This is a genomic window from Bacillus changyiensis, assembly GCF_027706145.1.
GTDB lineage: Bacteria > Bacillota > Bacilli > Bacillales > Bacillaceae > Bacillus > Bacillus changyiensis.
This window is the reverse complement of the sequence record NZ_JAQFWW010000010.1, coordinates 1-47,371: the sequence shown is the minus strand read 5'-3', so window position 1 is coordinate 47,371 and position 47,371 is coordinate 1. Positions and strand designations below refer to the sequence as shown.

56 protein-coding genes and 3 pseudogenes are annotated in these 47,371 nt (G+C 37.5%); 51 read left to right on the top strand and 8 right to left on the bottom strand.

Annotated features, from left to right (window positions below):
• The 36 genes from PDT38_RS18525 to PDT38_RS18350 all read left to right on the top strand — a co-directional run.
• Positions 1-298: YopX family protein (locus PDT38_RS18525; protein WP_270803546.1), on the top strand; the 298-nt coding region annotated here is incomplete at its 5' end.
• A complete protein-coding gene (locus tag PDT38_RS18520) occupies positions 295-480 on the top strand; it encodes a hypothetical protein (RefSeq protein ID WP_270803545.1) in 186 nt (61 codons plus the stop codon). The genes PDT38_RS18525 and PDT38_RS18520, both read left to right, overlap by 4 nt.
• Positions 477-902: a RusA family crossover junction endodeoxyribonuclease gene (locus PDT38_RS18515; protein ID WP_270803544.1), complete on the top strand. Its 426-nt coding sequence runs from the start codon at positions 477-479 to the stop codon at positions 900-902. The genes PDT38_RS18520 and PDT38_RS18515 overlap by 4 nt, the downstream gene beginning before the upstream one ends.
• Before the next feature lie 49 nt (positions 903-951).
• The gene (locus tag PDT38_RS18510) at positions 952-1,092 is read left to right on the top strand and encodes a hypothetical protein (RefSeq protein ID WP_270803543.1); all 141 of its coding nucleotides are present in this window, start codon (positions 952-954) and stop codon (positions 1,090-1,092) included.
• Between the two features lie 106 nt (positions 1,093-1,198).
• Positions 1,199-1,636, top strand: coding sequence for a single-stranded DNA-binding protein (gene ssb, locus PDT38_RS18505; protein ID WP_270803542.1), 438 nt, complete (start codon positions 1,199-1,201; stop codon positions 1,634-1,636).
• Positions 1,637-1,647: 11 nt separating this feature from the next.
• Positions 1,648-1,824, top strand: coding sequence for a hypothetical protein (locus tag PDT38_RS18500; protein WP_270803541.1), 177 nt, complete (start codon positions 1,648-1,650; stop codon positions 1,822-1,824).
• Positions 1,811-1,981 (top strand): hypothetical protein, encoded by a 171-nt coding sequence (locus PDT38_RS18495; protein WP_270803540.1) that lies wholly within the window; start codon positions 1,811-1,813, stop codon positions 1,979-1,981. Before PDT38_RS18500 ends, PDT38_RS18495 begins: the two co-directional genes overlap by 14 nt.
• The gene (locus PDT38_RS18490) at positions 1,978-2,379 is read left to right on the top strand and encodes a hypothetical protein (protein ID WP_270803539.1); all 402 of its coding nucleotides are present in this window, start codon (positions 1,978-1,980) and stop codon (positions 2,377-2,379) included. Before PDT38_RS18495 ends, PDT38_RS18490 begins: the two co-directional genes overlap by 4 nt.
• 154 nt (positions 2,380-2,533) lie before the next feature.
• Entirely contained in the window at positions 2,534-2,911 is a 378-nt protein-coding gene (locus PDT38_RS18485) for an ArpU family phage packaging/lysis transcriptional regulator (protein WP_172299058.1), read from the top strand.
• Between the two features lie 426 nt (positions 2,912-3,337).
• A complete protein-coding gene (locus PDT38_RS18480) occupies positions 3,338-3,595 on the top strand; it encodes a hypothetical protein (RefSeq protein WP_270803538.1) in 258 nt (85 codons plus the stop codon).
• 190 nt (positions 3,596-3,785) lie between these two features.
• Positions 3,786-3,929, top strand: coding sequence for a hypothetical protein (locus tag PDT38_RS18475; RefSeq protein WP_270803537.1), 144 nt, complete (start codon positions 3,786-3,788; stop codon positions 3,927-3,929).
• A 237-nt stretch (positions 3,930-4,166) separates the two neighbouring features.
• A complete protein-coding gene (locus PDT38_RS18470) occupies positions 4,167-4,379 on the top strand; it encodes a helix-turn-helix domain-containing protein (RefSeq protein WP_270803536.1) in 213 nt (70 codons plus the stop codon).
• Between the two features lie 106 nt (positions 4,380-4,485).
• Positions 4,486-5,130, top strand: coding sequence for a BA5345 family protein (locus PDT38_RS18465; protein ID WP_270803535.1), 645 nt, complete (start codon positions 4,486-4,488; stop codon positions 5,128-5,130).
• Positions 5,131-5,341: 211 nt separating this feature from the next.
• Positions 5,342-5,734 carry a hypothetical protein gene (locus PDT38_RS18460; RefSeq protein WP_270803534.1) on the top strand — a complete coding sequence of 131 codons (393 nt, stop codon included), beginning with the start codon at positions 5,342-5,344 and terminating at the stop codon, positions 5,732-5,734.
• Positions 5,735-6,015: 281 nt separating this feature from the next.
• On the top strand, positions 6,016-6,390 hold the full coding sequence (locus PDT38_RS18455; RefSeq protein ID WP_270803533.1) for an HNH endonuclease: 375 nt from the start codon (positions 6,016-6,018) through the stop codon (positions 6,388-6,390).
• A 226-nt stretch (positions 6,391-6,616) separates the two neighbouring features.
• Positions 6,617-7,132: a phage terminase small subunit P27 family gene (locus PDT38_RS18450; protein ID WP_270803532.1), complete on the top strand. Its 516-nt coding sequence runs from the start codon at positions 6,617-6,619 to the stop codon at positions 7,130-7,132.
• Positions 7,129-8,838, top strand: coding sequence for a terminase large subunit (locus PDT38_RS18445; protein ID WP_270803531.1), 1,710 nt, complete (start codon positions 7,129-7,131; stop codon positions 8,836-8,838). Before PDT38_RS18450 ends, PDT38_RS18445 begins: the two co-directional genes overlap by 4 nt.
• Before the next feature lie 11 nt (positions 8,839-8,849).
• The gene (locus tag PDT38_RS18440) at positions 8,850-9,038 is read left to right on the top strand and encodes a DUF1056 family protein (protein WP_270803530.1); all 189 of its coding nucleotides are present in this window, start codon (positions 8,850-8,852) and stop codon (positions 9,036-9,038) included.
• Entirely contained in the window at positions 9,039-10,343 is a 1,305-nt protein-coding gene (locus tag PDT38_RS18435; protein WP_270803529.1) for a phage portal protein, read from the top strand.
• Complete coding sequence (locus PDT38_RS18430) at positions 10,294-11,019, top strand: head maturation protease, ClpP-related (RefSeq protein ID WP_270803528.1); 726 nt, start codon at positions 10,294-10,296, stop codon at positions 11,017-11,019. The genes PDT38_RS18435 and PDT38_RS18430 overlap by 50 nt, the downstream gene beginning before the upstream one ends.
• A gap of 108 nt (positions 11,020-11,127) precedes the next feature.
• On the top strand, positions 11,128-12,336 hold the full coding sequence (locus tag PDT38_RS18425) for a phage major capsid protein (protein WP_270803547.1): 1,209 nt from the start codon (positions 11,128-11,130) through the stop codon (positions 12,334-12,336).
• A gap of 28 nt (positions 12,337-12,364) precedes the next feature.
• On the top strand, positions 12,365-12,667 hold the full coding sequence (locus PDT38_RS18420; protein WP_172292200.1) for a head-tail connector protein: 303 nt from the start codon (positions 12,365-12,367) through the stop codon (positions 12,665-12,667).
• A complete protein-coding gene (locus tag PDT38_RS18415; RefSeq protein WP_270803527.1) occupies positions 12,657-12,965 on the top strand; it encodes a phage head closure protein in 309 nt (102 codons plus the stop codon). The genes PDT38_RS18420 and PDT38_RS18415 overlap by 11 nt, the downstream gene beginning before the upstream one ends.
• Positions 12,965-13,363 (top strand): HK97-gp10 family putative phage morphogenesis protein, encoded by a 399-nt coding sequence (locus tag PDT38_RS18410; protein WP_270803526.1) that lies wholly within the window; start codon positions 12,965-12,967, stop codon positions 13,361-13,363. The genes PDT38_RS18415 and PDT38_RS18410 overlap by 1 nt, the downstream gene beginning before the upstream one ends.
• Entirely contained in the window at positions 13,360-13,743 is a 384-nt protein-coding gene (gp17, locus tag PDT38_RS18405) for a tail completion protein gp17 (protein ID WP_270803525.1), read from the top strand. The genes PDT38_RS18410 and gp17 overlap by 4 nt, the downstream gene beginning before the upstream one ends.
• 14 nt (positions 13,744-13,757) lie before the next feature.
• Complete coding sequence (locus tag PDT38_RS18400; RefSeq protein WP_270803524.1) at positions 13,758-14,369, top strand: major tail protein; 612 nt, start codon at positions 13,758-13,760, stop codon at positions 14,367-14,369.
• A 64-nt stretch (positions 14,370-14,433) separates the two neighbouring features.
• A complete protein-coding gene (gpG, locus tag PDT38_RS18395) occupies positions 14,434-14,799 on the top strand; it encodes a phage tail assembly chaperone G (RefSeq protein ID WP_270803523.1) in 366 nt (121 codons plus the stop codon).
• Positions 14,800-14,993: 194 nt separating this feature from the next.
• Positions 14,994-19,436, top strand: coding sequence for a phage tail tape measure protein (locus PDT38_RS18390; protein WP_270803522.1), 4,443 nt, complete (start codon positions 14,994-14,996; stop codon positions 19,434-19,436).
• Positions 19,436-20,272, top strand: coding sequence for a phage tail family protein (locus tag PDT38_RS18385; protein WP_270803521.1), 837 nt, complete (start codon positions 19,436-19,438; stop codon positions 20,270-20,272). Before PDT38_RS18390 ends, PDT38_RS18385 begins: the two co-directional genes overlap by 1 nt.
• 12 nt (positions 20,273-20,284) lie before the next feature.
• Positions 20,285-21,997 (top strand): phage tail protein, encoded by a 1,713-nt coding sequence (locus tag PDT38_RS18380; protein WP_270803520.1) that lies wholly within the window; start codon positions 20,285-20,287, stop codon positions 21,995-21,997.
• Between the two features lie 33 nt (positions 21,998-22,030).
• A complete protein-coding gene (locus PDT38_RS18375; RefSeq protein ID WP_270803519.1) occupies positions 22,031-24,592 on the top strand; it encodes a peptidase G2 autoproteolytic cleavage domain-containing protein in 2,562 nt (853 codons plus the stop codon).
• Positions 24,593-24,605: 13 nt separating this feature from the next.
• Complete coding sequence (locus PDT38_RS18370) at positions 24,606-25,973, top strand: phage baseplate upper protein (protein ID WP_270803518.1); 1,368 nt, start codon at positions 24,606-24,608, stop codon at positions 25,971-25,973.
• 14 nt (positions 25,974-25,987) lie between these two features.
• Positions 25,988-26,434 carry an XkdX family protein gene (locus tag PDT38_RS19545; RefSeq protein ID WP_270803517.1) on the top strand — a complete coding sequence of 149 codons (447 nt, stop codon included), beginning with the start codon at positions 25,988-25,990 and terminating at the stop codon, positions 26,432-26,434.
• A gap of 61 nt (positions 26,435-26,495) precedes the next feature.
• The gene (locus tag PDT38_RS18360; RefSeq protein WP_172291990.1) at positions 26,496-26,708 is read left to right on the top strand and encodes a BhlA/UviB family holin-like peptide; all 213 of its coding nucleotides are present in this window, start codon (positions 26,496-26,498) and stop codon (positions 26,706-26,708) included.
• A 12-nt stretch (positions 26,709-26,720) separates the two neighbouring features.
• Positions 26,721-26,984, top strand: a complete 264-nt coding sequence (locus PDT38_RS18355; RefSeq protein ID WP_270803516.1) for a phage holin — start codon at positions 26,721-26,723, stop codon at positions 26,982-26,984.
• A gap of 55 nt (positions 26,985-27,039) precedes the next feature.
• Complete coding sequence (locus PDT38_RS18350; RefSeq protein WP_270803515.1) at positions 27,040-27,864, top strand: peptidoglycan recognition protein family protein; 825 nt, start codon at positions 27,040-27,042, stop codon at positions 27,862-27,864.
• Positions 27,865-27,932: 68 nt separating this feature from the next.
• Here the strand turns inward: PDT38_RS18350 and PDT38_RS18345 are convergent, their stop codons facing one another.
• Together PDT38_RS18345 and PDT38_RS18340 are read right to left on the bottom strand one after the other, a co-directional pair.
• Positions 27,933-28,376 carry a hypothetical protein gene (locus PDT38_RS18345; RefSeq protein WP_270803514.1) on the bottom strand — a complete coding sequence of 148 codons (444 nt, stop codon included), beginning with the start codon at positions 28,374-28,376 and terminating at the stop codon, positions 27,933-27,935.
• A gap of 19 nt (positions 28,377-28,395) precedes the next feature.
• On the bottom strand, positions 28,396-30,171 hold the full coding sequence (locus PDT38_RS18340; RefSeq protein WP_270803513.1) for a T7SS effector LXG polymorphic toxin: 1,776 nt from the start codon (positions 30,169-30,171) through the stop codon (positions 28,396-28,398).
• A gap of 539 nt (positions 30,172-30,710) precedes the next feature.
• Here PDT38_RS18340 and PDT38_RS18335 point away from each other — a divergent pair.
• Positions 30,711-30,953 (top strand): helix-turn-helix domain-containing protein, encoded by a 243-nt coding sequence (locus tag PDT38_RS18335; RefSeq protein WP_270803512.1) that lies wholly within the window; start codon positions 30,711-30,713, stop codon positions 30,951-30,953.
• 35 nt (positions 30,954-30,988) lie between these two features.
• Here the strand turns inward: PDT38_RS18335 and PDT38_RS18330 are convergent, their stop codons facing one another.
• Positions 30,989-31,141 (bottom strand): hypothetical protein, encoded by a 153-nt coding sequence (locus PDT38_RS18330; RefSeq protein WP_270803511.1) that lies wholly within the window; start codon positions 31,139-31,141, stop codon positions 30,989-30,991.
• A gap of 175 nt (positions 31,142-31,316) precedes the next feature.
• On the opposite strand from PDT38_RS18330, the pseudogene rpsI reads away from it, so the two are divergent.
• The 7 genes and pseudogenes from rpsI to licT form a co-directional block, all read left to right on the top strand.
• Positions 31,317-31,382 (top strand): annotated as a pseudogene (gene rpsI, locus PDT38_RS18325) (30S ribosomal protein S9); the annotation flags it as partial.
• A gap of 136 nt (positions 31,383-31,518) precedes the next feature.
• Positions 31,519-31,623 (top strand): annotated as a pseudogene (locus PDT38_RS18320) (hypothetical protein); the annotation flags it as partial.
• Between the two features lie 220 nt (positions 31,624-31,843).
• Complete coding sequence (locus tag PDT38_RS18315; protein ID WP_270803510.1) at positions 31,844-32,824, top strand: sodium-dependent bicarbonate transport family permease; 981 nt, start codon at positions 31,844-31,846, stop codon at positions 32,822-32,824.
• A 245-nt stretch (positions 32,825-33,069) separates the two neighbouring features.
• Positions 33,070-33,606, top strand: coding sequence for an SMI1/KNR4 family protein (locus tag PDT38_RS18310; protein ID WP_270803509.1), 537 nt, complete (start codon positions 33,070-33,072; stop codon positions 33,604-33,606).
• Positions 33,607-34,235: 629 nt separating this feature from the next.
• Positions 34,236-36,131 carry a beta-glucoside-specific PTS transporter subunit IIABC gene (locus PDT38_RS18305; RefSeq protein WP_270803508.1) on the top strand — a complete coding sequence of 632 codons (1,896 nt, stop codon included), beginning with the start codon at positions 34,236-34,238 and terminating at the stop codon, positions 36,129-36,131.
• A 30-nt stretch (positions 36,132-36,161) separates the two neighbouring features.
• A complete protein-coding gene (locus tag PDT38_RS18300) occupies positions 36,162-37,583 on the top strand; it encodes a 6-phospho-beta-glucosidase (protein ID WP_394356312.1) in 1,422 nt (473 codons plus the stop codon).
• Positions 37,584-37,645: 62 nt separating this feature from the next.
• Entirely contained in the window at positions 37,646-38,476 is an 831-nt protein-coding gene (licT, locus tag PDT38_RS18295; protein WP_270803506.1) for a BglG family transcription antiterminator LicT, read from the top strand.
• Between the two features lie 63 nt (positions 38,477-38,539).
• On the opposite strand, the pseudogene PDT38_RS18290 reads toward licT, so the two are convergent.
• The 3 genes and pseudogenes from PDT38_RS18290 to PDT38_RS18280 all read right to left on the bottom strand — a co-directional run.
• A pseudogene (locus tag PDT38_RS18290) lies at positions 38,540-38,611 on the bottom strand (hypothetical protein); the annotation flags it as partial.
• Between the two features lie 580 nt (positions 38,612-39,191).
• Positions 39,192-39,290: a competence inhibitor ComI gene (gene comI / locus PDT38_RS18285; RefSeq protein WP_253907596.1), complete on the bottom strand. Its 99-nt coding sequence runs from the start codon at positions 39,288-39,290 to the stop codon at positions 39,192-39,194.
• Positions 39,291-39,425: 135 nt separating this feature from the next.
• Positions 39,426-39,566 carry a hypothetical protein gene (locus PDT38_RS18280; RefSeq protein ID WP_270803505.1) on the bottom strand — a complete coding sequence of 47 codons (141 nt, stop codon included), beginning with the start codon at positions 39,564-39,566 and terminating at the stop codon, positions 39,426-39,428.
• Positions 39,567-40,412: 846 nt separating this feature from the next.
• Between PDT38_RS18280 and PDT38_RS18275 the strand changes: the two genes are divergently transcribed.
• The 6 genes from PDT38_RS18275 (at position 40,413) to PDT38_RS18250 (ending at position 44,924) form a co-directional block, all read left to right on the top strand.
• Positions 40,413-40,694 (top strand): hypothetical protein, encoded by a 282-nt coding sequence (locus PDT38_RS18275; protein WP_270803504.1) that lies wholly within the window; start codon positions 40,413-40,415, stop codon positions 40,692-40,694.
• A complete protein-coding gene (locus PDT38_RS18270; protein ID WP_270803503.1) occupies positions 40,649-40,918 on the top strand; it encodes a DUF6985 domain-containing protein in 270 nt (89 codons plus the stop codon). The genes PDT38_RS18275 and PDT38_RS18270 overlap by 46 nt, the downstream gene beginning before the upstream one ends.
• Before the next feature lie 20 nt (positions 40,919-40,938).
• Complete coding sequence (locus PDT38_RS18265; protein ID WP_270803502.1) at positions 40,939-42,495, top strand: SMI1/KNR4 family protein; 1,557 nt, start codon at positions 40,939-40,941, stop codon at positions 42,493-42,495.
• Between the two features lie 93 nt (positions 42,496-42,588).
• Positions 42,589-43,032 carry a DUF2521 family protein gene (locus tag PDT38_RS18260; RefSeq protein WP_270803501.1) on the top strand — a complete coding sequence of 148 codons (444 nt, stop codon included), beginning with the start codon at positions 42,589-42,591 and terminating at the stop codon, positions 43,030-43,032.
• Positions 43,033-43,095: 63 nt separating this feature from the next.
• Positions 43,096-43,809, top strand: a complete 714-nt coding sequence (gene cwlD, locus PDT38_RS18255) for an N-acetylmuramoyl-L-alanine amidase CwlD (RefSeq protein WP_270803500.1) — start codon at positions 43,096-43,098, stop codon at positions 43,807-43,809.
• Positions 43,810-43,877: 68 nt separating this feature from the next.
• Complete coding sequence (locus PDT38_RS18250; RefSeq protein ID WP_270803499.1) at positions 43,878-44,924, top strand: Mrp/NBP35 family ATP-binding protein; 1,047 nt, start codon at positions 43,878-43,880, stop codon at positions 44,922-44,924.
• 33 nt (positions 44,925-44,957) lie between these two features.
• On the opposite strand, the gene gerD is transcribed toward PDT38_RS18250, so the two are convergent.
• Positions 44,958-45,533 carry a spore germination lipoprotein GerD gene (gene gerD / locus PDT38_RS18245; RefSeq protein WP_270803498.1) on the bottom strand — a complete coding sequence of 192 codons (576 nt, stop codon included), beginning with the start codon at positions 45,531-45,533 and terminating at the stop codon, positions 44,958-44,960.
• A gap of 114 nt (positions 45,534-45,647) precedes the next feature.
• Between gerD and PDT38_RS18240 the strand changes: the two genes are divergently transcribed.
• The gene (locus PDT38_RS18240; protein WP_270803497.1) at positions 45,648-46,250 is read left to right on the top strand and encodes a KinB-signaling pathway activation protein; all 603 of its coding nucleotides are present in this window, start codon (positions 45,648-45,650) and stop codon (positions 46,248-46,250) included.
• Here the strand turns inward: PDT38_RS18240 and pdaB are convergent.
• On the bottom strand, positions 46,244-47,008 hold the full coding sequence (gene pdaB / locus PDT38_RS18235) for a polysaccharide deacetylase family sporulation protein PdaB (RefSeq protein ID WP_270803496.1): 765 nt from the start codon (positions 47,006-47,008) through the stop codon (positions 46,244-46,246). The genes PDT38_RS18240 and pdaB overlap by 7 nt on opposite strands.
• Positions 47,009-47,371 lie beyond the last annotated feature (363 nt).

The window sequence follows — 47,371 nt, the reverse complement described above, 5'->3', positions numbered from 1 at the left end:
TGCGGCGCTCATGTGGGGATCAGATCAAAGGGAACAATCGGTACTTGATATCCATACTGAATTTTATAAACTCGGAAAACGTATTTTTGCTGGTGACATCATACAACAAGAAGAGCAGATATCTGGACTGCACGACGAATTAGAACCGTTTATAGGCGAAGTTAAAATGATTGATGGTACATGGTGTATCAATAACGAGAAAAGAAAAGAAGCGCGCAACCTGTTTTCAGAAACAGCAACAAATACGATTTTAGGTGATATATATCGAAATCCTGATCTATTGGAGGCGGCGGAATGAATGACCTTCAAAGAAGAAAACAATTTTTAGAGAAATACTATCAGGAATTTAAAACATTGCAACAGATTAACGATACTGCGTCTTTGGACGAAACCTTGTCATTGTTCTGCGTTGCCTTTCCAGAAGCAGAGCCACACAGAAATTATTTCTATCAAAGGTATTTGAAGGAGGCGGCCGAATGATAACCCTGAACATACCAGTCGAACCAATGGGGGCCGTTCGGATGACTGGGCGTGGCAAGTTCGTAAATAAAAACGCTCAACGGTACTTAGCTTATAAAGACTTTATCAAGTGGGAAGTAAAGAAGCAGATGAAAAAAGAGCCTTTTGAGTCGGGAGCACTCCATGTAGATATAACTTTCGTTATGCCGATTCCTAAAAGTTGGTCAAAGAAAAAACAGCAGCAATCCATCAATACGCTGCATACCAAAAAGCCAGACATCGACAATCTAGTAAAAGGCGTGTTTGATGCTCTAAATAAAATTGCTTGGAATGATGATAACCAAGTTTCAGAAGTGACTGCTTGTAAAAAATACGGTGAAAAGCCAGGAATTGAAGTTCAAATTACAAGGGCGTCAGAAGAATGGGAACAGCTAAGCGTCTAATTATACGCTATAAAAACGATTGCGGGCGTACTGTGGGGCATAACACCCTATGGATGAAATTGATAGTCTAATAGAGTTAAAACGTCGCTACGGCTTTTTAAACGATGATTTAGAGTATATCGAAATTGATGGTATTGAATACGATCTCGACAAGGTAAAATCAGCACTCGAAAAGCATGGTTATTCATGAGATTGAAACAACTTTCCGTATAAATGGGATTTCACAACGGAGAGTTAGATAAATAACGGCTTTATTTGTCGAAATTTGTCGAAAAAATGAGAGGGAGAATTTAAACATGTTAAATAGATCAATTATTGTTGGACGCTTAACAAAAGATCCAGAGTTAAGATATACCGGCTCAGGCGTGGCAGTTGCAGGATTAACGCTTGCAGTTAACAGACCATTCAAAAATCAAAATGGAGATTCGGAGGCAGACTTTATTAACTGCGTAGCTTGGAGGAAGCAGGCTGAAAGTGTCGCGAACTTTCTCAAAAAAGGATCGCTAGCAGGTGTAGACGGACGGTTACAGACACGCAGCTATGAAAATCAGCATGGTGGTCGGGTGTTCATTACAGAATTAGTGGCTGAATCTGTTCAATTTCTGGATACAAAGGGCAGCAAACAGAATCAAGGACAGAATCAGAGACAGCAACAAGAAAATAGATTTCAAGATGACCCATTTGCCAATAATGGCAAACCAATTGATATAACAGATTCAGATTTGCCGTTTTAAGGGGGATAAACATGACAAGGCGTGTTGTTCAGTGGATGGCAACAAACTATGATTCTGAGAATCTACAGGTCATTACTGTTTTTGAAGAAGGCATAAATAAACAAGCTGTTAAAAGTCAAACGCCGTTTTGTAGGCAGCACAGGGTGCTTTACAAAAGCAAAGGGAGAAATAAATATGAGTTCAAATAAAAATTGGAGATTGCCGGGGGAAGTGAAAGTTTGGAAGATGACAGAGAAAGAACGTCAGGCTTATATCAAAAAGTACCCTATTATCTACCGAGAGTATTTAAAACCTTCACGTAATTTTATATTTGAAAAACAGAATCGTTGGGAGGCGGGGAAATGACAGACTTACTAATGGAATTACCAACTCTATACAAGGCAAAGTTGAATACCGGTAAAAAAACATCAGAACAGATTAAAAACGGATTTACTGGGATAGAACCAAGTGAACAAGAAATTCAAAATTGTCTTAAAGCGTATGGGTTAATTGACGGAATGGAGGTTATTGTCACAAAAAGTTGGAGTGGAGATGGGTATTATCTCATATCCTGGCAAGAAAATGATAGTGGAACAATAAAAGAGTTTTTCTACCAATTAGAACAAGATCCAATGTTCGGCAGCTATTTTGATGAACGTGAAGAGTTTGAGAATGATTGGGAATCGGGAGAGTATTGCCCAGCCGGTTCAATTGCATTCAGTAATGAAGATGTTGAAATAATGAAGAAAATTGGTCAGTCGTAGTTGAAAGAAAAAGTAACATAAGACGGGAAGGAGAATCATGATCTATCTAATTATAGGAATCATCATTATTGCAGCACCGTTGATATGGATAGAACTTACCGAAAGACGTATTGAAAAATGGGAAAAAGAAAAGTAGAAGAATAGGAGGGATAGGATGTCCAAACAATTATCTTTTCTCGCTGATGTGGATGAGAAAGCCGTCCGCAAAATCGTAATCAAAGAACTGAAAAATTACCGTGCGCTTAAAGTCCAATTAGAGAACAAAAAGGAATGTTCATCTGCTGGCATAAATACTTTCCCTTCCCTCCGAGATTCATTAAATCTCAATGAACTCAAGGTCAAGCAGATGGAACGCGCCTTACAAAACAGCCTAGATGAGGAAGAACGATTAATCATTGAAAAGAAATATTTAACTGCTGCAAGGGTAAAGGATATTCATATCTATATAGAGCTCGGAATGAAAAAGGATACGTATTATGAAATCAAACAACGCGCTATAAACCGTATAGCCACAGCACTCGGAATAATCTGAGTGCTTTTTTTATCGACAAAATCTCGACAAAAAACCGAGAAAATCCCGACATTTTCCCGATAAAATGGGGGACAAAAAGGGGGACTATTTATGTCTGTATTAGCGATAACATTTACTTATCAAGAATATACGGGAAACGCGCCTTTCCCTTATCAACGGCGTATCCGGATACGGAACAAAGGTGTTGAGGAATGAAGCCGAACGGGAGGAACATTCTGAGCCTGGATAGCGCTAGTCTTGCGGCAGCCGTATCGGGGGAATAGTATTTTCATTGTACCCATGATCTTACTATGCTTGGCTTCCTCCCGGGGTATGTGTAAGGTTAAATTTTAATAAGCGTTTAGCATAAGGAGGTATATAAAAAAGAGCAACTGGCTGGCACAATTATTCAACAGAAATAGAATTGGAAATGGGAGGTGTTTAGTTATGGCTTTTCATTTTATTGCAATCATAAGTGACTTCTCTGGTGGGAGAAGATACGGTTGGCATTATTCAAGTGAAGATAGGTTAGATAAAGATTATATTAAGTCTTTTATGACCAAAGTTAAACAAGAATGTGGGCATATTCAATTTGGAATTCATAAACTAACTACTGAGGATACATCTTGGGCTTCAGTAGTAAGAATGGATTCATTCTTTGATGATGTTATAATAACAAATCGAATTGACGATTGTTGCAAATGATCAACAGCTTTCCGCTTATGATGTTACTAAATTGCGAAATCACTGATGAGTTAATTCCTTCAGAAGTATGTGTAAGGTTAAATTTTAATGAGCGTTTAGCATAAGGAGTGATAAAAAAAGATAGAATTTATATTGACGGTGGTAAATATAAATGGTATAATTAATGTATAGAAAGGAGGGAGTTAAGAGCATGGAAATAGTTGAGTTTATCCTTCGGGACTTGGCTTGGCTGGTTGCGATTCTCGCAGGAATAACGACCATGATCAAGAATATCAAGGACTTGAAGGGTAACAAAAAACGACGTTCTCCCGGCAAGAAGAAACGTCGTACATAGGCTGTAGGGGGAGAAATCCCCTTCCCTTATTATAACACTTTATATCTATGCTCAAAACAATGAGAAAAAAATTATTTGACAGGTCAACGATACTATTTTCTATTCTATTCATTATCGTGTTTGTTGATAAGGATTATGGTAACCTGGATACCTTGGATATCATCACGATGGTATTGGCTTTAATTTGGCTGGTTATGACTATAATTAATATTGTCCTTAGATGGAGGAACACGCGTGATGAATAGGCTTGTTTTTGAAAGTATTGATGAATTGAGAGAATTCATGGACAAGGAAGTTATAACAACTTCTGAAGCAATTGAAATAATCGGCTGTAGCCGTCAAAACTTGAAACAGTTGGTTGACTATGGAACATTGAAACCGTTAAAGACCACTAATAGAGATCGCTTGTTTTTGAAAGCTGATATACTTTCATACAAAAGAAAGCGATAAAGGCACCCGAATATGGTGGGTGCTTTTTTTTATGAATCGTTCGACAAATTCCGCAGTTTATTCAATTGTTACTTGCTCTCAACGATAATAATATGGAGGTGAGTAAATGAATTTTGAAACTAAATACTTAATAAGATGGGGCATACCTGGATGGATGTTTATTTTTTGGATAGCAGTCTACTTTGTACTAACTAAATTTGATTTCATATCCACTCATATAAAGTTTTCAGAGATTGGTACACTGATAGGTCTTTTTATTTCATTAAGTGCATTTGGTGTTGTTTTAGGCTACATAATTCATCATTTATACTTTGTGATAAATTGGATAGTTAGTAAAAACAGGATTTTTGATAATGCAATCAAGAGAGTTACTAACTTCCCTTATCCAAATGATTGGAAAGAAAATAACAATAATGATTATTTTTATTTTGAGTGTTTATGGCACAAAAATTTATTAGACATTAATGAAGAAGAGAAAAGGACTTATATTGTAGAAAGATATAGATATCTTTTGTCTACTATTCATACTTTAGGAACTGTTTTAATAAGTCATCTTTTATCTGCAGTATTTACAATTTTCGCAACCATATGGATATACGGTTTTTCGTCATATCCACTTAGAATAGATGTTATGTTTGCAATACAAGTCATAATAATTTTGGTAGTTCTTTCAAGCTTTAAATACTATTCATCAAACCTAAATTACTTCCAAGGAAGTTTTTTAGACAAAATGTTAAAAAAAGAACTTTAGCATCCTTCAGGGGTGCTTTTTTTATATTCTCTGTAAACTGTGTCCAGTGAATCTTAGATAATACAATTCATGGCAAAGGGAGCCTCTGAGTGTGGGCATGGTTTAGAAAGAATATATAAAGATACTTATATTGAAAAATCATAAGAGCAATTTGTATTTATTAGTTGAATTGTAGAATTTTTCTACTATAATATAGTAGGGTGAAAAATTAATGAATGAGAATGAAAAAATAATTATGGCATTGGGATTTAGCATTATAATTTTAGGAATCTTATCTCTATTTGGAGTCAGGATTGGAGATAGCTATTCTTTTGGGATCACAGTTTTTGCTGGTTTTTTTACACTTGCAGAATTTGCCGATGATGTTGATGGTAACAAGAAACGATTAAAGACAACCTTATATCTTGTTGCGATGTTTGGACTAATTGTGGCACCACATTTGAGATTAGATCTAGTTTATAATAATCTAAGTGATTATACGAATTATCTTACTTTGATAGTATTAGGACTTGTAGTATTGGCTTTTCCACAGAAACGGAAAGAAATCAAACAAAAAGATAAAAAAATTAGAGAGTTAGAGGATATTATAGAAAAAATGAAGTGAAGTAAATACATAAAAACACATTGCGCTTTCCCAAACGGGAGGGCGTTTTTTATTTGAGGGAGGGGACAATATGAAGGCGTTGGGTGAATTAGTAATTAGTATTATCCTAGAACATGAAGACGGTGAGAAACGTACAACTTCAACTCGTATGAGTAGTCGGGATGTTGTGATAGTCAATTGTCAAGACTTAAAAGACGAATTGGCTCACTTATGAAAGTATTGATTGGCCAAACAAATATGGAAATAAATCAATGAATGTTTGTGTTTGAGGAGGATCAACAATGCCACCTAAGCCGTTAAGGGAGTGTAAGGCCTATGGATGTAAGGCTCTAACTAGAGAAGCCTATTGCCATGAGCATAAGCACATCAAGCAAGAGGAAATAAAACATTACAACAAACATTCAAGAGACAAAACATTAACAAGTTTTTATAAATCAACAGATTGGAAACGAACAAGACAACTTGTTTTGCTAAGAGACAATTATCTTTGTCAGAGATGTTTGAGGGAACATCGCTTCACACCTGCTGACATGGTTCATCACATTGTGGAAGTTAAAGAGGACTGGTCCAAGCGTTTAGACCTTTCAAACCTTGAAAGCCTCTGTAATGCTTGTCATAATAAGGTACATGGTGACCGAAGTAAGCAAGGGCAGTAGGACACCCCCCTACCAAAATCCTTGGAAAACAACCGTCTGGGGAACGGCGCGCCCTCTTCTGCAAACAAACACCGCTTTTCAAAGTTCCCGAAAAACAAAAAATACCCTCTCAGCAGAATGCTAAGAAGGCTTGAGTTAAATGATTTAGTTGCAATTTCATCATAGCACGTTTGCCGGAAAAAACAAGCGAAAAAAGAGATTTTTTTGAGGAAATGAGGTGAAAAACATGCCGAGACCCGCAAAATCCGCAGCTCTCCAGTTAATACAGGGTAATCCAAATAAAAAGAATACGGAAGAACTAGCTGCTAGGGCTAAATATGAGGAAAAAATGAAAATGCGTGCTGAAAATATCAAACCACCTTCATGGTTAGATAAGGTGGCTAAAAAAGAATTTAAACGGGTTGCTGCTTTATTATCTGAAGTGGATATTATCACAGAGGCGGATATCAGCATGTTGGCCGCCTATTGTAACGCCTATTCTCAGTACATCTCTATTACAAAAACGATAGAAGAAGACGGCATTATGATTAATACAGAAGGGCATGATGAAAACGGTCAGCCGATCAAGTTGGTTGGTGAAGAACACCCTTTACTAAAACGTCAGAAAAACTTTTATGATCAAATGAAATCAGCTGCCAATGATTTTGGTCTTACTCCGTCTGCACGCGCAAAACTTGCCATCACCAAAACTCAGGAAGAACGGGAAAAAACGGCAGCTGAAAAGGAGTTTGGTAATGTATGAATACAATTAAACAGTTTATGATTGACTACTCACACGGTATCATATCGGGTGAGATTGTGGCATGTCAAAAACATATTTGGGCTTGTCAGCGCTTTTTAAATGACATCAAGAGAGAAGGAACAAGGGAGTTTCCTTTTATATTTGATGACGAGAAAGCTAGGCGTTTTCTTTATTGGATGACTCAGTTTAAGCATACAAAAGGACCTCTCGCAGGAGAAAATATTGTCCCTGAGCCAATCCAAATTTTTATTTTTGGCAATGTGTATGGTTGGGTTCACAAAGAAACAGGGTATCGTAGATTCACAAAAGTATATTGGCAAGTTGGACGTAAGAATGCAAAAACACAAAGTTTAGCTTGTGTTGCTTCTTATGAGGCTATGGCAAACGATGAAAATATGTCAGAGGTCTACATTGGGGCAACGAAAACTGAGCAAGCAAAAATATGCTGGAATGAGATCAAAGCACAAATTCTTCAGTGTGAGCTATTAAATAAACCCGAGCAAAAATATAGAATTGCCTACGGGAAAATTGAACATCCAAAAACACAATCTAAAATTGAGGCACTTTCTAAAGATGCAGGGAAAACAGGAGATGGGTTCAATCCTCAGTGCGGAATTATTGACGAATATCACGCACATAAAACATCTGAAATATATGATGTACTTGTTTCAGGTATGGCTGCACGAAATCAGCCGTTAATGATCATTATTACGACTGCCGGTTTTGAATTAAATAACCCTGCCTACCGCGTTGAATATGATTACGTGTCACGCATTTTAGATCCAAATAAAGTAGAAACAAATGAGCAGTATTTTGTGATGGTTAATGAATTAGACAAAGGCGATGACATTAAGGATGAGCAGAACTGGGTCAAAGCCAATCCTATTGTTGCTAAAAATGAACATGGACTTAATTATCTGCGTGGAGAGTTGGAAGTTGCCTTGGCTGTTCCAGAGAAAATGAGGAACTTTCTGACTAAGAATATGAATATCTGGGTTAACATGCGTGAAAATGGCTACATGGACATGCAAGCTTGGAAAGATTGTGGATCTGATCATTTTCCTGATCTATCCGGCCGGGAGTGCTATGTTGGAATTGACTTATCAAAACGAATTGACCTGACAGCTGTATCATTTATTTTTCCGTTAGATGATGGGAGCTTTGCTGTAGAAAGTCATGGTTTTATGCCTGAAGATACATTCTATGAACGTATGAAGACAGATCATGTCCCTTATGACTTGTGGAGGGAAAAGAACTGGCTTACCGTTACTGATGGTGCTGTAGTCGATTATGACTATATCAGAGCTTATATCAAGAAAATGGAGCAAGAGAAAGGCTGGCGGATTAAAGAAATCGGTTACGATCCATATAATGCGACACAGTTTGCTCAACAGATGGAGGCTGACGGATATGTAATGATAGAAATTAGGCAGGGCGTTGCCACACTTTCAGAGCCTACGAAAGACTTTCGCGAAAAAGTCAAGGCGAAAAACATCATCCATAATAAAAATGATCTGCTAACATGGGCGATGGGTAATGCTGTTACAAAAGTAGATGCTCAAGAAAATATCATGCTGGACAAGTCAAAGTCAACACAACGGATCGACCCTGCTGCAGCTCTTATCAATGCACATGTCAGAGCTTCTCAAATTGATATGACAATTGACTTAAATGCGTATATCAAGTCAGGATCTTTCAGCCTGTAGGAGGTGGGAATATGAAATTTATAAAAAGTATGCAGCCGTTTATAGATGATATCTTACTTATTATAGGGATGATATTCATTTCTACTGCCATATATCGAATAAATATCAACGCGGGTTTGATTGCAACCGGTGTTTTTTTATTTTCTCTTGCTGGCTTGTTAGGTGTAGATCGGCAGACTAAGGAGAAAGGCGGGGATTAGATGCTATTAAGCCGTTTAAAGGGCGGGGTCAAAAATGAAATCGCAGAAGAGGATAGCGGCTCCCTTCTTCACCCAGCCAATTGGTTTAGAAATATTTTTGCTGGTACTGAAACCTCATCAGGTGAAAGAGTATCATCAAAAACGGCTGTTCTTCATCCAGATGTTTATGCATGTGTCATAGTTTTGGCGGATGATATCGCGAAACTACCAATCAAACTTTTTCAGAATAAAAACGGTAATATCAAACAAGTTCAAAATGGTATTAGTGATATGATTCTGAACAAAGTTAATGATTATATGACAAGTTTTATTTGGAAAAGGCTTTTGGTCACAAGGCTCTGTACTTGGGGGAACAGTTACAATCTTTTGCTTTTTGATAAAGACGGAAATGTGACTGGAATCAGACCTTTAAACCCTGAGGCAACAAATACAAATATTGACCCTAATAACGGTCGGGTTTGGTATTCAACCACGATTGACAGCAAATATCGTGAGTTTTTTTATGAAGAAGTTCTGCATTTTAAAAACCTTTCTCTTGATGGAATTGTGGGACAAACTCCAATTTCAGTTATTCGTGACAATATAGGATCAAATCGAGCTGCTACAAAATTCAATGCAAAATTTTATAAAAATGGTGGTGCTCCGTTTGGCGTTGTCAAAGCACCAACTCTATTGGACAGAGAAAGCAAAAAAATTGTGAGAGAAGACTGGGAGCGTGTGAATGCGGGTCAGTCTATTGCAGTCCTAGACGCGGGTCTCGACTATTCACAAGTAACCATGCCAATGAAGGATGCTCAATTTATTGAGTCCATGAAATGGAACCGTCAGCAGATCGCATCTATTTATAAGGTACCACCACATAAAATAGGTGAACTTGATCGAGCCACTTTCTCTAATATCGAACAACAATCTTTAGATTATGTCAAAACTACATTGCAACCTTTAGTGACAAACATAGAACAAGAATTGAACGATAAAATTTTGACAGAAAACCAGTTAAAAAGTGGTTATTACTTTAAATTTAACCTAGAATCAGAACTTCGTGGAGATAGTAAATCTCGTGCTGAATTTTATAAAACGATGCAAAGTGTTGGCGCTTTTAGCGTAAATAATATCCTTCAAAAAGAGGATATGACTGGAATTGGGGAAATTGGCGATGAGCATTATGGGAATTTAAATCTTGTTCCTCTTTCAATTATGAAAGAATATCAACTGAACAAGGTAAAAGGGGCATCTGATGAACAGAAGGGGGGTGATGGCAACGAAGAAGAAAAACAAGTATTGGAACATGAAGATTCTGAATGATTCTACTGCTGAAATTACACTTTATGGCTCAATAACGGGTGAAGGATGGTTTAGTGAAAGCTCTTCTAAAGCTTTTCAGTCAGAATTGAAAAGTTTAGGGGATGTAAGTTCTATTGATTTGTACATTAACTCACCTGGAGGAGATGTCTTTGAGGGACAAGCGATTCATTCAATGCTTAAGCGTCATAAGGCTAAAATAAATGTATATGTGGATGCTCTTGCAGGAAGTATTGCCTCAGTTATTGCAATGGCGGGGGATAACATTACGATGCCAAGTAACGCCATGATGATGATTCATAATCCTTATATGGGAATGGTCGGGAATGCAACAGAATTTCGAAAGGCTGCCGATGATCTTGACAAGATCACAGAAAGTATCGTTTCGACATACCTTGAGAAAGCGGGTGACAAGCTGGATGATGGCACCTTACATCAATTACTTGATGAAGAAACGTGGCTGACAGCTGATGAAGCATTAAATTATGGTTTGATTGATGAGGTCTCAGAATCAAAGGATGTAGCAGCCTGTATTGATCATCGAATCTTGGCACACTTTAAGCATGTGCCAGGAAAGATAGTTGCTAAAACAGTAGCTGAAAATTCGGCTGAAGAAGCAGGATTGGATGAATTACAAAAACAAAAAATTGACATGAAACTTGAACTCTTAAATCTTTAAGGGTTCTTTTTTAATGCCACTTTTAAGGAGGACAAGAATTTGAAACCGAAACTATTAAAACAAAACAATTTATTGAAACTAGATATTCAATTTTTTGCTGGAGGTGGAATGTCTAAAAAAGAACGGGAGTTACGCCAAACGCTAGCAGAGAAGCGTACAGAAATTGAAGCATTGACAGACGAAGGGAAAATTGATGAAGCTAAAAAACTACTTGCTGAAGCTCAACAAATAAAAGAGCAGATCCAGACATATGAAGAAGTCCGAAATATGCAAGTCCCATATGAACAGCAGCAGACATCACAAGATTCGGTAGTAACTGGTCAACAACCAACAGATGATATCGCCAAAACGGAAGTAAAGAATCATGTTCAGCTTTTTGCGTCAGCTCTTAAATCCGGAACAGTACCAAAACCTCTTGCTGCAATGAAAGAAGGTGTGGATGAAGATGGCGGTCTTGTTGTTCCACAAGATATTTCAACGAAGATCAACGAAAAACGTAGACAATTTGATACATTGGCGAATCTCGTTGATGTCATTCCGGTATCTACAAACAAAGGTTCACGAGTGCTTGAAAAACTAGCAGATATCACTCCATTAGCAGACCTTGAAGAATTAGCAGATATCACAGAATTAGAGAATCCTAAATTTGAAAACATTAAATATAACATTAAAGATTATGCAGGAATTTTGGTTCTTTCTAATGATTTGCTTTCAGATACACAAGAAGCGCTTCTTCAATATTTGACCAATTGGCTAGCTAAGAAATCAGCTGTTACGCGTAATACGTTGATTATTAAGCAATTAGGAACACTCACAAAAGCTGCAGTTTCAAAGCAAGACGATATTAAAGATATTTTGAACGTCAAACTTGATCCAGCTATCAACGCCACAACCTCTTTTATTACAAATCAATCAGGATTTAATGTTTTGGATAAATTGAAGGATGCTTTTGGCCGTTACTTACTACAGCCTAATCCAACAGATCCGACTAAAAAACTTTTATTTGGAAAGCCTGTGTCCGTTATATCTGATAAATATTTGCCAAACGGTGGTACAAAAGCAGCGCCAAAATATCCGTTGATTATTGGTGATCTTAAAGAAGCTGTCAAACTGTTTGATCGTCAACAATATTCTATTTTAACAACAAATGTTGGTGGTAAGGCATTCTATCGTAATTCTACAGATATGCGAATTATTGAACGCGAAGATGTTGTACTTTGGGATACTGATGCTGTTGTATTTGCAGAGTTTTCATCAATCAAAGATGCAACTCCAGACAATGGGGTTCCGAATCCCGGTCCTGGTGAGAACAAATAACAGGTGAATGAAAGCTAGGTGATGCCCAATGACAGAAATTGAGCAAAAGGAACTTAAAGAAGCGAAAAAATTCCTCAGGGTTGATGGCGATTTGGAAGATGATTTAATCCTTGGATTTATCGCTTCGGCGAAGGAATATATTACAGCTGCAACTGGTTTAAAATTCCCTAATCATTCAGCACGAGCTGATATGTGTGTCAAAGCATTTGTAACGCATTGGTATGAAAATAGGGAAGTAGCTGGCACAACTTCAAACCTTGATGGGGTGCTAACAATGATGATCAATCAATTAAAATATACGGTTTCGGAGACTGGTTCCAATGTTGAATGACATGCGTTATCGGATTCAATTTCAAAAGAAAAAAGAGGGTGGCCGTCTCCCTGTTGAAGGTAAGTATGAAACTGTCGTGGAATGCTGGGCAAAAGCTGAGGGTTTAAAAGGCCGAGAGTATTATGCAGCGGCTGCTGTTCAGAAAGAAAAAACTATAAAATTTACAATTCGTCACCGTGAAGATCTTAACGAACATATGCGAATTCTTTTTCAAGATCAACCATACGAGATTGAATCAATGTTACCGAACTATTCTCGGAAAAATTTCACCACAATAAGGGCAAAGGCGGTGGAATAATGGAATTTGAAATGGAGATGCAGGGCTTTAAAGAATTAGATTCATATTTAACTGACCTTGCAAGAAAAGATGAGTCAATAAATAAAGCAGCCGTAAAAGCCGGGGGTGCTATTCTTGCTAAAGAAATAGATAAAAACGCACCTCGGTCTGATATTGGGGGCAGTCATCCCCATATTGATGAGGATATTATTGTTGGAAATCGTACTCGAAAGGATTCGGATGGTGAAATCTATGCTGTTGTTGGACCTACCAAAGATACAAAATTCCGTGTTCACTTACCTGAATTCGGAACCATTCATCAGCCAGCAAATCCATTTATTCAGCGAAGTATGAGAAGTGCAAATGAAAGAATGTTACAAGCGATGGCAAGCGTAATTAAAAGAGGGTACAAGCTATGAATGTAGTAGAAAGGTCTTTACTATTGAAAAACAAAGTATTTGAAGCGTTGGAGAATGATCCAGCGCTTTTATCATTGGTTAAACCAGCAAATATTTTTGAACTGGCTGTACCAATTGGGGTCAAAAGTAAGCCAGCCTATATTGTTGTTCAGGAACTAGAGTATAGGACTATTCAGTGGGCTGATGGCAAACCAATAAAGGATAGTGCTGTCTATCAAATTGATGTATATAACAGTTCGTCCTGTGATGAGATTCTTGTTGCCATCGTTAATGTGATGAGTCAATTAGATTTTCAAACGACTGTTTTAATCAATGGTTTTTTAAAAAATGAAGGCCTCATGCGGAAAGGATATAGGTTTGAGGCCAATATTTTAATATAATTGGAGGTTTAAAAATGCCTGAATTTAGTTCAGTTACCGGGTTGGAAGGTGTGAAATTCGCACCACTAAAAAAGGAAAACGGGGTTTATGTAGCCTCAAAAATTATAGATTACCCTTACGCGATTAATGCAAAAGTTAATACTGATACATCAACAGAAAAGCAGTATGCAGATAATAAGTTAGTTGATATGGCTGTTACAACGGGTTCAACAAAGTTGGATCTGGAAATGCGTGATTTGCCAATGGAAATATTAGCTGAGTTGTTAGGAATTGAAGCGACAGATGGACTGTATATGTTTAAAAAGAATATTATCCCACCATGGGTTGCTATGTCATTTTTTGGGCCGAAAGCAAACGGTAATCACCGTCATGTGGGATTAGTGAAAGGTCGTTTCTCGTTACCAGATGATGAATGGAAAACAAAAGAAGAAAAAACGAATTTCCAAACAATTAAACTTTCAGCTGAGTTTATGGAGCGTGAGCAGGATAATGTTTTTAAAGTATTAGCTGATGAAGATGCGCCAAGCTTCAGTTTGGATAAGTTCTATACGAAGGTATTTGGTGATGCTTACAAGTCTCCTAATCCTGGTGGAGGAGATAACCCTAACGTCAATCTAGGAAAATAAACATAAAGGGAAGCCTTAGTGCTTCTCTTTTTTCGTACTCAATATATTTAAAGGAGGAGTCAGCATGGCTCAAAAGCAAATTGCAATTAAATTATGGTTTGAAAAGGATAAAAAATATAAAACGTTTATTGCCCCTCGTACTGATACAAAAACATTATATGAAGCCTTGGAATTAGATGAAGATGCAGCAAAAAAAACAAAAAACATTAAAGAAGTCCTTAAAAGTCTAGATGATCGCATGAAATTTATTGTCCGAGTGTTTCATAATCAGTTTAACTTGGAGGAATTTCAAGAAGGTTTACAGTCCTTTGAGGTATCAAATGAAGTCAGACGAATTATGGGTGAAATCATGGGATATGAAGAAGTTAAAGAGGGCGATGATTTTTTGCAGACGGCGGAAACAGAAACCTTACAGCAAAAAGTGGAATAGAACAACTCAATGATATTTACTCGGCCCTTTTAAAACAGGGATGGACGATGACAGAAATAGACAAGATGGATATTTATCACTATTTAGAAGTTTTGGCACATGAAAACAAACCTAAAATAGTCCCCATCGATCAAGTATTTTTCTAAGAATGATTTTTTAGTTGAGTTTAAGCCAGGAAAGCGGGGTGGTTACATATGGCGCAACCTATTGGAAACATGATTGTAAAAGTGGGTCTTGATGATACTGGCTTTAACCGTGGTATCGAAGGTTTGAAAAGACAAATGCGTTTGGCAAATTCAGAGATGAAGGCATCCGGAGCGATTTATAAAGCAGCGGGCAATCAGTCTAGGTTTCTTCAATCCCAAATAGAAGGTCTCAATAATAAATATAGGATTCAAGGTCGTTTAGTTGATGAACATCGTACCAAGTATAATAAACTAGTAAGGGAAAAGGGACTAGACAACCGTGAAACACAGGTACAAGCCCGACGGCTGAATGATGCAATTGCTGTCCACCAAGGTCTTGGGAATGAACTGAAACGAGTAACAAGAGAATTTGAGAATACGACAAACAGCACCCGACGAGCAGCGGGTGTTTTTTCTGTATTCAAACGTAATTCAGGTGAAGTATCTAAAGAATTAAATGCAGTTTACCACTCTGCTACTACAGCAGGGAAAGCACTTTCTGCTATTGGTGCAGCTGGAACGGTTGGAATTGGACTCACTGTAAAAGCAGCAGCAGACTTTGAGAAAGCAATGAGTCGTGTAGGTGCTTTGGCAAACGCAACGAATGAACAAATGGGAGAGTTAACAGAAACAGCCCGTCATTTAGGTGCAACAACTCAATTCACAGATGGGCAAGTTGCGGAAGGTATGCAATATCTAGCGATGGCCGGGTATAAAACAAATCAAATTGTTGGAGCTATGCCGGGACTTCTAGCGACTGCCGCAGCTGGTCAAACAGAACTCGGTGTTACAGCAGATATTGTTTCAGACATTTTGACTGAATTTCATATTAAAGCTGAGGATACAAACCGTGTTGCAGATGCGATGACCTATACGTTTACCAATTCAAATGCCACACTACAAGAAATCGGACAGACAATGAAATATGCGGCACCTGCCGCAAAAACAGCCGGACTTAGTATGGAAGAGTTAGCAGCAGCAACCGGAATCATGGCAAACAGTGGAATTAAGGCGGATATGGCAGGTACAGCCTTACGGTCAACACTTACTCGCTTGGCAGCACCTCCTAAACAAACAGGTAATGCGATAGATGAATTGGGATTAAAGGTCACGGATTCAACGGGAAAATTACGACCACTTGCAGATATCATTGGACAAATCAATGAAAAAACAAAAAACTATACAGAAACTGAGAAAATTCGTATTGCCAAACAAATAGCAGGGCAACATGCACTTTCGGGTTTTATTACCTTAATGCATGCTGGAAAAGACAAGCTTCAAGAATTCACAAAAGAAGTAGAAAACAGTGGTGGAACTGCCGAAAAAGTGGCTAAAAAGCAAATGGATAATTTGTCTGGATCACTTGAATATCTAAAGTCGGCTACAAATAACGCAGTTATCACTTTGGGAAATCAGTTCTTACCTGTTATTAGAGCTACAGCCGATGGATTGACTAAGATGGTATCCTGGTTTGACTCGTTACCTCCTTCTGTGTCTCGTACGATTGCCATTACAGGTGGAGCCGTTACTGTGTTTTCACTTTTAGGTGGGGCGTTTTTGCTGTTATTAGGGTCACTGCCAAAAGTAGCAACAGGATGGAATATGCTTCGTACTGCTGGTGGGTATTTAACTCGTAATGTAAACCGTGCTTCAACCACTCTTGGCGTTTACTCTACAGAAGCGATTGCCGCAGGTAGAGCATCCAGAACAGCAGCCACAGGGATGAGCACAACATCAACAGCGGCAACTTTAGCATCAACAAGAATGAATAGATTTCACCAAACAACCAACTTAGCAACAACAAGAGTTGGTAGACTTGAACAGTCAGCTAGTAGAAGTACTAAGGTCATGAGAGGATTGGGCGGTGCCTCTCGTATAGCTGGTTTAGGTCTAGGTATGTTTGGTGGTCCAGTTGGTGTAATTGGAGGACTTCTGCTTTCTTTTGCTCCAGAACTCTTAAAATTTGGTTCAGGTATTTTAAAAGTTGGGGTCAATGCAGTAAAAGGCGCTGGTGGTTTTATGAGACTAGCAAAAAGTGGCTTCGGACTGTTTAACATTATCAAAAAAGGTGTAGGGATAGTTGGTTTATTACGTGGTGGATTGAGCCTGTTGGGTGGTCCTGTTGGTCTTGCTATAACAGGAGTTACGCTTTTAGCGGAAGGCGGATTCAAGCTGTATAATCATTTAAAACAAGAGCAAATTCCGGCACTCGATAGCTTTGGGAACAAGGTTTCTGAATCTACAATGAAAGCTGTTTTAGGCTACAAAAAATTAAATGATCAAGCAACAGTTCAGCTTAATAAATTGCAATGGTCCGGTAAAACTATATCAAAAAAAGCGGCAGACAGTATTGTAAAAAACTTTAATCAGATGGGTAGCAAAATTAAAACAAGTATTGAAACAAAAGGAAACCAAAGTTACAAGGTGCTTACTAATTTTTTTGCATCTAGTAAAAAATTAAGTCAGAAAGAGCAAAATGATATTTTAAACAACGTGAAAAAGAAGCAAAAGGAACAAACAAAGGCTGTAGACGAAGCACAGAAGAAAATCAAAAAGATATTAACCAAAGCCAGCTCAGAAAAACGCAAACTTACTGAAAAAGAGAGAAGACAAATCAACAGCATCCAAAAGAAAATGATGAATACGGCTGTTAAAACTATGAGTAAAGGCGAAGTTGAGCAAAAAGCTATTATGAGTAAACTCAAGAATGAGTCCAAAAATATTACGGCTCGGCAGGCTGCCGATACAATTAAAAACAGCATTAAAGCACGTAATGGAGCTGTAAAAGAAGCAAATAAAAAATATGATCAAACAGTGGCTGCAATCGTTCGCGAACGGGATGAGACAGGATCTATCAGTAAGAAACAAGCTGATAAATTAATCAAAGAGGCAAAACGGCAGCGTGATGGCGCTGTTAAAAAAGCAGAGGAAATGCATGAAAATGTTGTAAAACAAGCAGAAAAACAAGCTGGTGGGCATATCAAACAAGTTGATAAAGAAACAGGTGATATTCTTACCAAATGGAATTCGTTTGTTATTGACTTAGCTGGCTTTGTCAATAGTGTCACTGGTGGAATTAATAAGGTTCTTGAGTTTTTGCATATCCCAACCATTCCGGAATGGACACCAAAAGGTTACAATAGCAAAAATGGTAAAAAGCTGAATGGTAAATATGCAAAAGGGACAAATTTTCACCCAGGAGGTCAAGCGCTTGTTGGTGAAGAGGGTTGGGAACTGGCTCATTCACCAGGTATCGGAACTTATGTGATAGGGGTAGGCGGCCCACAAATCTTGGATCTTCCACGAGGGACTTCTGTACTTCCACATGCTGAGTCTAAAGTGTTAACAGGATCAGGTTTACCTGGATATGCGGGTGGAGTCGGAAGTTTTTTCAAAGGAGTGATTTCAGCAGGGAAAAAAGTTGTAGATAAAACGATTGATGTTAGCTCAAAGGCAGTAGAGTTGATTAAGAAAGGACCAGGAGAATTCATTAAAAAGCTGTTTAAGGGATTAATACCATTCAAATCTGGAAAAGGCATTGATTCTATAGGAACTGGCATAATGAAGAACATAAAAAATGGAGCATTTCAGTTTTTAAAAGGGATTATACCAGAAAATACAGCCACGGATTCGAGTTCATTTAAAGGAACAGGTGGGACAAAAGCTGTTAACCAATGGGTTAGTGAAGCAGCCCACATAGCTGGTGTTCCTCCTACATGGATACCTGGTCTTGTTACAATTGCCATGAAAGAAAGCGGTGGAAATCCAAATGCCATCAACTTGTGGGATTCTAATGCAAAGGCTGGACATCCTTCACAAGGGCTAATGCAAACTATTCCATCTACATTCAACGCCAACAAGTTTCCTGGACATCATAACATTTTGGATCCTGTAGATAATACTTTAGCGGCTATTAACTATATTAAACGCAGATACGGTGATATACGCAACCATCCAGGTTTAAGATCGATGGCTCTCGGTGGTGGATATGTTGGGTATGCAAAGGGCGGGATCTCTCCCGGTCGTGGTGGTTCAAAATGGGCAATTTTAAACGAAAGAGGTTTTGATGAAACTACGATTACAGAAGATCCTTCATATCGTGAACGCAATATAGGATTATGGGCACGCATTGGAAGTAAACTTGGAGTACTCCCATCTTTACAAGAAGGGATGATTTCAAAAGCTCTTGTATTGCTGCAAAAAGTATCGATGAAACCCGAAAAAGAACACGGTCCTTCTAATTTCAAATCTGTGGACATTAGTAGCATCGTGCAGAACCAAGAAAAACAAATCAACATGATGGCAAAACAAATCGATTTTCTAAATAAAAACATGCAACTATTACAACAGATTTTATTAAAAGAGAGTGACACTTATCTTGACGGAAGAAAAATTGATCAATCTACTGGTGATCGGTTTACCCGAACTTCATTTATGAATGGGGTGAGATAATGAATTTGTTTATTGATTATGATAATGGATTAGGGGAGCAAAGTTTGAATAGCTTGCTCCCTTTTTTCGAGGTTCTAAGCTTTACACCTGAGGCTCCGGGGATAAGTCGTGAAACAATCAATATCCCGAGAATAAATGGAGTTATTTTGCCGCAGCACCCACGTGAAATCGCGTATACAGAAAGAAAAATAACAGTCGAAATCTATATGAATTCAGTCATTGCAGAAAATTTTTATCAGTATAGACGTGAACTGTATGCGTTACTGGTTAAGCCTTTCCCATATTATATTTCAACGGATTTATTGCCAAATCTCCGTTTTAAAGTAACTTGTGATGGGAATTTCAGCATTCCAAAACAGAAAGAAAAAAATCACGTAGTTTTCACTGTTGATTTTAACAACTTCACAGGGCTGGCTGAATCTCAGTTCACTTCTCTGACAAAACAAAATTTTAATGGTGAACACTGGAGCCCAGGGATGAATATTCAAATGCGTGATGATCTAAAATACACGTTCAAAAATCAAAAAAGATTTCAGGTTTATAACACTGGCGATGCCTATATTAATCCTATGCAGCATGATTATCATGTAACCTTACGAGCAAAGGGAAAAAACGTCACGATCATCAATCATACAAATGGTGAAAAATTAAAAATAGAACACGAATTAAAAAAGTCTGACCTTGTTACTTTTGTTAAACAATATACGGTGATCAATAAAAAGCCTGTCAAAACATCTGGGAGGCTTCCGGGGCTTGATATCGGAATGAATGATTTTGAAGTGCAGAATACCAATGATTTTGACATCACATTTGATACACGTTTCTACTATGCGTAAGGGGCAAGTGATATGGCAAATTTAGATTTTATTAAACAGATTGCACCAGGCGCACAGATGGTTTATAAAAAGCATGATATTCTTGCTTCTCTGATTATTGCTCAAGCCTGTTTAGAAAGTGGATGGGGTACAAGTGAGCTAGCCCAGCAGGGAAAGAATCTATTTGGAATGAAAGGCACTTATAAAGGTCAATATGTCCTCATGTGGACGACTGAATATGACAAGAACGGAAAACCAACTTCCGTGCAAGCCAGGTTTCGCAAGTACCCATCTTGGTCTGAATCGATTCAAGACTTAGCCAAGTTATATGTCAACGGGACAAGCTGGGATCCTCATCACTATCAAGCTGTAGTAGGTGAGAAAGATTACAAGAAAGCAACAGCTGCACTTGTTGAAGCTGGTTACGCTACTGATCCGAATTACGCTATTAAATTAAATAGTTTAATCTTTACTTACAAACTCACACAATATGACACTGTGGAAGGTGTCCCTGATGGACCAGATGTACCTGATACACCGACACCAGATCCCGAATTTCCTAGTAAAGAGTATGACGGGAAAGACATCACACTCAATCAGAATTTACCTTCTGACGTTACCTTTCCACAACTTCATGTCTCAACAAAGGACGGGAAAAGTGTTGTTGAAATAACGGGCGTTTCAGTCGATCTGACGGACGATAAGACAGGGAAGAAGAGTTTTACCTTTACGATCACAAAAACGCAGGAGAACGCCATAGAATTTGATTTATTGGTAAATGATAATATTCTGTATTTGGATGAGAAGAAATTCAATCATCAAAAGTATTACATTACAGATGTTGACATTCATCAAGAGAAAAATGTTCTAAGGAAAACTGTATCAGCGAGCCACATTTTCACTGTGCTTCTGATTAACAATCGCATTCATGAAACTGTCTCAAAAAAGCTAAAGTTAAGAGAGGCGCTTGATATCGCTTTGAAGGATACGAATTTCAAATATATTTTTAAAACACCTGAAAGCGAATTTGATGAAGCAGAACAAGAGAATTTTGGGGATAAGAATTCCACAGAGTTGATGGATGAAACTATCCAAGATTACAAGCTTGAGATCGATGTTGATAACTATAAAATTTATGTTTATAAAAAAATGGGAAAACGGATTAATTTCACCTTAGATTCACGCTATAACATGCCTGGTATCTCAATTAAAATTAACTCACAAAACAGCACAACTAGAGCTTGGGGCTATGGTGCTTTGAAAAAAGGTAGTAGTGCAGATAATAAGAAACCAAAATATGAATTTGAGCCGATTTTGTACATTCATCCAGATGAAAAAAAGTTCTTACTCGAAGGAAAGCCACGTTGGGCCGAACCGATCAGGGATGAAAGATATAAAAAACCAAGCCTTATGGTTTCAGCGCTTAAAAAACATGTCAATCCATATCCTGAAATGACCATTGAGGCAGACTTTCAAAATATCTATGAACCAAAACTATTAGAGATTGAACAGGACTTCTGGAAAGGTGATACGATTCATGTCTTAGCTGATACGGCAGATGGTATCACGTTTGAAGATGATGTAAGATTAATTTCAATTCAGTACAATCCTTTAGATCCTTACAGCAGTCCAAAATTGATATTCGCGAATTTCCGAAAGGATATTCAAGATATTGCGGTTAGCCAGGCCAAACAGTTAAGAGATCAAAAACGATATATCAACCAACTTTTTCAAACGCTCAGATAGCGTTTTTTATTTTGTCAAAAAGGAGTGAGGCAAATGGTGCAGCTCATCAAAAATTATGATCAAACGCGAAACTCCCGTCATCAAGCACAATTAAAATCGGATATGCAAAGTATTGAAAATACCTTAAACGATCAAGAGTACCATTTGAAAAGTCATGAATTATCTAAAACGGCCCATACATCAGAACAAGTCGATCACGGCGGTTTTTCTGTGTCTTCGGTTTTAGAAGGATTAAAGAACAGAATACGCAATTTAATATTAAATACCGACGGAACTAATGTTAAAGAGGTAGTCGATTCGAGAGTTACAGCGGATGGAGAGGTATTTCCCTTACTTAAAGAGCGATTAGATACGGAGTATGGTAAGCTACTCCGAAAAATCAAGCGAACCGTAAACGTTGACGACTTCGGTGCAGATCCGACCGGTGTAAAAGATAGTACAGAAGCGTTTCAAAAAGCGATTGGTGCCGGTAAAGTACGCCTGAATCTATCAGCCGGAATCTATATTGTAAAAGGCGTCAAACTCCCGTCTTGGACGTACATGGTCGGTCAAGGTATCGGCGTCACTACACTTAAACTGCACGAAGATACGCCAGCTAGTGAGTGGGTTGTCACGAACGCGGATCATTTAAAGGGAAACCGAAATATCGTTGTAGAAGGAATGTCGCTTGATTGGAACCCAGATCGCCAGGGCGGTGTAGGTGCAACCGGTGGAATACATTCGAGCTGTCTCACCTTCGCCAATGTTACATTCGGGATTGCGCGAGAAGTAGAAGGTATTAATCCAGGGCTGCATTGTTTTGATGCCTCTGCACCAACCTACAATATTTCCGAGGCTAACTATACGAAAAGTGGCTGCCGGTATATCTGGTTTGATCGATGCGTCGGTTCAGGATATGGAGATGACGGAGTAACAACGCACTATAGTGAGTATGTTTTTATCACGCAATGTGTGATGACCAATCCTAGTGGAAAGGCCCATCCAGTCGGGAAGGCAAATTCGAACGGTGTCGAGGTAGATGACGGGTCTAAAAACGTTTGGGTTATCGATTGTTATACGTCAGGGAATGTCCGTGGTGTTGAAGTGAAAGCACATGCGGAATGGCCAGCGCCTTCTAACGTCCACATTACGGGTTGTGAATCATTTCGAGATGTTCGTGCATTTGATCTTCGACATATCGGTCACCACTTTGCAAACGAACCTTGGAGTGAAACAGCCCGAGATGTTACCTTAGTCAATTGTACAGCGCGTGAGCCGGTATTTAATGATCTATGTGTGGGATTAGATCCACGAGCGCTTGTCGTTTCGGCTTATCAACATGTCATGATTTCAAACTTCCGTGCGATTGGCGATCCTACGTATAACTATAAAGGGACTACTATCATCGCATTTCAATATAAGAGTCGAAAAATTAATGTTAACGGATTACAAATGCATGGTTTCGCAAAAGCCGGTACAGATATTCATGTGATCGGAGGCGATCAACGAACAGATGACGTTCATATCTCAAACTTTGCGATCCATGATTCGGCAAAAGTCGGTATTAGCTTAGGCGGTGGGGTATATTACGTTAATCTAATGAATGGGATCACACATACAAAAGGTGGGATAGCCGGTGTAACAGCGCCAAACAACCAAGCAAATATTGTTTCGGTGCGTGCTGTTGGATATACTGATGCAGCAGTGATTGCGGGTGAACGTTACTCCTTTGTTCCAAACAATATCAAGGGCGGATTTAGAGCCGCATCAAGTTCTGGTTCTCCTTTGTCAGATACTAGCGCCATTATCGGTTCTACAGGTGGTGGCAAGGCTAAAGGTGACGCTAATGTATTGATCGGAACACGAGGAGGTTCCACAACAGAAGGCTCTCGTTCCGTTGTCATGGGTTCAAATAACTCCCATGTGAAAGGCAAAGACTTAGTTTCGGCTATGGTTCTTGGTTCTGTCAATGTCATAAACGACAAGAGTTATACAACAGTGTGGGGTTTCGGAAGTGAGCCATCAACAGCTAATAAACGCGTCGAAGTGAATGCAGAAACTGGATCGGTACGCGGTACGGGAGCCGTTCAGAGTGTGTCAGACCTAAAAGACCTTGCGGAATACTTCGAATCTAAAGACGGAAATAAAATAGAGTCCAGCTACCTGGTGACATTGGACGGTGATAAAATTCGAAAAGCGCAAAAAGGTGATAAAATTCTCGGTGTTATTTCTGAAACTGCCGGTATTATCATGGGTGGCGCAGCGTTTTATTGGAATGACCGTTATCTTAGAAATGAGTTCGGTGGCTTGATCTATGAAACAATTATTGAGGATGGCCGTGAATATAAGATTCCAAAAGAAAACCCAGATTATGATCCTAAGATTGAATACACACCAAGAGAAGAACGCGATGAATGGCATGTAGTCGGTTTAATCGGTCAGGTTTTCGTTAGAATTGATGAAACAGTAAAAAACGGTGATTTCATTGTACCTAACGACGGAATAGGTACAAAGTCTTTCGATGGAACAGGGCTTTATGTCATGCGAATCCACAAAGACTTTAATAAAGATCAGGGTTACGGTTTGGCAAAAGTCTTTATTTATCCAGGAATATAACGGAGGTGGTCAAATGATATATAAAGACTCCGGCATTCAGTTCGATGTAAACGCACAAAGCAAACAAAGTATATCTACCCATATTCAATACAGCACACAAGACATTGGAACGGCAAAAATAACCTTTAAACTAACTAAAGACGGTGTACCGTTGCCTATATCAAACGCAACTCACGGAAAACTGTTTATGAAGTTCGCGGATGGCAGTCAGTTCTATGTTCATACGGAAGTCGGGGACGCTCTTGCAGGCGTTATTTTTTATGTCTTGACTCCGGAACAAATGAAACATTTCGGGACAGTACAGGCTGAACTTTATGTCAATTATGATAACGGTCAGAAAATGAGTATTCACAAGTTTTCATTTGAGATTGATCAAGCCCTTGTGGATGCGAATATTGTCCCGATGGCTGAATATTATATCGAAGATTTTGAGACGCTTAAAACGCTTGTTCAAGAAAAGGCAGCACATGCAGACAACATATTGGATGAACTTCAAAAGAAATTTGCAGAGCTGAATAATGTTGAAACAAAGGACGGAGCACAAGCAAAAGCAGACAAGGCAGAAGCAAACGCAAAAAATTATACGGATCAGCATGTAGCGAATAAGGAAAATCCACACTCGGTTACAAAAGAACAGATCGGATTATCTAATGTCGCAAATATGAAGCAAGCGTCAAAAACTGAGTTTGATACGCACAATCAAGATTCTACTCGTCATATTTCATCTGCGGATCGTATGAAGTGGAACAATGGTCAATTAACGAAAATATCTAATGACACAGGAGGCGTGTTGGTATCTATAGGAGATACAGACGACTTCTATTCTAAAATCATTGAGTTAGGCAAACGGTTCGGTACTTTTTATTGTTCAGGGAAAGCCAAAAACGCGCCAGGTCCTCACTCGTCAAGAGGGATTTTTCATATGACAGGAACGGATGAAAAGGGATTAGGTACTTACGGTTATGTCATAGCGCTTGATTGGAAAAACAATCTTTACACCAATTATATCGATCAAACGGAAGGCTGGCAGGGATGGCAACGGTCTTTATCATCGTCAGACTTATCGCCGGAATGGAATACGGCCTCACTGATCAATGGAGCAAAGCAAGATTCGACGTTTCCGTTACAATTCTCCGTCAATAATAATGTCTTATGGTTACGTGGCTCTTTCAGTTCCTTACCGGCTATCGGAACTATTGTTGCGAAGTTCACAAATAAGCCTATACGGATCGTTGATTTTGTTGTACCTACAATCGGGTCTTATGGAATCGCTCGTTTTTCTTTCACCACTGATGGGGAGCTGAGATATGACGGCATCATGGCGAATGATAATGCAAGTGTTACGAGAGTCTCTTTTAATATCGGAATTCCATTATGGTAAGGGGAGGGAAAAATATGCACGTTCTTTATTATGATGCAAGCTTTAAATATGCTGGTGAAGATGATGTTGAGATAAATGGTGATACATTACCGCCTAATAGTACGACAGTGCTAATCCCTGAAGGGATATACGTTCCTAAATACCAGCTAGAGAAGGGTGTGTGGGTTGAAACGGCTACACAAGAGTATATTGATAGTGTGAAGCCGTCTCCACCTGAACCTAGTGAAACCGAGATTTTGAGGAAACAGGTTGCTCATCTATACTATATGATCTCAATAGAAGGATCGGAAAAGACGGCAGATTGGTTCACGTATATGAAAGGTTTTTATAAAAACGGTCTTTGGACGAAAAAACAAATTCATGATGGAGTAGGTGCCGGAAGGATCACACCGAAGCAATATGAAGAAATCACTGGAGAACCTTACGATCCCAATAAGCCTCCTAGCGACAAGACAGAATAACAGAACGGATTTAAAAGAGCCGATCGGGCTTTTTTATTTTGCCTTAAAGGAGGTGAAGCCTTTGGAGATGGATCTCACTCAATATCTGATGACTCAAGGGCCGTTTGCGGTTCTTTTTTGTTGGATATTGTTTTATGTATTAAATACAACAAAAGAAAGAGAAAACAAGCTTAATTCACAGATTGATGCACAAAATGAAGTGCTAGCCAAATTCAGTGAGAAATATGATGTTGTGATTGATAAGTTGGATCAAATTGAAAAAAATCTAAAATAGGAGTGAAGAAAAATGAAAAACTTTGATAAAGGTACAGTCATTCGAACGGTGCTTCTTTTTATTGCACTTGTTAATCAGACTTTGATGATGTTTGGAAAGGGTGCTTTGCCGATTAGTGAAGACCAAGTCAACACGGTGGCAGATGCTTTATATATGGTCGGTTCTACAGTGTTTACGATCGTTACGGCAGTTATGGCTTGGTATAAAAACAACTATGTGACTGAGAAAGGTAAGAAACAAAAAGAAGTGTTAAAACAAAACGGATTAACAAAATGATGGGCTGCCAAGAGGTAGTCTTTTTTTATTCAAACATAAATGAGGAGTGGTTTACATGGTGAAAATCGTGAAAAATTTTGTGAAAGTTAATCGTTATACTCGTCCAGGTGCTAAATTATCAGGTGTGAAAGGAATTGTTATGCACTATACAGCGACGCCTGGGGCATCTTCATTAAATGAGCGTAACTATTTCAATGGGACATGTGTTGCAGCTAAGCGTTACGCCTCAGCTCATTACTTCGTGGATCGCAAAGAAGCACAGTACATCATCCCTGAAAACGAAATGGCCTATCATGCCCATGATGGCAACCGTTGTTATGTCAGCTTCTTAAAGCCGAATGCCAACCAAACAGCAATTAGTGTGGAAATGTGTGTTGAAAAAGACGGAAACATCCACAGTGAAACTATTGAAAATGCGGCTGAACTCGTTGCAAAACTATGTAAGCGATACGGACTATCAACGAGCAGAATCGTTCGTCATTATGATGTCACACGTAAAAACTGTCCGGCTCCTTGGGTGAGTGATTCAAGTCAACTATCAGCATTCAGAAAAAAAGTTGATAGCTTACTAGGAAATAAAACTGGATCTAAAACAGACTCATCTTCAAGTCATAACAAGAAATCAAGATATCCATTGCCTTCCGGTATTTATAAACTAAAAAGCCCTATGATGAAAGGTACAGCAGTACGACAGATTCAAGAAGCACTTGCAGCGCTTTATTTCTATCCAGACAAAGGCGCGAAAAATAATGGGATTGATGGTTATTATGGTTCAAAAACAAAAGATGCGGTTAGACGGTTCCAATTGATGCATGGACTAGCTGCGGATGGTATTTACGGGCCGAAGACGAAGAAGAAACTTGAGGCGTTATTGAAGTAATTAAAAAGGCCCTCTTTCAACAGAGGGCCTAATTTCAAGATATTACTTTGTCAATAATAAAGAGTTTATCATTTCTTCTTTTTAGAAGATCTGTATTCTATTTCAATAATTGCTTCTTGTGCTGCTTCTTTAATTTCCACATTTTGATGGTTTAAATAAGATTTTATAATAGAGAGGTATTTTGGGTTTCCTGAAAAACCAAGAAAAGACAATATATATGATATTTCTTCTACTTCAAACAAAGTAGAAGAAGGCAATAAGGCATCCAATGATAGATCTGCAGCAATATCTTTATAGACTATGGCATTATTGACTGCGTGAAGCATACTCTCTCTAACAGAGCTGTTTTTTTCATGTACTATATGAGATAGCAATAGATTTGCTCCTTCTATCATCTCATTTTTTTCCAAATTTCCATATTCAAAAAGGTCTCCTATTTTTTCAATAACACTTTCCTTCTCTGCTTCGTCAGTTAATAAAATTACATTCGTTATTTCTTCTATTAAATTCATTTTTTATCTACTCCTAATATTATTTTGGATTTTTTATAGGGATATGTGTCCTGTTTGCTAAATCCTCGCTATAATTTGGACTATTTTTATTGGTTATGCCGGGAGGTTGAAACTTTCCTGTATCTGGGTCTAAATATTTTTTTCCTTGTTGAACCCTTATTACCCAATTTCTTTTAGCATTACTTCCAGCAGGAGCCGATGCATCAGGTCCATGTATTCTAACCCTCATTGTTTTTCCATTTTCGCTCCACTTATATTCAAAACCTTCTGTTACCTTCCCTCTAACAGGAGTCAATTCTCTCCTAGTAGCATCCTTCGGTATTCTGGATAAAATTTCATCTATTTCTTCGCCTTCCAACTTAGTGAAGTCCCCAACTTTACCGGTACCAAGTTTAGATACATCTTCACCATATTTACCCTTAATAGCTTTACTGACATCCTTACCTGACTCAATCTCTTTCTCAACTTTCCCAACTTCTCCAGCTTTTTTGGAACCTTTTTCCTCAACTTTCCCCAATTCTTTAATCGCTTTCTCTAGTTTTTTCTTGGCCTTAAGTATTTCCTCAGCTTTCACGCCTTTAAATACCCATTTTACCCCCATACCAACACCTTTAAAAAGTCTATTCATGGGTAGTGCCAAAGCTCCAGAAACACCTCGTTCCGTTGGCGAAACTTTCTCAAGTGTTTTAGGATCTATGCCTAAAGTTGCTCGAATAATATCATTATATCCTGTAATCTCATCTAAAAATTCTGATATCCCCACTAAGTTCTTATTAGGTTTTGGAATTTCAACTTCCTCAATCTTTACGACTTTACCATCATCAATGTAGCCACGCCACCATCTATCTTGAAAATATTGATATTTAGTTTCAAGCTCTGCTAATTCTTCGTCAGTATATTCTTTTTTAACATTCTTAACTTTTTTATAGGTCTCAGTATCTTTCAGCAGAAGACCCATCAAAGGATTATCCTTTTCGTGAATCTTTTGATAAATTCTCACATCATCCTTGTCCCTCAATACGGTATTAAAACTTAAAGGATCTGTCTTCTCCAATTTTTTCAGCATCGTTACAATAGCCGATGTCGCATCCGTATCCACCTTTTTTTCTGGATCAAGCTGGCTCATGAGTGTGAGGTTTGAAATTTTTTCCTCGGATTCTAAAATTGATCCTTTTTTATAAGTATTAATCTCAATTCTTGGGCCTGATGACGTATACATCTTCCCAAGTTTTTTCATGTAAGTTTTCATCGTCTGGAGATCGTTAGAAGCTGTCTTCAACTCGTTTGTTTGCTCTCTGTCGAATGTGTTTAGCTTTTCAAGTGTGTCGTTGATCTCTTTCAACGCTTGTTTCTGATGCTTATCAAACTCACTATCGTCCAAATCGGGTAAATCGACAATATGTTTGACTCTTTTGATGACTTCATTTGTTGAGGAAACCATACTTTTTGTTTCTCTGTCGGCTTTGTTTAAACCGTCTTCAAGGTCGTTCTCAAGAAATTGTTGTGAGATAAATCCATCATCATGAGATTCTAGTGATTCTAACGATTTTTTGATTTTCTTGAGTGCTGATGTGTATTCTTTGATAAACAATTCATAGAAACGCAAAAAAGGGGTGTGACACTCCTCGTAAAAATTCCGAATCGCCTCACCGCCTTTTCCCTTTAAAGCGTCATCTAGGGCTACGATACCATCAACGCTTTTTTTGATTTTGGCAATTTTTTTAGATTGAACTTTTAATTCGTCAAGCGTTTTATCGATTCCTTCACGCAACGCTTTAACATCAAGAGTTTTCATTCCATTCTCCTCATTTTTAAAGTAAGTAACCAATACAAAAGTTTACCATTCTTTTTATAAATGTTGTGGAATGAAAAGACATATCTAAGAAAATGAATCTTTAGGACTAGGTTATTATTTCTGATCAATAAAAAAATTTTAATAAAATAATTGTAGACTTATGTCTATAGATATGTTATAATAAATACATAAGGAGGTGAAGAAATGCTAGACAATATGATAAAAGTCCTTCAAATTATCTTCTATATTGCTTCTATCGGATGGATTGCCCAACAATCATCAGAAGCAAAGAAGAATAATAAGAAGGACTAACAAGCAGGGAGGCGAGTGATCGACTCGCTTCCTAATATAATTATAATCAGTCTAGCATACAATATGAAGAGAAAACAAACATTTATTTTTTCGTTGATCTTATTAAGTGTGGCAACTATAGGGATGCGTACAATGTGGACAAACCTTTTTACGACTTCCACAATGGTCATTGTACTGGCCGTAACTGTATTTACGATTATTAAAGACATGTTAAGGAGAAAGTAAAGATGGAATTTCATTTAAAAAGCCGCCAGGACGTTGAGGACTTTATAGAAAATGAAGTCCTCGGCGCATCAGAGGCACAGGAAATATTGAACGTAAATAAGCAACGCTTGAGCAAATTAATTAAGGATGGACGAATTAAACCAATCAAAAAAATAGGACAGTTAAACTTGCTTTTCCGAAGTGATGTTATTCAGTTAAAGCAGGAGCTTGAAGCCGGTCGAAAAAAATACCGGCCATATGAATGAGGCCCAACTCTAATGAGAAGGGCTTTTTTCGTATCCTATTTGAATAGTTTACCTAACAATTTTCCTGTCGTTTTTCCGGCAGCACGACGGACGATGCGTTTCCCTACTTTCCCTTTTTTAACCGCATTGACATCTCCTAAAATTTTAGCCGACTTGTACATTGCTGATCTAATTTTGTTGATGCTCATTTTTCCACGTCCCTTTTGTGTTGTTGGTTTTATTATATCGTAAAGAAAGTATGTGGGTACCCACACAAACACCCACAAAAGTAAATAAAGTTAAAAAACATTACGGTATGTGTTTTTCATAAATGTTGATTTGTTGGGCTTTGAATATTGCTAAGAAACTTTAAATAAACCACTGATGAAAGAACGTAAAAAATACGGTCTTAAAGGCGCTCGTCGTGCACCTCAGTTCTCAAAACGTTAATTTTTCTACGTTTCAAAGGCTCTTTTCACTTATGTGGAAAGGGTCTTTCTTATGCTCAATAACCATGAACACCTACAAAACACCCACATTTTTTTGTGAATTGATATGGAAAAGGTCTGCTGTCTTTTCTTTAACATTAATTGAACTTCTCGCAGGTCTTGGAATTTTAATGTTCACAAAGCTTGCAAAGGCTCGGGAATCAGATCTTATCAAGGAAAAAAAGGCAAGCGCCGAAATGTAGTTCCCCGACGTCTTATTGGAAAAAGCCCTTTTAGCTCTTAGTATACTTTGATTATAAAATTTAATTAGCAGTCAGTTTATGATGGAGCTTAATACATCAAAAATCCACACTGCTCTTTTTTCACAAACAAATAGGCAGAATAACAGAATGACCTATGGGTAAAATAATGAAATAAATATACATTTAATATTTGTTAAAGACTTAAAAAGGAGAAAACTAAATGGGGCTAGTTTTAGAAATAGTATACATAAACCTTTTGTCTCCGTTAATTTTGTTCTTTATCCTGGGTATAATCGCAACATTGGTGAATTCTGACCTTAAAGTTCCAGAGGCTTTTTATACGGGTTACACGATGATCATTCTATTTACCATTGGTATTAAAGGTGGAACCAAACTTAAACACGCTTCAATAGAAGATATGTTTGTAGTGATTTTAAGCGCTTTGTTTTTAAGTTTTCTCATGTTAACCATTTCTTATCTTCTTATAAAAAAAGTGTTCAAATTTGATACTCCGAACTCTCTAGCTTTGGCTGCTCATTATGGTTCAGTGAGTGCTGTAACATTTGTTGCAGGACTATCTTTTTTAGATAAAATGGAAGTCCCATATGAGGACTATATGCCAGCTATTCTTGTTATTATGGAAGGGCCAGCCATCATCACTGCAATTATACTGTATAAAATTTTTACACAAAAAAAAGAAGGATATTTAACATCAGGTTTGACTGAAGTTGTAAAGGAAGCTTTTTTTGGAAAAAGTATCTTCCTTTTAATTGGGGGTATCTTCATTGGTTTGATAGCTCATGAGGATGGACTCCTTATGATTAAGCCGCTTTTTGGTGATTTGTTCTATGGTGTTCTCAGTATTTTTTTACTTCATATGGGAATGATAGCGACACAACGAATTAGAGATTTAAAAGGTATAAAATGGTATTCTTTTGCTTATGTATTCATTCTTCCTATCATTGGTGGGCTTATTGGTATTCTTGTTGGTGATTTTATTGGTTTATCCCATGGAGGAACTTTTATTTTGGGTGTACTAACTGCAAGTTCGTCCTACATTGCAGCACCAGCAGCTATCGAACATTCTATAATTGAAGCAAACTCTGGAGTTTATGTTGGTTCTTCTTTAGGCCTAACACTACCCTTTAATCTTATTTTCGGTATTCCATTTTACTTTTGGTTATCTAGCCTAATGGTATGATAAATTAAGGGGTTAAAAACAAAGAGAGGGTTTCATCACAACAATACAGTTGGGTGAAGCCCTCTCTTTGGTTGGTTATATTTTAAAAGGACCTAATGTCATTAAATATTGAGTAAGATCGATCTCTTAATGACCGTGCTTGTTGTTGTACTAAAGACACAAGTTAGTTTAATATAAAAATTGGTAGTATAGCTAATGTTATAAAAAACAAATCAAAGTGATGTAGTTGAAAGGAACTTAACTCTATGACTTATTTTTCTGGTTGTAATTTTGATAATTTTTGGGATGACAGTGAGTATGCAAAAAAGAATTATGTTTCTGATCCTCCTTCAAATGAAATGATAACTAAAATTGAAAGAGATTTAGGATATAGGCTGCCAAAATCTTATGTATGGTTAATGAAAAGACATAATGGGGGGATTCCTATAAATACTTGTTTTCCTACCACCACAGCAACATCTTGGGCAGAAGACCATATAGCTATATCCGGTATATTTGGTATTGGTTATGAGAGTAGTTGCTCATTAGGCGGGGAATTTGGGAGTGAATTTTGGATTGATGAGTGGGACTATCCAAATATCGGAGTAGCTATATCAGATTGCCCTTCAGCAGGACATGATATGATTTTTTTGGATTATAGAGAATGTGGCCCTAATGGTGAACCTTGTGTGGTGCACATTGACCAAGAAAACGACTATGAAATTACATGGTTAGCTAATAATTTTGAAAGCTTCATTAAAGGGTTAGTAAATGATAATGTCTATGATTGTAGTGAAGAGTAAAAATATACAGACTTACAGAGGGTTAAAAACCAACATAATTTTTTAAAATTAGCAGAACCTTTATGGAAAAAAATATCCCTTACAAAATAACATCGTACAAGTTATATTCCTCTTCTTACTTACGGACATTGACACAACCGTTATTTTACTTCCATAATCTCATCTACAAACAAGGGACCACAAAAGCTCCAAGGACAAGATGAAAGATAGAAATCATTAGAAAACGTTGTCCATACTCACAAAAATCCTACAGGTGCAAAAGGTATGGTTAAATTGCAATATAATCAACGATAAAAGAAAGCGATTTAGAAAACCATTAAACACTATCCGTTAGACTTCATTTGTTTCATCAGGAAAAGCAACAGAGAAGATATAAGCATCTAACTCTCTAAGAATTTAGTCAAATCATGATTTAAGGACTTTATTTTCATTTTTTTAAAAGAAAGCGTTGACACAAACTAAATACCCATGGTAAATTATGAGCAAATAGAACTTCATAAATTCCTTGAAGGAATGTTACCTTAAGTGGGCATAACCTGGACTGACTAGATCACGCTTTTTTAGCTGTGAATAATTCTGGTCGGCTCAGGTTTTTTATTTGCAAAAAATTCAAGAAGGAAGGGTCAAAAGTGAAATATCAACAGTTAGCTAAAGATATTATTGCAAATGTCGGTGGAATTGAAAACGTTTCCAATGTTGTTCACTGTATTACCCGTCTCCGATTTAAGCTGAAGAATGAAAGTAAAGCGAAAACAGAAGTATTAAAGAATATGGATGGTGTTGTGACCGTAATGAAAAGCGGTGGTCAATATCAAGTTGTGATTGGAAATCATGTTCCAGATGTCTATAAAGCAGTGGTTGCAGTAGGAGGATTCCAAGATATAGGTTCTGTGGAAGAAGAGAATTTAAACGGATCGCTGTTTAGTCGCTTTATTGATATGATTTCAAGTATTTTTACACCAGTTCTTGGTATATTAGCAGCGACAGGGATGATCAAAGGTTTTAATGCGTTATTTGTAGCACTTGGCTGGTTAGAAAATACATCAGGTACATATCAAATTTTAAATGCTACTGGTGATTCACTGTTTTACTTTCTACCAATTTTCTTAGGGTATACAGCAATTAAGAAATTTGGCGGCACTCCATTTATTGGGATGGCCATCGGGGCAGCATTAGTTTACCCAACACTTTCAACATTAACAACTGGTAAACCTCTTTATACTGTTTTTGCAGGAACAATGTTTGAATCACCAATCTATGTGACTTTTTTAGGTATTCCAGTTATTTTAATGACGTATTCTTCATCTGTTATTCCGATTATCATCTCTTCGTATTTTGCAGCTAAAGTGGAAAAATGGCTCAAGACCATTATTCCAAATGTAGTGAAAACATTTGTTGTACCATTATTAACATTAGTCATTGTTGTACCACTTACATTTATGATAATCGGTCCTATCGCCACATGGGCAGGAAGTTTACTAGGTCAAGGAACATTAGCCATCTATAACATAAGTCCTATTGTTGCAGGTTTCATTTTAGGTGGTTTTTGGCAAGTATTTGTCATCTTCGGCCTTCATTGGGGATTAGTGCCAATTGGTTTTAACAATATTGCAACTTTAGGTTATGATGCGACCATCTTCGCCCCTATATTTGCTGCATCATTTGCCCAAATTGGAGCGGTATTAGCGATCATGATCAGAACAAAGAACAAAAAGTTAAAATCATTAAGTATTCCAGCCTTTATTTCCGGTATCTTTGGTGTTACAGAGCCAGCGATTTACGGGGTTACACTTCCATTAAAAAAACCATTTATCATTAGCTGTATTGGTGCAGCAGTAGGTGGAGCAATTGCTGGTTCTTTAAGTATAAAGTGTTACATTGCTGGCGGTCTCGGTATCTTTGGAATTCCGTCTTACATCAATCCTGCAGGAATTGATTTTGGCTTCTATGGGACCATCATCTCAATAGTTGTTGGGTTTGTTCTAGCATTTGTTCTAACATTATTATTCGGTGGAATTAACAAACAAAAACAAACGTCAAATACAACTTCAACAACAAATGAAAACGTTGCCACTAATGAAGTTGTCAGTCCATTAAACGGAAAAGTCGTAGCATTATCTGAAGTTCAAGATGCTGCATTTTCATCTGGTGCATTAGGACATGGTATTGCAATTGAACCAAGTGAAGGTCAATTGTTTGCCCCAGTATCAGGCAAAGTGTCAGCTTTATTCTCAACCAATCATGCAATTGGTATTACAATGGACTCAGGAGCAGATATTTTGATTCACATTGGTATGGACACAGTTCAGCTTGATGGACAGTTTTTCACTGCTCATGTTACTCAAGGGGATCATGTTGAAAAGGGCCAATTACTGATCAAGTTTGATATTGAGGAAATTAAAAATGCTGGTAAATCGTTAACAACACCAATCCTTGTGACAAACCAAAAAGAATACAACATAGAGTTAACAAAGCAAAACCAAGTGAAAACTGGTGAACTATTATATACACTAGTTACAAAATAATTAAAATATTCAGGAGAAAGGGTGGGTATGATGACTTTTCCAATAGGATTTTTATGGGGTGGCGCAATAGCCGCTAACCAAGCAGAGGGTGCATATTTAGCAGATGGCAAAGGCTTAACAACAGTTGATGTATTACCTACAGGTAAAAAGCGGTGGGAGATCATGCAAGGCTATCTTCCTTCCTATGAACCGCTAGAAGGAGAATTTTATCCTTCACACGAAGCGATTGATTTTTATCATCATTATAAAGAGGACATCGCTTTATTTGCTGAAATGGGTTTCAAAGCGTTGCGATTATCAATTTCTTGGACAAGAATTTTCCCAAATGGGGATGATGTAGAACCAAACGAAGCCGGTTTGCAATTTTACGACAATGTATTTGATGAGCTGCAAAAGTATGATATTGAACCAGTTGTTACTATTGCACACTTTGATGTTCCTGTTCAGCTAGTTAAAAAATATGGTAGTTGGAAAAATCGTAAGCTTGTGACTTTCTTTGAACACTATGCGACAACTCTTTTCAAAAGATATAAGGGCAAAGTCAAGTATTGGATGACATTTAACGAAATCAATATGCTTCTCCACTTACCATTTGTTGGAGCAGGCCTTGTTTTTGAAGAAGGAGAAGATCAAAAGCAAGCCAAGTACCAAGCAGCTCACCATCAATTGGTTGCTAGTGCACTAGCAGTTAAAGCTGGTCATGAAGTCAATCCAAATATGAAAATCGGTTGTATGTTAGCGGCTGGTCAGACATACCCATACTCTTGTAACCCTGATGATGTGTTTGCTGCAATGGAAAAAGACCGTGAATCATTCTTCTTTATCGATGTACAAGCTCGCGGTGAGTATCCAGGTTATGCGAAAAGATTTTTTAAAGAGAATCACTTAAATATTGTGATGGAAGAACAAGATCAAGAACTTCTAAAACAACATACGGTTGATTATATAGGATTTAGTTATTATGCAAGCCGTACAACGAGCGGTGATTTAGATAAGCATAAAACAACCAGCGGGAATGTGTTTGGGTCAGTTGAAAATCCATACTTAGAAAAGTCTGAATGGGGTTGGACGATTGACCCTAAGGGTTTCCGTATCACGGCAAATCAGTTATATGATCGTTATCAAAAACCACTTTTTGTAGTGGAAAATGGCCTAGGTGCTGTTGATATTCCGACAGAAGACGGAAAAGTGAACGATGATTACCGGATCGATTACTTGCGAAAACATGTGGTGGAAATGTCTGAGGCGATAAAAGACGGAGTAGAAATTCTCGGATATACAAGTTGGGGTCCGATTGATCTTGTAAGTGCATCAACAGGAGAAATGAAAAAACGCTATGGATATATTTACGTTGAAAAAGATAATGAAGGTAATGGAACATTGAAGCGTTCGAAGAAAAAAAGTTTTGACTGGTATAAACAAGTTATTGCATCAAACGGAGAAAAACTATAAGTTGTTGAATCATTTTCTATTATCATGAGAAAAGAATCATAATAAAACTTATAGGTGGTCAAATGAAAATAGCCAAAGTATACAACAACAACGTAATCAGTGCGTTTGATGAAAAAAACGAAGAGTTAGTTGTCATGGGCAGAGGTTTGGCGTTTCAGAAAAAATCAGGAGATCTTGTCGAAGAAGCTAAAATTGAGAAAGTCTTTGAACTGAAAAATAATGATATATCTGAAAAATTTAAAACACTTTTATATGAAGTTCCGATTGAATATATGGAAGTGACAGAGGAAATTATGAAGGTTCAAAAAAGCAGGCTCGGAAGAAATCTTAATGATAGCATTTATCTCTCATTAACAGATCATATTCACTTTGCTATAGAACGAAATAAAAAGGGATACGATATCAAAAATGCATTACTGTGGGAAATTAAAAGGTTTTACGATCAAGAGTTTGCTATTGGCATGGAAGCTTTGCAAATCATACAAGAAAAACTAGGTGTGCTTTTGCCAGAGGATGAAGCAAGCTTTATCGCTATGCATATTGTCAATGCTGAACTTAGTCAGGAAATGCCAAACGTCGCCAATATTACAAACGTGATGCAGGACATTTTGAATATAGTAAAATACCATTTTAAAATCGATTTTGACGAGGAATCACTAAATTACTTTCGATTTGTTACCCATTTAAAGTTTTTTGCCCAAAGACTATATAACAAAACGTATATTGATGATGATGATCCACTTTTGTTTGAGACTGTTCGCAAGAAGCATCAAGCAGCATTCGAATGTACAGAGAAGATTAATCAATACATCCAAAATCAATTTGATTACAATCTCACAAATAATGAAAAATTCTACTTGGCTATTCATATTCAAAGAGTTGTCAACCGTTAACTCAAACGCTGACAGACCACATTCGAATGATGATAAAGAGGGGAGAGATAGGCTGAACCGAGGTCAATCTCTTCTGTTACTTTTATCAGAATATAAGTAATCAAGCTGAAGTTTATGCCGAAACTCTAATAAAGAATAATAGACAAGGACATTCTGATTTTCTTAATATTGATGAGTAATTCTCTGACTTCCTTTTTTGTCTCCTTGGTTTTATGTATCCAGTTGTTTCTTAATGAGTTGTACCAAAAATTCATTTTCGTGCCAGACCGTTGATCTAAAGCTTGGAGTCCAAGAAAGAATGTAAGACATATAAAGTCATCAATAAAAACAAGGCTCCATCTTTTATAGGGTGGGGTTCTTGTCTTAGTCGTGCACCAATTCTGATGACGTTATTTTGTACGAACTATTAGCGGGATTTATAAGGGGGTAAATGACTCAAAGCAAGTATAAAGTTTGCAAAGAGATGGACAAACTAGTGTTTTTGTTGCTACAATAAAAGCTAGATCACAATATATAACCAGTAAACGTTTTTTTCAAATTCTCAAACATATAGAGCGATATGAATATTATTTATTCTAAAGAGTATACTGTGAATACAAAAAGATCGAAGATGCTCGCAACATCTCCGATCGGCAATAGAATAGCTCCTGTAAGGGAGTCGGCTTTTATTTCCAATTAACTGTAGGAACGCCTAGATGTAGGAGTCGGGGCGTTCTTACTTTTTTTTGTTTGAGAAACTATGGGCAAGCGACAGAATCCCTACGATCAGGATTCCAAAAGAAATCATCAATTGAATAGCGCTTTCCACAGCCATGTTCTCACCTCCCCTCTTTCTAAACTGGAGGTGAGCCGAACGCCCCTACAAAAAGCCGATCTATTGCTAATTTTTACTTTATAGGAAGTTTATGAAAAAGACAAGACCCCAACTAAATAGGTAGGAGTCAGCTTACTAAGGCTCTTTCATTAACACAGTTCCTTTTTGGAAGACATGCCGTCGGTTTTTCGCTTCTTTATCCAGCCAGACTTTTTTGTTGTAAACCATCCTGATATCCATTGCAAGCGACATACAGATGATTGATGACTGGGTCATGAGAAGCGCCTCCTTAACCAATCAAAAAACTTCTCGACTTTGTTAAGATATGCAGAGTATATCGTTAATCAGTTCCGGTAACATTCCATCGACATAGTTGTATGTTTTTGTTAGAATCTCCTTTCTTCTCCGCTTGTTTTAGTAAAAGATCATTCCGACTTTACCCTATTCCGTTCCATTTTCACAAACATCAAACTGGTATGATATTTAAAAAAAGGCTCTTTTTATGGGGAATACTACCGTTTTACTTTCGGGTTGATGTTCTGATGTGAAAGAAGAGTTTAGATGGAGGAAGTTGAAACGGAAGAGAACACAGACAACGAAAAAGTTTAAGGTATTGTTGCATGTGTATTCAAAAGGCTCAGCTAGTAAATTTCAACGGCATGTCCATAATTTTTTTATTTTTGCAACGGTTATCGGGTTAATCACATATCGTTTTTCCCGTATTAGAAGATGGTTGTGACATTTAGTTTTGTGGCCGCCACTTTCGATGCAATTAAGACAATGCTTGAAAAAATCAAAACTGGCCAATTTGGATACTCTTCGTTACAATCGCCGTTCCCTGTCTAGGGTTTATCCTGTAGTGTTAGGCGTTTTTCTCTTCAACTGTTTTATCAATAAGCGTGCCCTGAAAATGCAGCCATTGTTCTTTGAGAAAAAACCAATATATACTGGAAATCTATCAGCCTCTCAAAGCTTCGGGAAACAGATAACTATCAAATCAAAAGTTAAGCACAGAAGAGCAATAGAAATATGTCCCGAGCTTCAGTTTTAATGAACTAGAAAAAAGTGCATTAGATTTTAAAGGTAAAGAAAAGAATTATATGAAGTAACTGAGGTGACATGATGAAAAGTATCATTCCAAATGTGAGTCTAGGTTCATATGGATATGAAGGAACCGTCAAAATCGAAGCTTGGAATAAGCATTCCGCAGATAGATTTAGATTAACCATCAATATTGAAACGATAAACAAAGTGCATAAAACAACATATCAGTGGCTGATCGATCATCAAAATGAAATGAAAAAGTTAATCCTTAAACAATTATTTGATCTGTATCCTGAGATTCAGGATGACTATGGTTGGGATTTAAATGGGAAGAAAGAGCGACATATTTGCCCGATGTAGACAGTTCTGACCAATTATTTGATTTGATTGAATTGTGCAATATTCACATTCATGATGTTAGCAATGATGGTATGGCATATATCGGCTATGAATTTACCTGTGCATGGGAAGAAGAACACGGGATTGGCGTGATGACGCATAAAAATAGAATTGTTGCCATTGACGGAGCTGATACATCGATTTTAAGTTGGATTGCAGAAAATGATAAAGTGGAACAAATTTAAAATAACGAGGAGAGCTAAACATGATCTTATCTGTTATAAAACATTTAAAAGAAGAACTACATCAACATTTTCAGCCGTTTTTAAACCCCCCTGCAACTGTGAATGAAATTGAAGAAGTTGAAAAAGAAATGAATATTACATTTCCGGAAGATCTCCGAACATTATATCTTACCCATAATGGTGAGAAAGAAATGGGGCCTGGGTTGTTTTTTGGACTTTCTTTTCTCTCTTTGGAAGAAATGGTTAGAGAGTGGAGAACGTGGAAAGAAATTGCCGATGATGATTGGCAAGATGAGGTTGATGCATACTCTGTTCCGCCAGTTTGGATTAAAGAAAAATATGCAAATCCTAATTGGATTCCGATTAGCAGCGATGGTGGTGGAAACCATATTGGTATAGATCTTGATCCTGATAAAGAAGGTAAAGTTGGACAAGTCATTAATTTTGGCGCTGATGAAGAAGTAAAATATGTCATCGCCTATCATTTAAAAGATTTCCTTATACATATGACAAATACCCTTAAAGAAGGACCTTATACAATTGATGAATATGAAGAAGATTTTATCAGTTGGAGTTATGGAGAGGAAGAGGAGCTTCACTTTTTAGACGCTATTCGCTCCATGGCACTGCCAGTTCTAAAGTCGCAATCACCAGGACATGATCAAGAACATACTGATTCATGGTTTAGTCAATTGGATGCCCATTGGACTTCGATTGTTGGGGAGATCGCTGAAAATCCGCAAAAATTTAGCCGAATGAAGCGGCTTCTTTTAATCAATGAAGATCTAAGAGACATTAAACCATTGGAGATTTGTTCTAATGTTCGGGAGTTGATTTTAAGCGCTAATCATATTGAAGATTTAACACCGTTACAACAGATGGTGTCTTTGAAAAAGCTTTATCTTGGCGGTAGTCCAATCCAAGACTTAAAACCAATTGCCCAATTGGACAATTTGCAAAACTTACATTTGGCGAACACAAAAGTGATCGACTTACAGCCAATTGCAGATTTATCAGCCCTAAAAGAATTGGATATCATCGATATTCCGGCTGTTGACTATCATCCATTGCAGGACTGCAAAAATCTTGAAATTTTGAAAATGACAATTTCTAATGCAGACCAATTAAAAGAAGTTTCTAACATTGGTTCCTTGAAGAAATTGCATCTTCAAGGAATGAAAAACATAAAGGAAGAAGATCTACAACCATTAGCAAATTTAAAAAAATTAAAGTCGTTGACAATTGAAAATATCTGTTTAGAAAACCTTGATTTTTTGCGTGCGCAAAATAAGCTTCAAACGCTTATTTTTGAAGACTCTGTTATTCAAGATGGTTCGGCACTTGTTCAATTAAAACGTTTAACGGCATTAGAATTGAGAGGAACCTCAATGACCAACTTAGAAGTAATCGCACGTTCTGCTTCCTTAAAAAAATTTGCCGGTTCTTTTGCACAATTTAACTTGTTAAAAGATTTATGTAAGGGGAAAGTGGATTTTTCCAAAATGGTTGGGGAAATGTCTGATGAAGAGGGTGAGATATGGAGTGATTATCTAGACGAACAGCGGGAGATTTCCTAATTTTTTCGGCTTCTTCCTCTGTTTCCCTATACTGCTTTTAGCATGATTTCCGGCTCCTCATTACACAATACAGGGTAAAAAGGAGGCGGAGTCATGGGGACAGTGGTATCGTTCATCAGTGAAAAACAAAAAAAACAGGTAATTCTTGAGAAGAAACTGCTTCGAGAGCTTTCTCTTGAAAAAATTATTCGGACAGCAGAGGTTTGTTTTTCTCCGCTTTTTTATTTTGTTCCAAAGCAGACGGACATTTTATATGATGGGTGTATCGATTTTGCGATCGAAGCATATTTGTTAGGTGCTCAATTTGGTAAGTTCGGTTTTTATGGAGAGCCCATCCAAAAAGCAAGGGGACGGTCTGAAAAAGAAGAGAACCAGCTTTTGTTTGAACTTTATGATTATGCTGTCAGCTGGTCGGATGCCTTCAATCTAACAATTGCTTCTGAACCGCTATTTCATGCTTGTGAACACTATATTCACAGCTGGTGGAAGGAAGGTTTTAGCCAACGAATCAAGCGTTTTAAGCTGCGCCTTCAATAATCAGTTCATATTTCCCTTTCTTGTCCCATATCTTTGTAGTAAGGACAAGCGGGAGGGAAAGGGATGAAGAAAAAAATAAAATGGATTGGGTTGTTACTCGGTTTTATCGTTTTATTATGTTTGTTTCAGTACCAATTCAATAATGACGATTCTTGGAAATCGTGGAATTTACCGCTTAGTGGAAAAATCATTTATATTGATCCAGGGCACGGTGGTGTTGATGGAGGTGCCTCAAGTGGAGATCTGCTTGAAAAAGATGTCGCCTTAGATGTTTCATTAAGAATACGGGATTATCTTCAGGAACAAGGCGCTCTCGTGATGATGACACGGGAGGATGATCATGATCTTGCAGCTAAAGAGACAAAAGGTCTTAGCAGAAGAAAAGCTGAAGATTTACGAAAAAGAGTGGAAATGATTAATCATTCCGAAGCGGATTTTTACCTTAGCATTCACTTGAATGCGATACCTTCAGCAAGGTGGAGCGGTGCGCAAAGTTTTTTCTACGGTCAGTATGAAGAAAATGAGAGGGCGGCAAAATTTATTCAAGATGAACTAAAACGTAACCTTGAGAATACAACGCGAAAAGCAAAACGGGTCCACGGTATTTATTTAATTCAAAATATAAAAAAGCCAGGAGCTCTTGTTGAACTCGGTTTCTTATCTAACCCTGAGGAGGCAGAACAGCTTGGCAAGCCGAAATACCAAGACAAAATCGCAGCTTCTATTTATAAAGGGGTTTTGCGATACTTTACAGAAGATAAAGATCCTCCTGAATAAGGGGGATTTTTACATGATCTATGATATACTTAGTTTGCAAACGAATACAACAGGGGTGAGATTCAATCATGTTGGGAGAAGATGATGTAAAAAAAATAGTTGGTGATTTGGACGAGCCGTTTTTACATAAACCACTTCGAGAGCTGAATGCGATCAAAGACATTAAAGTGAAACATGAAAAACAGCACGTTAGTGTAAAAGTAGCGCTCGCCAAAACGGGATCTGCCGAACAAATTCAGCTTCAACAGGAGATTGTAAAGCTACTTAAAGAGGCTGGGGCCGAAACAGTTGGTTTGCGATTTGAAGAGTTGCCTCAAGAAGTTATCGCAAAATATCAAGATCCTGCTACTCAAGGGGAAGAGAAAACACTTTTAAACAGCAACAAACAGCCTGTTTTTTTAGCGGTTGCCAGTGGTAAAGGTGGAGTCGGTAAATCGACTGTTTCTGTTAATTTGGCAGTTTCTCTTGCTCGACTTGGAAAAAAAGTCGGTCTTATTGATGCTGATATTTATGGCTTTAGTGTGCCCGATATGATGGGGATTACCGTCAGACCCAAAATAGCAGGGGACAGAGTCATCCCTGTCGAGAGGTTTGGTGTGAAGGTGATTTCGATGGGTTTTTTCGTTGAAGACAATGCACCAGTAATTTGGAGAGGACCGATGCTTGGTAAAATGCTCAATAATTTTTTCAATGAAGTTGAGTGGGGCGATGTTGAATATATTATTTTAGATCTCCCACCAGGGACTGGTGATGTGGCACTTGATGTCCATACAATGCTTCCAAGCTGTAAGGAGGTTATTGTCTCGACACCGCATCCAACAGCTGCTTTTGTTGCTGCCAGAGCAGGAGCAATGGCTTTAAAAACCGATCATGAAATCATCGGTATCGTAGAAAATATGGCTTATTACGAAAGTGTCAAAACAGGTGAAAAAGAATATGTTTTTGGAAAAGGTGGGGGCGAAAAACTTGCAGAAGAACTCGGTGTCCCTCTATTGGGAAAGATTCCATTAAAACAGCCTGATTGGGATGATCATGAGTTTGCGCCATCAGTTTATAAAGAAGACCACCCGACAGGTCTCATTTATTTGGATATTGCAAAAAAAATCGCTGAATGATAAAAAGCTCCTTCTCAGGGAAGAAGCTGGATGTTAACTTTGTTTGCCGTCTTTCATTTCTTCTTTTATAGTCTCGGTTGCTGCTTTTTTAAGCTCATCTTCAAATTGTTTTTTATAAAGTGGGCTTGTCAGAGTGTCAGTAATAACCTCTTGAAGATGGGTGCGAAATTCCTGGCTCTTGACGAGCTCGCCATATTTTTTAGCCATTTCTGGATCTTGCATGACCTGAATGAGCATTTTTTGATATTGGGGATCTTTCATTAGCTTTTTCAGCACTTTTTCGTGCTCAGTTTGAAGAGTTTTGGCAAAACTCTCAGAAAACTTCGGGTCTTCAAAGACTTTTTTCCAAAACTCAGTTCCTTGTTTGGAAGTCATTGTTTTTTCAACGGTTTCTTTAACAGTTTTTTTATCCATTACAAGTGTTTGAGTCAATTTGTCATCGTTTAGAATTTCTTGAATCGCTTTTTTTCCATCATCGGTTTTTAATATATCGACAACCATTTTTTTTGTTTCCTCATAGTCCATTTCAGCTGCTTGGTCCGTGGGAGCACAAGCTGTTACAGATAGGAACAAAACACAGCTTATCCATAGCATTGTGGTTTTTAACATGCTTAAGCTCCTTTCGTAAACTCTTCATACTTTTAATATGAATGTCTTTAGGGAATTTATACATAACAAAAAATCGCTATTTCTAGCGAAAAATTAGGGGTTGGAAAGTCTGAAATGAAAAGCCGTGATCTTGTCCGATTCTTTTTTTCTGTACTAGGTATTGGTGCTATAACTACAAGTATTGTCGGTTTTGCTGTTGAGTGGGGAAGATACAAGGAGCTGTTTCTTTCATTTGAGGTTTTGGAAATTCTTTCAGTCCTCATATGGTTTATTGGGGTAGGCATGATTTTTAGTGTCATTGCTCAAATGGGATTTGTTATATTTTTAACGATTCACCGATTTGCACTCGAAATATTCCGGTCTCATTCTTTATGGAATTCAATTCAGTTATTTCTTATTCTCTTTGTCACTTTCGATCTTGTTTATTTACGTTTCTTATTTTTTGAAACAGAAGACGGATCGTTAATTCCATATCTTTGGTTCCCACTATTTATATTAGTTGTTGGTGTGGTTGTAGCCTTTTTAAAACAAAAACAGTCCTCCAAAAAAACGTTCATTTCTGCACTGTTTTTAATGGTTGTATATACCATTATGGAGTGGTTTCCAGCGTTAAGAGTAAATGAAGAGGACTGGCTCTACTTTATGCTGTTTCCTCTATTAAGCTGTAATGCTTTTCAGTTGTTGATGCTGCCGAGGTTTCAAAGCCATGTTCAATGAACTTCAGAAGATTTACTTTCCGTATTTGCGATTAACTCGCTAGCAGGAACAGTTTTGAGTCCCTTGCTTCGCAGATGTTGAATAATCTCAGGCAGGGCTCTTTTTGTTTGTTTTGCGGAATCAGAAGCATGAAACAGAATAATGTCTCCAGCATTCACAGATTGATTCACTTTTTGAACGATTTGTGCTACACCGGGATTTGTCCAATCATCAGAATTAATACTATAATGAACAAATGTGTAATTAAATTTCTTGGCAATTGCGAGGACATCTTTATTAAATTGGCCAGTTGGCGCTCTAAGCAGTGTAAGATCCTCAATACCTAATTTCTGAAAGGAATTTTGCGCTTTGACAAGGTCCTTTTTAATTTCACTTTTTTTCATCTGAGAATAGTTTTTATAAGCATAACCCATACTGCCAATTTCATGACCGTCTTTTCGGATCCTTTCCACAATATCGGGATGACGTTCAGCCCAAGAAGCTGATAAAAAAAAGGTTGCATCTTTTATTCCGTTTGTTTTTAATGTATTTAAAATAGGTATTGCCTTTTCATCTCCCCAGCTAATATTAAATGTAAGGGCAACTTCATTAGAATCCGCATCTCCTCTATATATTGCTTTTAAACTGTCATCTTTCAAAAACACTGGAAGAGGAAGCAGGTTTTGCATATAAAAAAAACTTGCTGTAGCAAAAGCGGCAATCACAATCACAACCAGTTGTTTCATTCGTTTGATGTGCCACACATAAAAATGATTCACAAGAAAACTCCTCCTTGTCCATGCTGCTTTGTTTTACATCCTATGCTTGTATAAAATAGAACATGTTAAAAATTTTTTAAAAAAGTAATTGACTTGTTATTTATATACGTGGTATATTTGTATTCGTCGCTGATGAACAGCTGACATGAAAAAACTCTAACGAATAACATTTTAAAAAAGTGTTGACAATAATACGAGCTTAATGTTATATTATTAAAGCCGCTGAACGAGGCGGGACATGATCTTTGAAAACTAAACAAGACAAAACGTACCTGTTAATTCAAGTAATAAAAAAGCACATTTAGTGCAAGTCAGGGCAGATGTCGTCACTTGTGACGAACTAATCTGCACTCCATTTTATGG

Coding starts and splice junctions, on each gene's coding strand:
- PDT38_RS18410 (WP_270803526.1), top strand. CDS start 12,965: ATGGAATTTGAAATGGAGATGCAGGGCTTTAAAGAATTAGATTCATAT.
- PDT38_RS18240 (WP_270803497.1), top strand. CDS start 45,648: ATGAAAAGCCGTGATCTTGTCCGATTCTTTTTTTCTGTACTAGGTATT.
- PDT38_RS18475 (WP_270803537.1), top strand. CDS start 3,786: ATGGAAATAGTTGAGTTTATCCTTCGGGACTTGGCTTGGCTGGTTGCG.
- ssb (WP_270803542.1), top strand. CDS start 1,199: ATGTTAAATAGATCAATTATTGTTGGACGCTTAACAAAAGATCCAGAG.
- PDT38_RS18485 (WP_172299058.1), top strand. CDS start 2,534: ATGTCCAAACAATTATCTTTTCTCGCTGATGTGGATGAGAAAGCCGTC.
- PDT38_RS18315 (WP_270803510.1), top strand. CDS start 31,844: ATGGGGCTAGTTTTAGAAATAGTATACATAAACCTTTTGTCTCCGTTA.
- PDT38_RS18445 (WP_270803531.1), top strand. CDS start 7,129: ATGAATACAATTAAACAGTTTATGATTGACTACTCACACGGTATCATA.
- gp17 (WP_270803525.1), top strand. CDS start 13,360: ATGAATGTAGTAGAAAGGTCTTTACTATTGAAAAACAAAGTATTTGAA.
- PDT38_RS18490 (WP_270803539.1), top strand. CDS start 1,978: ATGACAGACTTACTAATGGAATTACCAACTCTATACAAGGCAAAGTTG.
- gerD (WP_270803498.1), bottom strand. CDS start 45,533: ATGTTAAAAACCACAATGCTATGGATAAGCTGTGTTTTGTTCCTATCT.
- PDT38_RS18425 (WP_270803547.1), top strand. CDS start 11,128: ATGTCTAAAAAAGAACGGGAGTTACGCCAAACGCTAGCAGAGAAGCGT.
- PDT38_RS18330 (WP_270803511.1), bottom strand. CDS start 31,141: ATGAGCATCAACAAAATTAGATCAGCAATGTACAAGTCGGCTAAAATT.
- PDT38_RS18250 (WP_270803499.1), top strand. CDS start 43,878: ATGTTGGGAGAAGATGATGTAAAAAAAATAGTTGGTGATTTGGACGAG.
- PDT38_RS18460 (WP_270803534.1), top strand. CDS start 5,342: ATGAATGAGAATGAAAAAATAATTATGGCATTGGGATTTAGCATTATA.
- PDT38_RS18510 (WP_270803543.1), top strand. CDS start 952: ATGGATGAAATTGATAGTCTAATAGAGTTAAAACGTCGCTACGGCTTT.
- PDT38_RS18370 (WP_270803518.1), top strand. CDS start 24,606: ATGATATATAAAGACTCCGGCATTCAGTTCGATGTAAACGCACAAAGC.
- comI (WP_253907596.1), bottom strand. CDS start 39,290: ATGGCTGTGGAAAGCGCTATTCAATTGATGATTTCTTTTGGAATCCTG.
- PDT38_RS18520 (WP_270803545.1), top strand. CDS start 295: ATGAATGACCTTCAAAGAAGAAAACAATTTTTAGAGAAATACTATCAG.
- PDT38_RS18415 (WP_270803527.1), top strand. CDS start 12,657: ATGTTGAATGACATGCGTTATCGGATTCAATTTCAAAAGAAAAAAGAG.
- licT (WP_270803506.1), top strand. CDS start 37,646: ATGAAAATAGCCAAAGTATACAACAACAACGTAATCAGTGCGTTTGAT.
- PDT38_RS18265 (WP_270803502.1), top strand. CDS start 40,939: ATGATCTTATCTGTTATAAAACATTTAAAAGAAGAACTACATCAACAT.
- PDT38_RS18435 (WP_270803529.1), top strand. CDS start 9,039: ATGCTATTAAGCCGTTTAAAGGGCGGGGTCAAAAATGAAATCGCAGAA.
- PDT38_RS18500 (WP_270803541.1), top strand. CDS start 1,648: ATGACAAGGCGTGTTGTTCAGTGGATGGCAACAAACTATGATTCTGAG.
- PDT38_RS18470 (WP_270803536.1), top strand. CDS start 4,167: ATGAATAGGCTTGTTTTTGAAAGTATTGATGAATTGAGAGAATTCATG.
- gpG (WP_270803523.1), top strand. CDS start 14,434: ATGGCTCAAAAGCAAATTGCAATTAAATTATGGTTTGAAAAGGATAAA.
- PDT38_RS18275 (WP_270803504.1), top strand. CDS start 40,413: ATGAAAAGTATCATTCCAAATGTGAGTCTAGGTTCATATGGATATGAA.
- cwlD (WP_270803500.1), top strand. CDS start 43,096: ATGAAGAAAAAAATAAAATGGATTGGGTTGTTACTCGGTTTTATCGTT.
- PDT38_RS18310 (WP_270803509.1), top strand. CDS start 33,070: ATGACTTATTTTTCTGGTTGTAATTTTGATAATTTTTGGGATGACAGT.
- PDT38_RS18495 (WP_270803540.1), top strand. CDS start 1,811: ATGAGTTCAAATAAAAATTGGAGATTGCCGGGGGAAGTGAAAGTTTGG.
- PDT38_RS18345 (WP_270803514.1), bottom strand. CDS start 28,376: ATGAATTTAATAGAAGAAATAACGAATGTAATTTTATTAACTGACGAA.
- PDT38_RS18515 (WP_270803544.1), top strand. CDS start 477: ATGATAACCCTGAACATACCAGTCGAACCAATGGGGGCCGTTCGGATG.
- PDT38_RS18335 (WP_270803512.1), top strand. CDS start 30,711: ATGGAATTTCATTTAAAAAGCCGCCAGGACGTTGAGGACTTTATAGAA.
- PDT38_RS18380 (WP_270803520.1), top strand. CDS start 20,285: ATGGCAAATTTAGATTTTATTAAACAGATTGCACCAGGCGCACAGATG.
- PDT38_RS18480 (WP_270803538.1), top strand. CDS start 3,338: ATGGCTTTTCATTTTATTGCAATCATAAGTGACTTCTCTGGTGGGAGA.
- PDT38_RS18390 (WP_270803522.1), top strand. CDS start 14,994: ATGGCGCAACCTATTGGAAACATGATTGTAAAAGTGGGTCTTGATGAT.
- PDT38_RS18300 (WP_394356312.1), top strand. CDS start 36,162: ATGACTTTTCCAATAGGATTTTTATGGGGTGGCGCAATAGCCGCTAAC.
- PDT38_RS18440 (WP_270803530.1), top strand. CDS start 8,850: ATGAAATTTATAAAAAGTATGCAGCCGTTTATAGATGATATCTTACTT.
- PDT38_RS18465 (WP_270803535.1), top strand. CDS start 4,486: ATGAATTTTGAAACTAAATACTTAATAAGATGGGGCATACCTGGATGG.
- PDT38_RS18430 (WP_270803528.1), top strand. CDS start 10,294: ATGGCAACGAAGAAGAAAAACAAGTATTGGAACATGAAGATTCTGAAT.
- PDT38_RS18455 (WP_270803533.1), top strand. CDS start 6,016: ATGCCACCTAAGCCGTTAAGGGAGTGTAAGGCCTATGGATGTAAGGCT.
- PDT38_RS18260 (WP_270803501.1), top strand. CDS start 42,589: ATGGGGACAGTGGTATCGTTCATCAGTGAAAAACAAAAAAAACAGGTA.
- PDT38_RS18385 (WP_270803521.1), top strand. CDS start 19,436: ATGAATTTGTTTATTGATTATGATAATGGATTAGGGGAGCAAAGTTTG.
- PDT38_RS18420 (WP_172292200.1), top strand. CDS start 12,365: ATGACAGAAATTGAGCAAAAGGAACTTAAAGAAGCGAAAAAATTCCTC.
- PDT38_RS18350 (WP_270803515.1), top strand. CDS start 27,040: ATGGTGAAAATCGTGAAAAATTTTGTGAAAGTTAATCGTTATACTCGT.
- PDT38_RS19545 (WP_270803517.1), top strand. CDS start 25,988: ATGCACGTTCTTTATTATGATGCAAGCTTTAAATATGCTGGTGAAGAT.
- PDT38_RS18375 (WP_270803519.1), top strand. CDS start 22,031: ATGGTGCAGCTCATCAAAAATTATGATCAAACGCGAAACTCCCGTCAT.
- PDT38_RS18280 (WP_270803505.1), bottom strand. CDS start 39,566: ATGACCCAGTCATCAATCATCTGTATGTCGCTTGCAATGGATATCAGG.
- PDT38_RS18340 (WP_270803513.1), bottom strand. CDS start 30,171: ATGAAAACTCTTGATGTTAAAGCGTTGCGTGAAGGAATCGATAAAACG.
- PDT38_RS18450 (WP_270803532.1), top strand. CDS start 6,617: ATGCCGAGACCCGCAAAATCCGCAGCTCTCCAGTTAATACAGGGTAAT.
- PDT38_RS18355 (WP_270803516.1), top strand. CDS start 26,721: ATGAAAAACTTTGATAAAGGTACAGTCATTCGAACGGTGCTTCTTTTT.
- PDT38_RS18400 (WP_270803524.1), top strand. CDS start 13,758: ATGCCTGAATTTAGTTCAGTTACCGGGTTGGAAGGTGTGAAATTCGCA.